Raw genomic sequence first — 57,234 nt, forward strand, 5'->3', positions numbered from 1 at the left:
TCCCGAACACCCACCGTCACCCTCGCCCCATGAACGGGACCCACACCCCCAAAACCGACAGCGCGGGATTGACGAACGACATAGAGGCACCCCCCTGCAGGGCGGCCTCTACATCAGCGCGAACGCCTGGGAACCCTACGTCGAGGACCAGGCCCGTCACCTCGATGTCCTCGACCACCTCACGCTGCTGACCACTGACAACCTGCGTCAGGGCAACGAGCACGAACCCGCCGCACTCGCCCGGGCCCTATGGCCACAGGACGAGATCGCCGACCGTTACCAGCGGCTCGCCTGCGTTGCCCGGCTGCGCCTGCGCCGCCTTCAGGAGGACGCCGGCCTCCCCGCCCCCCAGCGGCTGAGCATCGCGATCGAACTGGCCGCTGAGTTCACCCGCGCCATGGAGCCCGACCCCCTCCTGCCGCCCGAGCTGCTCCCCCAGCCCTGGCCCGGCACACAGGCCCGTGAACTCATCGCGCAGTGCTGGTCGCTCCTGGACCAGTACACAGAGGAGAGCGAACGAGTCAGCCTCTTCCGTCTCTACCGCGACGTGGTCCGTCCAGCAACCACCGACAAGTGAGGCCCGCGCCGCGGACACGCCTGTCGTGAACCCACGCCCTCGGCGTCTGCACGAAGGCACTGCCAAAGACCGGTGCCCAGGCCGCGACCGGACGAACATCGCCACCACCGCGACCCGGCAAAGCAGCCTCCGCCGGCCGACGCGCACCCCGTACGTGAGCACCACCACCAGGTCGAAGCCGTACGACGGGACCGCGCGCGCCTACCGCTGCCAGGGCTGTGCCTCGCAGGTCAGGTCGTGCGCGGGGAGCCGCCCTGTACGCAGGTAGGCGTTGACGCGCTCATTGACGCAGGCGTTGCCGTATTCGCCGTACAGGCCGTGCTGGCGGGCACCGTCCACGGTGAGCAGCCGGGAGCTCGGCCACTGCTCGCGCATGGCCTGGGCGCCTGCGTAGACGGTGCGGGGATCGCCGGTGGCGTTGACGAGCAGGGCCGGGACGTCGTTGTCGAGCACGGTCGGTGCTTCGGCGGGCCGGGCCCAGAACTCGCAGGGGGTGATGTTGCCGGCCAGCGGCCCTGCGAGGGGGAACCGCTCGCGGGACTCCTCGACCGCGCGCCAGTAGCTGCCGACGCCGCGCCGTTCCGCCACGTCACCACAGACGATCGCGGTCATCTGGCTGGCAGGGGCCGAGCCTGCCCCGGTCAGCAGGAACTCCAGCTGACCGGCGAGCGCTTCGGACGGCTCGACCGGCTCCCGGTCCGCGGCGCGTGCCAGGAGGCGGACGGTCGCGGCAAGGTCGGCGCGCCGCCCGTCGAGGTCGCTGCCGAGGCCGCCGATGAAGACGGCGGGAAGGACGTGCTCGTCCAACAGGTACGCCTTCCCGATCCGCAGCGGCTCCTCCGCGGCGGCGTCGCGGATGTGCTCCACCGTCGCCAGGACCTCGGCGCGCGTGGCGCCCAGCCCGTAGGTGCCGTGCCGTGCGGCGGCCCAGGACGCCCATGCACGCAGGGCCGCCTCGTTGGCCGCCTCGGCGCCGCGCAGCAGGGTGTGGTTGTAGAGCTTCGGGGAGTTGACACCGTCGAGCACCATGCGGTCGGTGCGACCGGGGAAGAGCTGTGTGTAGACCTCGCCGAGGTAGCTGCCGTAGGAGTAGCCGAGGTAGGAGAGGGTGTCCTCGCCGAGGGCGGCGCGGATGACGTCCATGTCGCGGGCGGTGTTGCGGGTGGTGACGTACGGCAGCACGTCGCCGTGGGCGCGCTCGCACCGCCCGGCCATGTCGCGCGCGACGGCAACCTCCTGGCGGTAGGCCGCCCGGTCGGCGCCCGCGGAGCGCAGGGGGCCGAGCCCAGATCCCAGCCGCAGTCCAGCGGGGTACTCCGGCCGACGAAGCGCGGGTCCATGCCGATCAGGTCGTAGCGGTCGGCAACCTCTCCCATCACCTTCGACTTGGTCAGTGGCATGTGGAGGCTGGGGCCGGCCGGTCCCCCGTCGTTGAGCAGCAGCGGGCCGGCTCGGTGGGCGGTGTCGGTGGCCTTCAGGCGCGATAGGGCGACGGTGATGGTGTGACCGCCGGGGTCGGCGTAGTCGAGCGGCACGGTGATGTCGGCGCAGTCGGCGCCGACAGCGTCCAGCGCCTGGCCGAGCTCGTCGTCGGCACCGAGGGCGCAGGCGTGCCAGTCGACGTGCTGGCCGTGGAAGCGCGCGAACGGGTCCGGGTCGGCGGCGGCGGTCGTCGCAGTGGCGGCGAGCACCACCAATCACGCAGCAAAGGCCGTGATGCGTCGGGAAGTTGACATGCCCGCACCCTAGAAGCGGCGGATACCTCAGCACACTCCGGGAAATCCCGGAGACCGGGTGGGGGTTATCCCCCAAAAAACACACCCGGGCACCCACAGGACCCCGGCCATCGCGCCACAGCGCAACGCCCGTCGCGAGTACGAGAACCGTGGCAACACCCTCACGGCACCAACCGGACCGTGATCCGGTTCAGCGGCTACCGCTGGTCTCCGTTCGGATACCCCCGGGGGACGGGCTCCCACGCCCAAGTCGCCTGCCGTCTCCGGGTGTTAGGAGGATGCCGGGCGGGGGAGGTTTGCGGTGGCAAAAGGAGGGAGGCCGTGGGGAAGCGAAACGCTCTCGCGTGCCTTGGCGCGGATCTGTGGCTGCCACCCTGCTGATCTGCCTGACGCAGGTCCCTGATCCGCGGCATCCGCGCGGAGTCCGGCACGCGTTGGAGTGCGTCCTCGTGCTGGTCGCCGCCGCGGTACTGACCGGCGCGCGCCGGCCGCGGTCGGCGAGTGGGCCGCCGATGGGCCTGGGCCGGTTCTGGCCGCCCTCGACGGTCTACGCGATCCGATGACCGGGCAGTACTCCGTGCCAAACAAAGCAACCGTTCGCCGGGTCCATTCCCATATCGACGCCGACGCACTCGACCTGACGGTCAGGCACTGGCTCAACAACCGCCGTGCGCCACAACCACAGGCCGCGGACCGCGGGGCATCGCGGTGGACGACAAGGCCCTGCGTGGAGCGGCCCCGGGCGCAGGGACGCAGGATTCACCTGCTCGCCGCGCTCGGCCACCGGGCCGGCCTCGTCCTATGCCGCCTATTACTGCAACCGCATCTGGAGAGTGTGGCCTCGGCGTTTGTAGTGGGAGCGGCGGGCTCGGGCCTGGCTGCGTCGTCGGAAGCGTGACCAGTGCAGATGGTGCTCGTTGCTGTGGCAGTGGCGCGTGGCGACGACGTGGCCCATCAACCGGCGGATCTCCGGGACGCTGAGGGATATGAGGTCTTGCTCGTCGTCAAGAGTGCCCCTTTTGCGGCTTCTGTGGCGCGGACGGCGGTCAGGTAGGCGAGGGCGGCCATGGCCAGGGTGATGTGGCGGTACCAGGCCCGGTAGAGCCGCACCTGGTAGTGGTCCAGACCGCACTCTCCCTTCGCGGTCTGGAAGCACTCCTCCACCGCCCACCTCGCGGCAGCCACTTTGACCAGGTCTTTCAGTCGGGAGGCGACCGGGCCGTAGCAGACGTAGTAGGCGGTCTCGTTCGGGTCGCTGACGCTGCGTCGGGCCAGGACCCAGTGCCCGAAGCCGTTCTCCCAGTACGGGCGGATCGCGACACGCGCCCAGTCGTAGATCCGCTCACCGTGCGCGCCGGCCCCGCCGGAGATCCGTTTCCACCGCTGGCGGGGCAGCGCGGCGACCAACTGGTCCACCCGCGCGTCCGCCCCGTGCGCGGTGATCACAGTGTCGTTGACCTTCGTGGCCAGCACGTGCGCGACCCGACGTTCCTCCAGCCACACTCGCAGGTGCTTGACCTGCCCGTATGCCTCGTCAGCGGTGACCCACGCGAACGGGACACCCGCGTCAATGGCGCGCTGCAGCATCCACTTGAAGTGCTCGTTCTTGGTCGCAAAGGGGACCTCGTCGCCGATCCCAGCCGCGCGGCAGCGGTCACGGTCATCCGTCCAGGAGGCGGGGATGTAGAGCTCGCGGTCGATCAACGCCCGCCCCCTGGCGGAGGCGTAGGCCAGGAATGTTCCGATCTGGCTGTTCTCCGTGCGGCCAGCTGTGCCGGTGTACTGCCGCTGGACGCCGGCGGACTTGGTGCCCTTCTTCAGGAAGCCGGTGTCGTCGCCGATCAGCACCGCGTCCTTGGCGCCGATGGTCTCCACGACGAAGTCCCGCACATCGTCGCGGACCGCGTTCTCATCCCAGTCGGAGTGGTTGAGCAGGCGCTGGACGCCGTCGGGGCGCAACTGACCGACCTGCTCCGACAGCGTCCACCCGTTCTTCTTCTCAAGCGGCGCGAGCAACCCGTTCAGGTAGTCCGACGCCCGCTCGCGGGGCTCCGACCTGCCGAAACGGTGGGCGAACCGGGCATGGAACCCTGCTATCCCCTCGGACCACGACTCGACCTGCTCAACCGTCAACGATTCATCGCACAGTCGGAACAACGAGCCAATCCAGCACCTGTCACGGCAGATGCGGTTGCAGTACTATGCCGCATCAAGCAAGTTCACCCTGAACCGTCTGCGACCATGGCTCCATGGACGAGAAAGTCATTCCCATTCTTCGCGTCGAGGACGCTGCGGCCGCGGCCGCCTGGTATGAGCGGCTGGGATTCGCCAAGCAGTGGGAACACCGCTTCGAACCAGGCCTTCCCTCATTCGTTGAGGTGGCCCGGGGCGGAATGCGGCTGTTCTTGTCGGAGCACAAGGGCGATGCCCGCCCCGACACGTTGGTCTACCTCCGGACTCGTGATGTCGAGACCATCGCCTCCGAGTTCGGTGTGCAGGTGAAGGATGCTCCATGGGCGCGTGAGATCGAGCTGCGCGACCCTGACGGCAACCGGCTCCGGATCGGCACGCCGACGGAGTAACACGTGCCGGTGGCACGCGGCAGGGAAGCTGCTGGAGGCCCCCGCGCCGAGCTGGTCCTTCTCGACTACTTCCCGGCCCTCAAGGTCATCGTCGGCGAAGGCAACCGCATCCGAACCGTCCTCATCACCGACCTGCTGCCCGAAAGCCATGTCTGGGCCGACCACCAGCCCGACGCCGAGTGAACCGCGCCACTCAGCACGAGCCGGCACCGGCGGCCGACCACGGGGCGAACGTTGCCTGATGCGGCACCGGGGCAGGAGGCGGGCGCGTCGTCCAGCCATAGCCGACCAGCCACACCTGACTCATGCCTTTGGCTCGCCGCGTCTTTCACCGAGGGGACTGCTTGCTGCCGTCATCACGTGCCCTCTCTGCCTGTCCGGGAGCGATGGCGGTCCTTGGCATCGAACACCGCCAAGGAACGTGCCCCAGGCAGAAGCGCGCGTCCCAGAGGGCGTAGGAGTGTGTCCTCCAAGCCTCCCAGCGCTTCGGCGAGCTCTTCCGAAACGTCCCGGGTGATCTCCCGCGCCACAACATCTGCCGGAGTGCGCGGGCCCAGCTTGCTGACCACGGCGGCCGCGCGAGCGGGGGTGAGGAGTGCCGAGGCCTGGGCCAGGAGCCAGGCGGGAACTCCGGCCGCTCCCTGCGGCGGTGGCAGATAGGGACGCGCACCGTCGAACCGCTCGTCCTCGGCGAAAGACTTTTGCTTCACCTTGACCACAGGACGTATGCCTGCGCCTGCGGAATCCGCCTCCTGCCATTCGCCGGCCGGCTTGAGGACGTAGCCTTCGGCGAGGTTGTCCGCCAGTTCGGGCAGCCCCAAAAGGGCTGGGACTCTTGTGGAGAAGGCGCATGGCAGCTCCTGGAGCTTGTTCAGCGCACCGCGCCCGAGAGTGGGAGGGCAGAAGAGCCCTGCGGCGGCCGCGGCTCCACGCAGAGCGCGGTCAGAGATCCAACAGCGCCCCTCAGTCATCTCGACCGATGCATCGAACGGCAGCCAGTGCAGGCCCGGCGAATACCACACGCCCGTCTGCACCGGCTCGGCCCCGGCAATGGCAGGAACATCCAGGTGCGGGTAGCAACCGCCGGCCAGCTCACCGTAGATCGTCACCACCGCAGCGTCACCCCATACGCTGCGCAGTGCCGAGGCACATCGTGCCGCCGCCACCGACAGCACCGGCCAGACCCTGCTCACGCCGAAGAAACTATCCAGCGCATCGTCGCCCAACAACTCACGCCGCTTCGCCGGATGGACCCCCGTACCATCGCACACCACCGCAAAGTGCGCTCCGTGCACCTTTTCCACCGCGACCCACTCCCGGGCCCCGGACACACCAATCCGTCCCCTGGCGGAGATCTTGGGATACGGCCGTAGTGCGGAACCCGCAGACGCAGCATCGGACATGAGGAGGATCATCGCGGTCTGTCGAGCCCTGGGCAACCCAGATTCACCGTGACAACTCCGGAGGATCAACACGTGCGACGCAGTCACAGCCGTCCCTGCAAAGCACGGGCGCCCGAAGATTCAGTGACCTTCCATTGACCGTCGCTTTCTGAAGATCGCTCTGCGGGGCCGACCGGACCCCGGGCAGCCTTCAAGAACCCCTTGAAAAGCCTGGTCGTTCAAGGTGGGCGGCACGGCACGCGGTAAGGAAGACATGTGGGCTGCCGGTCGTTTGCAGCGGCGCCCGGCTCCCGGTGTCCCGACAAGGCGGCGGAGTTCGCCGTCGGGACTCAGGCAGGCGACGGAGCCCGGTACGCCGCTTCGGAGCCACGCATTCTGGAGAACGCCGTGCTGGCCTGCTCGTTGGCAGGGGTGAAGCGGGCGCGGGCCGCACGGGGTCGCGGCCCTCGCGCGGCGCCTCGCCGCGGTCATGCCCACGGCCGTGGACTCCGCCAACGACGGCCAGGCCGTACGCGCCGGCCTCACCGCGGCGGGTCTCACCCACCTCTTCGCCATCCTTGTCGCCCGCGGACACGTCACCCGCATCAAGCCCGCCCCGATGTCCACCGGCTGGCCGTCTCGCTCCTGGCCGTACCGCCTGACCGTTGCCTCGCGTTCGAGAACACCGACGAAGGCACCGTCGCGGCTCGCGCCGTCGGAGTGCCCGTGATCGATATCCGCCACGACGACCTCTCAGCCGAGGATGGTCTGCAGTTTGTCGTGAAGGTAGTCCCCAGCGCGTACGGGGCCGTAGGACGTGCGGCCGAGGGGTGCCGGCAGCGATGTGACGTTGGTGTGGGGTGCGCAGGCGTGGAAGTACACCAGTGAGGTGAGTTCCTCCTGCGGGGCGTCGGACGGCGGCGGCAGAACGCGGTGGCGGCCCGAGCGCCAGCGGTCCCCGCTCCAGCGGGCCATGAGGTCACCGATGTTGAGGGTGAACGCGCCGGGGTCGTAGGTGGCGTCCTGCCAGCCGCCCTCATCGTCGTGGATCTGAAGGCCGCCCTTGCCGGGCTGCCGGTCCAGGAGAGTGATGAGGCCGAAGTCGGTGTGCGGTCCGACGCGGAACTGGCCGGGCGCGGCGGCGCCGGTCTCGTGGGCCGACGGGTACCAGTTGACGGTGAAGTCCCAGTGAGGGCTGGTGGTGTGGCGGGTGAAGAAGTCGACCGGTTGACGCAATGCGGTCGCCATGACTTCGAGGAGTGTGTCGGCCAGGGCGCGCATCCGCTCGGTGTATTCGGTGACGAGCGGGCGCAGGGTGGGAACTTCGTCGGGCCAGTTGCAGGGCATCTGCTGCGCGTTGCTGGGCTGCGCCGAGGAGTCGGCGGCGCATGACCAGACTTCCAGCAGGTCCGGTGGGGTGTGGGTGCCTTCGGACCGGGCGGTGGTCACCCGCTCCCGGCCGATCCAGCCGCGTCGGTTCTGGTCGTAGTGCTCTTTGACGGCCTGTGGCAGGTGGAAGAAGTCGCGTGCCGCGGCGCGCACATGGCGGGGCAGATCCGGTTCGATGCCGTGTCCGGTCACCAATAGGAAACCGGTGGCCTGCAGGGACTGGTCGACCTGGGCGGCGAGCCGTTCCCGGCCTGCGCCGTGACTCGATGTCCAGCGGTTGAGGTCGATGACGGGAACCGGGGTGGCGGCCATGGCGGGGGTCTCCTTCGGTACGGGTGAGCGGGGCTGGGGTGTGAGTGAGGCCGAACGTGGCCGGCGGGAGATGGCGGTCTCTGTCCGAGCCCGGGCACGTTCGCTCTTTGCTCTGGGCTCGGCAGATCACCTGGCGGGGAATCGGATGCCGCCGGGCTCATTCGATTGCGGCCGTGGCCGACCGGGCGTCAACCGTGCCTTCATCTGTGGTTGTTGGGCTTTTTGGCCGAGACTGTCGGGACAACCCCAGTACGAGGGCAGCGCCGGCCAGAGCCACGGCACCGGCCGTAAGCGCGAGGGCGTTGTTCCCGGTGGCGAACGCGGCGTGGAGGGTGTGGTCGAGACCGGCGCGCTGTGCGGCCGGGGCGTGGGCCAGGAGGCTGTCGGCGCCGCCGCCGGAGAGGGTCTGCGCGGTGCCGCCGGGATCGGTGACCTTGCCTCGGAGGGGCGTGGTCATGGTGGAGACGGCCAGGGTGCCGAAGACAGCGTGGTCGTGAACATCGCCGCAGCGCCCAGACCCTGCACAATACGGGCGGCAATCAGCACAGCCATGCTCGGCGACAGCGCGCAGGCGGCCGACGCCAGGGCGAAGACGACCAGCCCGCCCGCGTACATCCGGCGTCGGCCGTAAAGATCGGCCAGCATTCCGGCGCCCAGCAAGACGGCCGCCACTGCGAGCGCGTAGCCGTCGGCGACCCACTGCAATTGCGACAGCGACGAGCCCAGCGACTCCGACATGGCAGGCAGCGTCACCAGCACGATCGTGACGTCGACGAGCAGCATGAACGTGCCCATACAGATGGCGGCCAACAGCCCCCAGATACGCATGATTCCCCACTCCCACACCGGGCGGACAACGGACCCGGCCACCATCCACGTCCGTCCCGCTCCGCCCCAAGCCATACTCTTGAAAGCGGGATCATCCGGCGAAGGAATGAGGTGTACCGGTGGATCACGACACCATGGACGACCTCGACCAGCACCTGCTCCAAGCCCTCCAGCTCGACGGCCGCGCCCCCTTCAGCCGCATCGCGCGAGACCGCGATGTCTCCGAACGCACCATTGCCCGCCGTTACCAGCGGCTGCGTACCCTCGGCCTGCGCATCATCGGCCGGCCCGTCTCCTCCCGTCTGGGCCTGACCCGCTGGCTACTGCGCCTGCACTGCACCCCCGACGCCGCCGGAACCATCGCCGAAGCCCTTGCCCGCCGTCCCGATACCAGCTGGGTCACCCTCGCCTCCGGCGGCACCGAGCTCTACTGCGCGCTCAACGCCCGTACGGCTGAAGAACGCAACGCACTGCTGCTGGAGAAACTCCCCCGCACCCCGCAGGTGCTCTCCGTCAGCGCTCACTGCATGATGCGTATCTTCGTCGGCGCGACCAGCACCTGGCACGCCACCCGATTCGAGCCGCAGTCCACTGCGACCGCGGTGGATTCCGGCTCATCCACCGCCGCCCCGCTCGTCCTGGACGCCACCGACCGCACTCTGTTCGCCGAGCTGGCCCGAGACGGCCGTGCGACTCTGCCCGAACTCGCCGCGGCCACCGACCGCTCCCCCTCCAGCGTCCAGCGCCACCTCGACCGCCTCCGCGGCGAGGGTGCTCTGAACCTCTCCGTCGATTTCGACCCGCAGCTCCTCGGCTACCACATGGCCACCCGGCTCTGGCTGAACGTCACCCCCGCGCACCTGCGCATCGTTGGAGAAAGCCTCGCCACCCACCCGGAAATCGCCTTTGCCGCAGCCATCACCGGCACGTCCAACCTGGTCGCCAACGGCATCTTCCGCAACCCGGCCGACCTGTACGACTACATCGACCAGCGCATCAGCCGGCTCCCTGGCATCCAGAGCATCGAAACCGCCCCCACTCTCCGCGAAGTCAAACGCCTCGCTCCCGCCATGCCATGAGGGTGGACCTCCTGCGCAGGCGTGGAGTGTGAACGTCTGTGTCAGGCTGCGGTCCGGTTGAGCGGAGGGCGGACCTGGTCGCGTGTCCGCCACCGGCCGACTGGTTGCGCTCCAGCAGCGAGTACTCGCGTGCGCTCAACCGGTGTTCGGCCTGAGGCGCACGTTCGACGCTGTTCTCGATACGTCCGCGCAGCAGCGAGAGCGCCGGCCAACCGTGCGCCAGTGCGGTCATCGCCGGGTCGGCGGCGGTCATGGACAGCTCCCTCGGTCGGGTCGTGCGAGCGGAGGCGCGGCAGGTTGTCTGCCGCCATATCGCGGACTTCTCTATACCCGCGCTTGCCATTAGCCATCGTGTGCAATTATTGTTCAGACACGTAAGGCGCTTGCGCAACTTCATCTTGTATGTCAAAGGACCCTCGTCATGCCGCTCGCACTGCTGGCCCTGGCCATGGGGGCCTTCGGAATCGGCACCACAGAATTTGTGATCATGGGGCTGCTGCCCCAGGTCGGCGCGGACCTCGGCGTGTCCGTACCGACAGCCGGTTTCCTGGTCACCGGCTACGCCCTCGGCGTCGTGATCGGCGCGCCGATCATGACCGTCCTCGGCACCAGGATCTCTCGCAGGAACATGCTCATGCTGCTCATGGGCCTGTTCATCCTCGGCAACCTGATCTCCGCCGTCGCCCCGGTCTTCGCCGTCATGCTGATCGGCCGAGTGGTGGCCTCGCTGGCCCACGGCGCCTTCTTCGGCATCGGCTCCGTCGTCGCCGCTGAACTGGTGGCGCCGGAGAAGAAGGCCGGTGCCATCTCCATGATGTTCACCGGCCTGACCGTGGCCAACGTCGTCGGGGTACCCCTGGGCACGTTCGTGGGCCAGAGCGCCGGCTGGCGCGTGACCTTCCTGATCGTCGCCGGCCTCGGCGTACTCGGCCTGGCCGGCGTCGCCAAGCTCGTGCCCGACGTGCCCAAGCCGGATGGAGTGCAGCTGCGGCACGAGGTCGCCGCCTTCAAGAACGTCCAGGTCATTCTGGCCATGGCCATGACGGTCCTCGGCTTCGGAGGCGTGTTCGCCGCGATCACCTACATCGCGCCGATGATGACCGAGGTCAGCGGCTTCGCGGAATCCTCCGTCACCTGGCTGATGGTGGTTTTCGGGCTGGGCATGGTGGCAGGCAACCTGATCGGCGGCCGTTTCGCGGACCGCAAGCTCATGCCCATGCTCTACACCTCCCTGGGCGGCCTGGCGGTGGTCCTGCTGCTGTTCACCTTCCTCGCCTCCGGCAAGGCGTCGTCCGTCGTGGCCGTCTTCCTCATCGGCGCTCTCGGCTTCGCCACCGTCCCACCGCTGCAGAAGCGCGTACTGGACCACGCCCATGGCGCCCCGACGCTGGCCTCGGCGGCCAACATCGGCGCCTTCAACCTGGGCAACGCCCTGTCCGCCTGGCTCGGCGGCCTGGTGATCTCCGCCGGCCTCGGCTACGCCGCACCCAACGCCGTCGGGGCCGTCCTGGCCGCCGCCGCTCTGGTGCTGGCCGTCATCTCGCACCGGCTCGAACTGCGGCCCCATCGCACCACCGCGGCTTCCGCGCCGGCGAACCCCGACCCCGCCGCGGCGGGAGCCGTCCACTCCTGATCCCCCCGTACCCGCGCCGCACCGGCCGTGCGTCCCATCTGTACAAGGAAATCTGCCATGAGCACCACCACCGTGACCCCGCTGACCGCTACCGAAGCGGAGGCCCTAGTCCGCGCCGCTCGCCACGCCGCCGACGCGGCGGGCATCCCCGTCAGCATCACCGTCCTCGACGCCGGCGGACACCTGCTGGCCTTCCGCCGCGACGAGCGTGCCGTACTCATCTCCGGTGAAACCAGCACGGCCAAGGCCTACACCGCCCTGCAACTGAACGCGGCGACAGCCGACCTGGTCGACCTGGTCAAGCCGGACGGCCCCTTCCACTCCCTGCCCACCGCGCTGGACAAGCCCCTGCTGTTCATCGCCGGCGGCGTACCGATCCACCGCGACGGACAGCTCATCGGCGCCCTCGGCCTCGGCGGCGGCGCGCCCGAGCAGGACCACGCGTTCGCCCGGACCGCCCTCCAGGCTCTCTGACCGGCCTCGACCGACGGGGCGGCGGTGGCCGACACCGGCCGGCCGCTCCCCGCTCCTGTTCTCCTGCCGAGGCAGCACCAAAGAATGTCAAGACAGCATCAACGAAAGGCCCCCTGATGACTTCCGTGCCGAACGTGACGCTCAACAACGGTGTGGCCATGCCGCAGTTGGGCTTCGGCGTCTTCCAGGTCCCCGACGAGGAGACCACCGCCGCGGTCACCAGCGCTCTGGAGGCCGGCTACCGCAGCATCGACACCGCCGCGATCTACGGCAACGAACACGGTGTCGGCAGGGCCCTCGCCGCCTCCGGCCTCCCCCGCGAGGAGCTGTTCATCACGACCAAGCTGTGGAACGAGGACCAGGGACACGACCGGACCCCGGCCGCGTTCGACGCCTCCCTGGACAAGCTCGGCCTCGACCACGTCGACCTCTTCCTCATCCACTGGCCCACCCCGGCCCGCGACCTGTACGTAGAGACCTACAAGGCGCTGGAGAAGATCCTCGCCGACGGGCGGGCCCGCGCCATCGGCGTCTCGAACTTCCAGATCCCCCACCTGCGGCGGCTTCTGGAGCACACCGGCGTCACCCCGGCGGTCAACCAGGTGGAGCTGCACCCCGGCCTCCAGCAGACCGCGCTGCGCGCCTTCCACGCCGAACACGGTATCGCCACCGAGGCCTGGAGCCCCCTGGCCCAGGGCGCGGTCCTCGGGGACCAGGCGGTCGTGGGAGTCGCCGAGGCGTATGGCGTAACCCCGGCGCAGGTCGTGCTGCGCTGGCACCTGCAGACCGGCAACATCGTGATCCCCAAGTCCGTCACCCCCGACCGCATCCGGCAGAACCTCGACGTCTTCGGCTTCGAGCTCACCGACGCCGACATGGCCGCCCTCGCGGGCCTCGACCGGGACCTGCGCACCGGTCCGGACCCCGACACCCTCAACTGACCCCGAACGTCCCGGAGTGCCCGTCCCCTCCACGGCGGACGGGCACTCCGGGACGCCGACACCACCGCAGCAGCTCCACAGCCTCGACGAAGGGAACGCATCATGCAGATCGATCTCTCCGGCCGCACTGCTCTGGTCACCGGATCCACCCAGGGCATCGGCCACGCCATCGCCACCGGTCTCGCCCGCGCGGGAGCCCACGTCGTCGTCAACGGCCGCGGTGAGGGGCGCGTCGCGGAGGCCGTCCGCACCGTACGCGAAGGATCCGGCAGCGACGACGTCACCGGTGCGGTGGGCGACCTGGCGACGGAGCAGGGCGCCGCCGCCGTACTGGAGGCCGTACCGGCGGTCGACATCCTCGTCAACAACCTCGGCATCTTCGGCTCCGCCCCTCCGCTGGAGATCGACGACGCCGAGTGGCGCCGCTATTTCGAGGTCAACGTCCTCTCCGCCGTCCGGCTCATCCGGGCCTGCCTGCCCGGCATGAAAGAACGGGGCTGGGGGCGCATCCTCAACCTCGCCAGCGACTCGGCCGTAGCCACTCCCGCCGAAATGATCCACTACGGCATGACGAAGACCTCACTGCTCGCCGTCAGCCGCGGGTTCGCCAAGGACGCCGCCGGCACCGGTGTCACCGTCAACTCCGTCATCGCCGGACCGACCCACACCGGCGGCGTGGAAACCTTCGTCCGCGAACTCGTCGGCACCGAACTGCCCTGGGACGAGGCACAGCACCAGTTCATGATCAAGCACCGGCCCCAGTCCCTGATCCAGCGCCTCATCGAACCCGAAGAGATCGCCAGCATGGTCGTCTACCTCGCCTCGCCCTACGCCTCCGCCACCACTGGCGGCGCTCTGCGCGTCGACGGCGGCTACATCGACTCCATCCTGCCCTGAGAGCCCGGCTCCACCCGCGCCGCCCGGCGCCGCCCGCTTCCAGGCCTGTGGCCGGACCGCCCTTCGCCGAGGACGGTCCGGCCTCAGGCCGTTTCCTCCCCTCTCGCAGGCCGAAGGAGCACTCCCTCCGTCCCGATCGTTGTCATGGCATCAGCCGCTTCGGCCCCCCGGCAGCTGGTCATCGGCCCCGAGGCGGTACCACCTCGGCATGCGGGCGGATTTCAGGAACAACCCTCGGGCCGACGCGATATGCTGATGCAGATTGTGCAAGCGATTTGCAAAATGAGGAGGGTCATGGCTACGCGGGCGACTGACGCCGGGACGAACCAGAGCGTCGAACGAGCGGTCTCGGTGCTGCGCGCACTCGACTCCGGCCGCGCTGAACTACGCGTCTCCGATGTCGCCGAACTCACCGGACTGGGCTCCTCCACCACCTCCCGCCTCCTGTCCACCCTCGAACGTCTCGACATGGTCGAACGCGACCCCGTCAGCAACCTCTACCGCCTCAGCCTCGGCATCCTCCCGCTCGCCGCCACCGCCATCAACCGCCACCCCGTCCACCGCGCCGCGCGCATGGTCCTCCAAGACCTCGCCACCCGGACGGGACTCGGGGCCAACGTCGCCATCCGCCGCGACACCGAGCTGATGTTCCTGTGCAATTTCGAGGGAAGCCGCGCCCCCAAGTCCTACACACAGGCCGGACACAGCGCCCCGCTGCACGCCACCAGCATCGGCAAGTGCCTCCTCACCGGTCTCACCCCCAAAGAGCGCCGCACGCTGCTTCCCGAACCGCTCGCAGCACACACCGACTACACGACCACCAGTCACGACCTCCTCGACGCCGAGATCGACACCGTCCGCCGCACCGGCTACGCCGTCGAGGCCGAAGAACGCGCCCTGGGCCGCGCTTCTCTCGCCGCGCCCGTCCGGGACGCCTCGGGTGACGTCGTCGCCGCCATCTCCCTGTGGGGCCCCACCTCCCTCCTCGGCAGCCACACCGAAGCCGAAGGGCAGCGCCTCGCCCTCACCCGCGAGGTCATCGAAGCCGCCGACGTCATCAGCCAAGCACTCGGCGCCCGCTGAATCACGCAGCGAAGGGGTCCGGTGAAGGTCGTTCGACCTTCACCGGACCCCTTCGCCGTATGGCTATGCGCCGTACGCCTTGAACGCGATCACGTGCGCGTACCGCGCCCCGTGCGTCGCGTCCACCACGAGCCGCAGCGCGTCGGTACGCACGGGCCCGCCGTCCGCACCGGTCAGCTCGTGCACCCGGTGGCGGCGGCGGTTGCCCGTCACCGTCAGCAGCGTGCGCCAGGTGCCGTCGGGCTCGCGGCTCTGGATGCGGTAGTCGCGGACCAGTTCCGGCATGACCTCGAACGGGGTGCGGTGGCGGTGCAGATTGTTGAGGTACTCGTCGACGTCGTCGTCGAACACCACGCGCGTTTCGGTGAGCAGCTGCTCCTTGCCCCAGTCGAGGCGCAGCCACTCCGCGGCCCGGTCCGGGTCGGGCAGCAGCCCGGACGACCACATCTGCGGGCCTCCGTAGGCGCGCTGGAATCCGCCGACGGCCCGCTCGGGCAGGAACGCGGCGGTGTCCGGGCTCGCACGGAAGCCGAAGGTCCGGCGGCGCAGACCGCGGGCCTGCCACTCCAGGACCAACTGGCCTTCCTCCTCCGGGATGTCGTGGTCGACCGCGGCGTCTCCCTCGACCCTGCTGCGCAGCGCGAGGACGCCGTCGGTGCGCTCCGGGACGAGGACCAGCGCCGCCCCCGGACAGGCACGCACGATCAGGACGACGTTCTCCGGAGCGTCCGGGCGGTGGCCGAGTCGGGCCGTGACCCAGTGGGGGCCGTCGGCCGGCACGGTCACCGTGGTGGTGAGCAGGTGGTCGACGGGGACCGCGTTCTCGGGGCGGCCGGTGCTCCACAGTTCCACGGTGAGTTCGCCCGGCAGCCCACCCGGGGCACCGTGGACGAGCAGGTCGACCGTGTCGAGTACGGGGTCCACCGGCAGCAGCAGCGCGAGGTCGCGGGTGAGCGGGTACGGCTCGCCGGGCACGGCCGCCGTGGGCTCGGCAGCCAGGCGGCTCAGGTGCGAGGAGGCGCTGACGCGGGCCGTGCGCGCCAGGTTGTCGGGATCGTCGTCGGCGAGGCCGATGACCGAGGCGTCCTGCCGCAGCAGGGCACGGCGCACCAGCTCAGGACGCTTGGTGGCGAGTTCGCGCGGGCTCAGGCCCTCGGCGGTGCACAGCGCGGCGGCCGTGCCCGCGGCCTCGCCGAGCGTGGCACAGGTGGCCATCACGCGGGTGGCGCCGAAGGCGATGTGGGTGGCGGAGATGTTGCGCCCGGCGAACAGGAGGTTCGTGACGTTCGCCGAGTACAGGGAGCGCAGCGGGATGTGGAAGATGCCGTCCGCGTAGCGCTGGCGGGCGCCGGGCTCGTCGGCGTACATGCCCTGCACCGGGTGGAGGTCGACGGACCAGCCGCCGAAGGCGACGCAGTCGTCGAACTGTCGCTGTTCGAGGATGTCCTGCTGGGTCAGCACGTGGTCGCCGAGGAAGCGGCGGTACTCGCGCTTGCCGGGGAGGCTGCCGACCCACTCCAGCGTCAGGTTCTCGGCGTCCGGGAACTCGCCGGAGTTCTTGATGTGGTCCCAGATGCCCATGATCACGGCCTGGAGCTCGTCGCGGATGCGCTCGTTGTCGTGGACGGTGTCGAGCTCGCCGCCCCACTCGATCCACCAGTAGTCGCAGCCGTTGTCGCCGGTGCGCAGCACGCGGTTGCGCAGAATGGGCGTGGTCGACAGATCCTTGGCATGGGCGGGCGGCACGAACTTCACCGGGCGGCCGGTGTCCTTGGTGTGGAACAGGATCGTCGAGCCGAGCAGCGCCTCGTCCCCTTCCTCGGGTGCCCAGGGCTCGCCGAACTCCGAGTGCGCCTCGCGGCCGATGCGGTGACGGGCGCCAACGAGGTGGCCGAGCAGGCCGTCGCCGGTGCAGTCGAGGAACTGCTGCGCGTGGAAGGTGATGCGCCGCTCCGAGCCCATCATCCAGCCGGTGCAGGAGTGCACCTCGCGCGCATCGTCCGGGCCGCTCGCGTCGACCTCCCGTACGTCTGTGTTGAGGTACAGGTCGATGCCCGGTTCGGCCCGGACGGCGTCGAGGACCACCTGATCCCAGTAGTACGGGTTCCCCTCGGGGTTGCGGTACTGGTTCTCGGTGTACAGCTCGCCCATGATGCCGGTCTCGCGGGCCCAGCGGTGCACGCCGTGGGCAGTGGCGCCGCAGACCCACACGCGGATCTCGCTGCTGGCGTTGCCGCCCAGGACGGGCCGGTTGTTGACCAGGGCGACGCGCCGGCCGAGCCGGGCCGCGGCGATGGCCGCACAGGTCCCCGCCAGGCCACCGCCGATGACGGCGATGTCGTAATGGACCTCTTCTTCCCGCACGGTGCGGCCTCCTTGGTGTGAAGCTCGGATACTCTCCGCCGCAGCGGAGCCGCCATGAACGTACATCACATCCATATTATGCAACCACTGTTCAGCCAGTGGGATGTGCTGTAGATTTCCGGCGCAGCCGATGACACCGCCGTCGCGGGCCGACGGCCGAGTTCGCCGCAGGTGCGGCGGCCTCGCCGGTCCTGCACGGAACCGGCGATTCACCGACCAAAAGGGTTGACGCCGTCGCACGATATGGAGAACGATCCCGCATGCTGCAACTTGCGTTCAACGGAGCATGCATGGCATTCACACTCGGCCTCGGTCGAAGCAGGGGACGGGGCGGCTCGCGGCTCACGCCCGGCCGCGTCACATCCGCCTGCCGGCTCGCGGCCTCCCGTGCCACGCCCTGCACCACCGCTCCCGCACCGTTCGAGAGGACACACCCATGAGTACGGCCGCACCTCCCCAGAAGGCCGCTCCACGCCATGAGCGGACCGGCGGACGGCTCTCCAACGGCGCGTTCGCACTCCTACTGACCGCACCGGGGCTCGCCCTGTTCGCGACGATCATCATCTACCCGCTGCTGTCGGCACTGTTCACCGGATTCTTCAAGCAGGACCTGCGGCTGCCGGGCCGGGAGTTCGTCGGCCTGGACAACTTCACCCACTGGCTGGACGGCGACTTCCTCACGATCCTCAAGCAGACGCTGATCTTCACCGTCGGTGCGACGCTCGTCCCCTTCGTGGTCGGCTTCGCGCTCGCACTCGCGCTGAACTCGGGCCTGAAGGGCAGCGGCTTCCTGCGCGGACTGTTCCTGTTCCCGTGGGTGATCCCGGGCGTGGTGGTCTCCTTCCTGTGGATGTGGATCTTCAACGCGAACTACGGCGTGCTGAACGGCATCCTCATGAAGGCCGGGATCATCGAGGAGTCCGTCTCCTGGCTCGGCCAGCCCGGCACCGCCATGCTCGCCGTCATCGTCACCAAGACCTGGGCGAGCTTCCCCTGGATGATGGTGATGCTCCTGGCCGGTCTGCAGACCGTGCCCAAGGAACTGCACGAGGCGGCCTCGATGGACGGGGCGGGCTCGATCCGGCGCTTCTTCGCCGTGACCTGGCCGCAGGTCCGCGGTGTCGCCTCGATCGTGCTGCTCCTGGAGTTCATCTGGAACTTCCAGCACTTCGACACCATCTACGTGCTCACCGGCGGCGGCCCGGCCGGTGCCACCGAGACCTTCGCGACCGCCGTGTACCAGACCGCCTTCAAGGGCTTCGACATCGGCCGGGCAACCGCGCTGGGCGGCCTGTGGATGCTGCTCCTGCTCATCCTCGTCGCCGTCTACCTCAGGATCACCGAGCGGAAGGGCGACGCCCGATGACCACCACGACCTCCACCCCGCTGTCCGGCACCGGCCGGCCGAGGCCGTCCGCCACATCCGCCGGGCGCACCTCACGGCGCCGGATCCGCAAGGACCTGCTGCGCTCGCGGATCGCCGCCTGGACCGCGGTCCTGATCATCGGCGCCTTCGGCATGCTTCCGGTCTACTGGCTGCTGGCCACCGCTCTGAGCAGCCCCGAGCAGACCTTCCAGTTCCCGCCGAAGCTGATACCCACCGACATCACCTTCAGCAACTTCACGGCCCTCGCCGAGAACGACCAGCTGATCAAGTACCTGGTCAACTCCCTCGTCGTGGCCTCGATCACCGCTGTGCTGAGCGTGGTAGTCGCCACGTACATGGGCTACTCGTTCTCCAAGTTCCGCTACCGCGGGCGGCGTTCGCTGATGCACCTGGTGCTGGCCTCCCAGATGTTCCCCCAGGCGCTCCTGCTGGTGACGCTGTACGCCGTGTTCTCCAGCTTCGGCCTGCTGAACACGTACACCGCCCTGGTGCTGTCCTTCACCACGTTCACGATGCCGCTGTGCGTCTGGATGCTGAAGGGCATCTTCGACACCATCCCGGACGCCCTGCTGGAGGCGGCGTCCATCGACGGCGCGTCCCGGTGGCGCACGCTGCACTCCATCGTGGCGCCGCTGGCCGCGCCCGGAATGATCGCCGCCGGCCTGTTCGCCTTCGTCCGCGGCTGGAACGACTTCATCTTCGCGGTGACGCTGGCGGACAAGGAGAAGCAGACCCTGCCGCCCGGCCTCGTCTCCACCTACATCGGCGAATTCCAGACCGCCTGGCCCGAGCTGATGGCCGCCTCGCTGGTGGTGTCCGTACCGGTGGTCGTCGCCTTCATGTTCCTGCAGCGCTACCTCGTCGGCGGCATGACCGCCGGCTCGGTCAAGAGCTGAGCCCGCGGGATCCGCCCGCGTCCTCCGCCACGTACTTCCCCTTCCGCCCACTCCCCCATGGAGACACCATGACCACCTCTGGCATCAGCCGCCGCGGCGCGCTGCGCATGTTCGGCATCAGCGCGCTCGGTGCGGCCGGCGCCGGCGTTCTGAGCGCCTGTGCGCCGTCCGGCGCCAGCACCTCCTCCAACGGAGGCGACACGAAGTCCAAGAACTTCGACTTCACCTCCTGGTCACTCAACGAGGAGGCCGCCAAGCCCTCGATCGAGAAGATCATCGCGGCGTGGGAGAAGGCCGAGAACTCCAAGATCCGCGCGGTCTCGTACCCGTACAACGAATATCTGAGCCAGCTCACCCTCAAGCTCGGCGGCGGGGAGACGACCGGCGCGGTGCACCTCGACATCGCCTGGCTCGCCGCGGTGGCGCAGATGGGTAAGCTCGCCGACCTCGGTCCCGTGGCCCTCAAGGGCGGCTACACGAACGTGGCGCTGGACAGCGGCATGTACGACGGCAAGCAGTACGGCCTGCCGTGGAACACCGGCTCGATCGGCGTGATCGCCAACTCCAAGCTCCTGGAGAAGGCCGGCATCAAGAAGCACCCCACCACCATCGACGAGTTCGAGGACGCGCTGCGGGAGCTGAAGGGGCTCGGCGGCGGCATCGTGCCCTACGCCGCTGCCACCAAGGTCGCGCAGCTCAAGGACATCTTCCCGTGGATGCAGACCTTCGGCTGCACGCTCATGGAGGGCGACAAGGTGACCATCGGCGACGACGCCTCCGTCGACGCGGTCACCTGGTACAAGAAGCTGCACGACGCGAAGCTGATCGCCGCGGACGTGGACCGCTTCGACGCGCGCGCCCTGTTCGGGCAGGGCAAGGCCGCCTTCTACGACGACGCCATCATCGGCAAGGGCGTGACCGCGGCCCAGTCCAAGGACAAGACGCTGGCCGACGCGATGCAGCCGATGAAGCGTCCGGTGCTGCGCTCCGGTGACACTCCGCAGGCGCTGCTGTGGGGCGGTGTGATCGCGATCGTCAAGGGCAAGGGACAGGAGGCGGCGACGCAGTTCGCGCTGCACACCACCTCCGACCGCGCCACCACCACCGAGTACTTCGCCTCCCGCTCCCTGCCGCCGTCCACCACGGCGGGCCTGGCCGACCCGAAGGTCGCACAGGACACCTTCACCACCGAGTGGACCCGGAAGATCACCGATACGGCGACCGGCAGCCCCTTCTGGCAGTTCGCGCAGAACGCCCAGATCGAGGAAGCCGTGGCCAAGCAGGTCCAGGCCGTCCTGGTCGGCAAGTCGAAGCCGAAGGACGCGATGAGGAAAGCCGCCGAGGAGGTCACCGACCTCATCAAGCGCTGAGAGCCTGTCGGGTGGCCTTCGATCGGGTAGCGGACACGGTCTGGTGCGTGCGATTCCAAGGCTCCGGGACGTCCTCGGATGGGGTCTCCCCTGCTCGAACGAAGCCGAGAGCTTGGGATGGGGTCTCCCCTGCTCGAACGAAGCCGAGAGCTTGGGATGGGGTCTCCCCTGCTCGAACGAAGCTGAGAGCTTGGGGAAGGAGCTACTTGGGCACTTCGGCAACGCGGGAAGCGTATGTGCCAGGGCGTGGCCGCCCGATCAGAGGTCACCCGACAGGCTCCGAGGGCAGCCAGGGGGGCAGTCCGGGGTCTGGTGAAGGTCGAGCGACCTTCACCAGACCCTTCACCATGTCGCACACGCATCCCTTAAGGTGGACCTCAAAACCGTATTGTGCAATCTCTATTCACGATCTGGGAACCGCTGTAAGCTCCCGGCGCAGCGGAGGGGGTTGGACCGACCCGCGCGGCCGCTCCCGTTCGCCTCACCATCACACCCGTGAAGGAGTTCACCTTGCGACGTCCCACGGCACGCACGTACGCCGTCTCGGCCGCGGCCCTGGCCGCCCTGACCACGCTCGTCCCGGCCGCCCGGGCCGACGGCACGGCGGCCGCGGCGACGGCGACGGCGACGGCGACGGCGACGGCGACGGCGACGGCGACGGCGACGGCGACGGCGACGGCGACGGCGATCGAGAAGGTCCCGTACGCGATGGACTCGTCGAACCAGGCCGCCTGGTGGACACCGGTCGCCACGTACAAGGGCCGCGGTCAGTACACGTACTTCGCCTTCAACGAGCCCGGCTCGACGGCTGCCACGCACCGTCCGGCCATCGCGCGGCGCGACCCGGACGGGGTCTGGAGCCGTCTGCCGCTGCTCGACAAGAGCGGGCAGCAGGCCGAGTTCCCCGACGACAACGGTCACAACCAGCCGTCCCTCGCGCGCGACGGCAGCGGCCGCCTCCACGTGTTCGCCTCCATGCATGCCAACGCCTGGCGCTACTTCCGCACCGAGGCCCCCGGCGGGGACGTCACGGACCACGCGGCCGAACTGCCCGACCAGAGTGAGGGCATCACCTACCCGATCGTGACCACCGCGCCCAACGGCGATCTGTACCTGGCCGCCCGCGTCGGCGCCGGAGCCGACCGGCGTCCCGGCAAGCTGTACCGCTGGGACAATGCCGCGGCGCGCTGGAGCGTGGTCGCCACCTTCGCCGGCGCGCTGAACCGCTCCGTGTACCCGGACGACCTGATGGTGGACGCCGCCGGGCGTGTGCACCTCCTGTACGAGTGGGCCAAGGCCCCGGCGACCGGGTTCCGGCACCGGCTCTCCTACCTGCGCTACGACCCGTCGACCGGCGCCTTCGCGGACAGCGCGGGTGCGGCGCTCACCGTCCCGGTGACGCCCGACACCTCCGACGTGATCCAGGAGCTGACCGCGGGCGAGGAATGGAGTATCGACAACGCCTACACGGGTCCGGCGGTACAGAGCGCGAAACTCACCCTCGACGGCTCCACCCCGAAGATCGCCTACCGCTACCGCTCGGCCGACAGCGGCGGCAACTTCCGCGTGTACTACGCGTATCCGAGCGGCAGCGACTGGGTCAGCAAGACCGTGTACGCCGGTGGCCAGACCGCCGCGGCACTCGGCATCACCTGGGACGAGACGGATACCAAACGGGTCTACTACGTCACCGGCTCCGGCACGGACCGTGTCTTCGCCGCGACGCAGTCGGCGGACGGGACCTGGACCTCGCAGTCCGCCGCGCCGGGCGTAAGCGCCGACCGGCTCGCGGTGCGACGGGACTCGGACGGAAAAGACGTGCTGTACCTGCCGGACACCGCCCACAACTCGCTCTACTACGGACGCCGCTGAAGCCCTGCGTCATCGGCACTCCACCCAGTGGGCAACCGGCCACGCGGGCTCCGGGCCGTCCTCGGTGAGAAGTCGGCGTGCCCGCCATGACCTTCGCCTCGCTGGACGGCACGACCTGACCCTGGGCGGTGTTCGGGGGGATCGTGCTGCTCGCCTCGCCCTACACGGTGACCTCGTGGGCGGGCGCACGTGCCGCGATGACACGTTCCTTCCTCGTTCCGCGCGACCGGGAGCTCGGCGAAGTACTGCGCGAGGTGCGCGCCTCGCAGTCGCGGCTGCTCGACTCCTCCGACGCCGAGCGGGTACGCATCGAGCGTGATCTGCACGACGGGGCACAGCAGCGGCTCGTCTCGCTGGGGATGACCCTGGGACTGCTGCGCCTCGAAACCTCGCAAGGCTCCCCGCAGGCCGAGCTGCTCAGCCAGGCGGAGAGCCAGCTCTCCACCACTCACCAGGAGTTGCGGTCGCTGATTCGGGGCCTGAACCCGCCCGTACTGGCCGATCACGGACTGATCGCGGCGATCGAGGACTACGCGGCCCGGTTCCCGGTCACGGTGGACCTCCGGCTGCTCGCACGGCTGCCCAGGAAACTCGAGACGACCGTCTACTACCTGATCAACGAGGCCAACTCGCCCGCAGCATCATCTGCTCGAGGCGACCCCGAACCTCATTCTGAAACCATCAACAGGCGGCCTGAGTCCACTTCGGTGTCCAGATCCCGCTGTCGGGGCGGCCGGGGTAGGCAGAAGTGAGGTGGTTGCGCAGCGCAGTGAGGGCGGGGTGCGGGTTGTCGGCACGCCAGATCAGTGAGTGGGGGTAGACCGGGGTCGGGTCGCGCAGGGGGATGCGCCGCAGGTCGTGACCGGCAGGCCAGACCAGCGGGGTCTGCTCACCGACGAAGGTCGCCAGCGTCGAGGAGTCCGCGATCGTGTCGAGGAGGTGCTCGACACCGAAGTTGGGGCCGATCGAGTCGATGGTGAGCCCGAACGCAGCGGCGAGTTCATCGTAGTAGGCGGCCCATTCGGTGCCGGGGATGTTGCCGGGCATCCAGATCCGGCGCCCGGCGAGCTGGGCGGGAGCGACCGCGGGGGCGGCGGCGAACTCGTGGGCCGGCCCGGTGAACAGGTGCAGCGGTTCGTCGGAGACCGGGGCGGCCTCGACGCCGTCGGGGAGCTGCCGACCCGGCATGGTGACGGCACGGAAGGTCGCGTCGATCGCCCCGGACCGGATGGCGGCAATGGCCGTATCGGAGTCGAACAGGGTCACGACATCGAGATCGGTCTCGGGGTACGCGCGGTGGAAGTCGCGCAGCAGACCTGCCACCGAGAGCCTGCGGCCGATCACGTCGACGCGCAGCGCCCGGCGCCCCGGCCGCACGGAAGCGGCTGCCCGTTCCTCTGCTTGGAGGAGAGCCCGGGCGTAAGGCAGGAACGCCTGTCCGTCGATGGTGAGCCGGGCACCGCGGGCCGTGCGGTTGAACAGCTGCACACCGAGATCCTTCTCCAGCACGGCGATGCGCTTGGAGACGGCCTGCGGGGTGATCGACAAGTTGGTGGCGGCTTCTTGGAATTGTCCCGCGTCCACGGCGGCGACGAAGGTGCGCACAGCGATGAGATCCACGCCGACCATCATAGACAGACAACTAATCGTTGAGTCTGATCGGCGAAATGATTGTTTGATTCCAGTAAGCCATGCTCGCTTTGATGTCTCTGGTCAACGTGCAGTTTCGCAAGCAGTGCGGCAGGCGGAGTGCTGCCCAGCAGCCGGGGGGGTCGGGCCTGCACTTCAAGAGCTCGGACCGATCGCGTTCACGGGCGGGGCGGCCCCTTGGCCGCCTCGCCGGCGTGACAGCACCGCGACGGACTGAGCCGTCCGCCCATCTGCCGATGCCGGTGCGCTCGGCCACCGACAAGGCCACCATCGCGTCTCGGGCGGGATGGGGCCTCCCACTCACCCTGGAGGCGACCACACGTGCCGGATTCCTTTGTTCACCTGCACAATCACACCGAATACTCCATGCTCGACGGCGCGCAGAAGATGAAACCGATGTTTGACGAGGTGGCCCGGCAGGGGATGCCCGCGATCGCTATGAGCGATCACGGCAACATGTTCGGCGCCTATGAGTTCGCGCAGGTCGCGAAGGGCTTCGAGGAGATCAGGCCGATCATCGGCATCGAGGCGTACGTGGCACCTTCCTCCCGGTTCGCCCGGAAGCAGGAGTTCTGGGGGCCGGGAGGCCGTCGCGCCAGGAGCACGGACGGTGAGGGGTCGAAGGATGTCTCCGGTGGCGGCCGCTTCACCCACATGACCATGTGGGCGCGGAACAGCCAGGGCCTGCGGAACCTGTTCCGGCTCAGCACGCAGGCCAGCTGTGAGGGTCAGTTCCCTGCCGGAAAGCCGCGCATGGACCGGGATCTGATCGCTGAGCGACCGGACGGCATCATCGCCACCACTGGCTGCCCCTCCGGCGAGATCCAGACCCGCATGCGGCTGAACCAGTATGACGAGGCGAAGGCTGCTGCCGCGGTCTACCAGGAGATCTTCGGGCGCGAGAACTACTTCCTGGAGCTGATGGACCACGGCCTGGACATCGAGCGCGAGGTGCGTGAGGGCCTGCTGCGTCTGGCCAGGGAACTGAACATTCCCCTCCTGGCCACCAATGACGCGCACTACGTCACCGAGGACCAGGCCGACGCTCACGACAGCCTGCTGTGCATCGGTGTCGGCAAGAACAAAAACGACCCGGGCCGCTTCCGGTTCAATGGCTCCGGCTACTACCTCAAGAGCGCCGCCGAGATGCGCAGCCTGTTCTCGGAGCTGCCGGAAGCCTGCGACAACACCCTGCTGATCGCCGAGCGCATCGAGTCCTACGACGAGGTCTTCGACTACGTCGACGAGATGCCGCGGTTCCCGGACGTGCCCGAAGGTGAAACGCAGGAGTCGTGGCTTCGCCGGGAAGTCCTCAAGGGGCTTGCGATGCGCTACGGGGACCCGGTCCCCCAGCACATCGTGGACCGCTTCGAGACCGAGATGTCGGTCATCGGCCCCATGGGGTTCAGCTCCTACTTCCTCGTCGTGGCGGACATCTGCCGCCACGCCCGGGAGAACAGAATCCCGCTCGGTCCCGGCCGGGGTTCGGCCACGGGCTCCATCGTCGCCTACGCCACCCGCATCACCGAGTTGTGCCCCCTGGAGCACGGTCTGCTGTTCGAACGGTTCCTGAACCCCGAGCGCATCAACCCGCCCGATGTGGACCTCGACTTCGACGACCGTCAGCGCGACCGGATGGTCCGCTATGTCACCGAGAAGTACGGCGGGGAGTACACCGCCATGGTGAACACGTTCGGCAGGATCAAGGCCAAGAACGCGATCAAGGACTCCTCGCGCATCCTCGGCTACCCCTATGCCCACGGCGAACGGATCACCAAGGCACTCCCGCCGGACCAGAACGGCAAGTCCGCCCCGCTGGCTGCCGTCTTCGATCCCTCCCACGAGCGGTACGGCGAGGCCACCGAGATCCGGCAGATGTATGAGAACGAGCAGGAGGTGAGGCGGGTCATCGACACGGCCCGCGGGGTGGAGGGCCTCACTCGCGGCACCGGCGTGCACGCCGCGGCGGTGATCCTGTCCAAAACGAAGCTCACCGACCGCATCCCCCTGCACATGCGTGCCTCGGACGGCGTGAAGATCACTGGATTCGACTATCCGTCCTGCGAAGCCATGGGCCTGATCAAGATGGACTTCCTGGGGCTACGGAACCTGGGGGTCATCGACCAGGCGATCGAGAACATCCGCGACAACCGGGGCATCGGCCTGGCCACCGTAGATCCCCTGGACGGCGACCCGTCCACCGTCGTGATCCCTCTGGACGACGCCAGGACGTACCGGCTGCTGGCCGAGGGCAACACGTTCGGTGTCTTCCAGCTCGACGGCGGCGGCATGCGCGTACTGCTGAAACAGATGGAACCCACCCGGTTCGAGGACATCGCCGCGGTCAACGCGCTCTACCGGCCCGGTCCCATGGCGGCGAACGCGCACACCAACTACGCGCACCGCAAAACCGGCCGCCAGGAGATCACCCCGATCCACCCCGAGTTGCGCGATGCTCTGGAGCCGATCCTCGGCAACACCTTCCATCTGCTCGTCTACCAGGAGCAGATCATGGCCATCGCCCGGGAACTGGCCGGGTACACCCTCGGCGGCGCTGACCTGCTGCGCCGTGCGATGGGCAAGAAGAAACCGGAGGTGCTGGCCGCGGAGTGGGACAAGTTCCACGACGGCATGCGGGGCAACGGCTACGGCGAGGAAGCCATCAAGGCCCTGTGGGATGTCATGCTCCCGTTCTCCGGCTACGCGTTCAACAAGTCCCACACCGCCGGATACGGCCTCGTCTCGTACTGGACCGCCTACCTCAAGGCCAACTATCCGGCCGAGTACATGGCCGCCCTGCTCACCTCGGTCGGCGACGACAAGGACAAGGCCGCGGTCTACCTCGCCGATGCCCGAAAGAACGGCGTCCGGGTCCTCCAGCCCGATGTGAACGAGTCCGTCGCGGAGTTCACCGCTGTCGGTGACGACGTACGGTTCGGGCTGCGGTCCGTACGCAACGTCGGCGACAACGTCATCGAGGCCGTCGTCGACGCCCGCCGCCGAAAAGGGAAATTCACTTCCTTCTCCGACTTCCTCGACAAGGCCGACCTGCCCGCACTGAACAAGCGAGCTGTGGAATCCCTGATCAAGGCCGGCACCTTCGACTCCCTGGAGCATTCGCGTAAGGGCCTCACCGCTATCCACGAGGCCGCCATCGACGCGATCATCCCCGTGAAGAAAGCGGCATGCTTCGGGCAGGACGATCTCTTCGCCGACCTGGGCGCCGAAGGAAACGGCGAACCGGCCTTCGGCCTCGACTTCCCCATCGATGCCTCGGAGTGGCCCCGCAGACAGCTCCTGGCAACCGAGCGCGACATGCTCGGCCTCTACGTCTCCGCCCACCCGCTGGACGGCGCCGAGCACATCCTCTCCGGCGCGCGGGACTGCTCCATCGCCGAACTGCTCGCCTCCGGCCGCACCGCCGGGGACGTACAGCTCTCCGGACTGATCACCGGCATCCAGCTCAAGATGACCAAACAGGGCAACGCCTGGGCCGTCGTGAACCTCACGGACCGTGATGCCGGTATCGAGGTCCTCTTCTTCCCCGCCGCCTACCAGCTCGTACAGCATGCACTGGCCGAGGACAACGTCATCTCCGTCAAGGGCAGGATCGAAGACCGGGACGGAACCGTGAACATCTTCGGCAGAGAACTCGCGGTACTGGACGTGTCCTCCGCCGAGCACGGCGGGAAACCCCCCGTGCAACTCGCCCTCCCCGCCCACCGGATCACCGAACAGTCCGTCTCGGAACTCAAGCGCATCCTCGCGGACCATCCGGGAGACAGCCCGGTCCGCCTCAGCGTTCGCAGTGCCCGCAAGACGACTGTGTACGCCCTGCAAGCCACGGTGGACGCCACCACCGTCGCCTCCGATGTGAAAGGCACCTTCGGAGCCGACGCGTGGGAGGGCCTCGCGTGATGCCGGCTCGCTGCGATTCGCACGGCTATGTGGTGGAGGACGTTCGTGACGCACCTGATCGACCAGGAAGAGAGTTCGTCTTCCTCGCATGACGTCGGTGACCTGACGTGTTCTCAGGCAATCTGGCGAACCGTAGGACTCCGGTCCGGCTCCTGCGTGAGATCCCTTGCCGACTGGACGCACCGGCCGACCGTGCTCAACACGTTCGAGGGCGTCGGTGGTGCGGTTGGCGTAAGCAGTATCGTTTCGGTGCTGAAGTCGCTGGACCGGCCGGGTGAGCTCGTGGCTCGGGGACTGGCGCAGGCCTGCTCGGGCTGCGTAAATCCGGGTGTGATCAAGAACCTCGTGCGGCGCGGCTTTCCCGCGCTCGCCCTCGCAGCTCTGCCCGTCCTGGCCGCCGTTCCTGCCGCCGACGCCGCGCAGAGCGGCCGTACCGTCCAGAGCACGCAGCCCCGAGAAGCCCTGCGCAGCGACTCCCATTTCTACCCGCCCGCCACCCTCGGCAAGAACCAGGCATGGACCTCCGGCAACGGCCGTACCATCCTGCGCGTTCAGAGCGACGGCAACGTCGTCGTCTACAAGGACAGCCGTCCCGTCTGGCAGGCCCCGAACGTCTACCCCAACGCCGACCGACTCGTCATGCAGCAGGACGGCAACTTGGTCGTCTACAACCGGGCCGGCAAGGCCCTCTGGGCCGCCGGAACCTGGCACAAGGGTCGATACCTCGCCGTCCAGGACGACGGAAACGTCGTCGTCTACAACAACGCGAACCGGCCCGTCTGGGCCACCAACACCGGCGACTGAGCGCCATCCCGTCCACGACAAGGGCCCGGACGGATCGTCCGGGCCCTTCCCTCTGCCTGCCGTGACGCGCCTCGGCGAAGGCGGGGAAGGATGCCGCGCAGATCTTCGGTCTCGATGACGTGGTCGGCGACGGCGTGTCCGTACTTCATGGCTGACCGAACCGCTGTGGGACCGATTTTCAAGCCCTCCTGCGCCTGCAGAACCTCTTTCCACTTCCTCGTCGGCTGCCGCGAATGTCGCCACCGTCGCGGTGTCACGGTGAGGAAGGTCGTGCGGGTGCGCGGGTGGCCCGGAGGAAGCGGGCGCCCCACTCCTGGACGTGCGCGGCGAACTCCGGCGGCCCCAGGACCTCGAACTCGGAGCCCACGTTGCCCAGTGCCTGAGTCGGCCAGTCGAGAGAGGTCGAGGTCATGGTGAGCCGACAGCTGTCCTGATCGAGCGGTTCGATCGTGCCCCAGCGGCCGATCACCCGCCGCACCCGCGAGGAGGGCGCGTGCACAAGGACCTCGACCGTGTACGGAGCCGGGGGCCCACTCGCTGCCTGGACGAAGGCCACGGCGTCCTCGGCCGGTAGCAGTCGCGGCCGGAAGCGCGTGCCAGTCGCCGTCGGCTCGGTCAGCCGGTCGAGGCGGAAGCTGCGCCAGTCGTGCCGGCCCAGGTCGTAGGCCACCAGGTACCAGCGTCCGCCGAGTACGACCACGCGGTGCGACTCGACCTCACGCTCAGTGAGTGCGGAGCCCCTGGCCGTGTAGTCGAACCGCAGCCGCTCCTCGTCCCGGCAAGCCTGGGCGACCGCGGTGAGCACCCCCGTCGGGACGACCGGCCCGGACACGACAGCGGAGAGGGTCATCGCCCGCAGGGCGTCCACTCTGGCCCGCAGCCGGGGCGGCAGGACCCGCACCACCTTCGTGAGTGCGCGCAAAGACGCCTCCTCCATACCCGCGATCCCGCTCTGCGCCGCGTCGCCGACGCCCACCGCGAGCGCCACCGCCTCCTCGTCGTCCAGCAGCAGCGGCGGCAGGACGGCGCCGGGCGCGAGCTGGTAGCCGCCGTCGGTGCCCCGGGCCGCGCCGACCGGGTAGCCGAGTTCGCGCAGCCGCTCGATATCGCGGCGCAGCGTCCGCTCGGAGACCCCGAGCCGGTCGGCCAGTTCCAGGCCGGACCAGTGCCGGTGGGTCTGCAGCAGCGAGAGCAGTCTGAGGGTCCGTGAGCTGGTGTTCGCCATGCCGACATCCTGCCTCGACTTCCGGTCAGAAAGTGACCGGAAGCCTCCCTAGAGTCGATCTCGACGGCCACACCCGAGGTAAGGACGGAAAATGATCGCCCGTGAGATCCAGCTGATTGCCCAGATCACCGGCGCCCCCACACTCGACCATTTCACCGTCGCCAAGACCGAGGTGGACGGCGAGGTTCTGGTACGCACCGACCAGATCGGGCTCGCCGCGACCTACCTGGAGCTGATGCGGGCCGACTGCACCATCCCGGTCCCGGCCTGGCAGCCGGGGCAGCGAGTGGGGGTGGCCGCCATCGGCACCGTGGTCCGATCCGACAGCCCCGAACTCGAGATCGGCGACCTGGTCCAGTCGATGACCGGCTGGAGCGAGTACTCGGCCGGCCCGGCCGACTCGTACCTCAAGCTCAATCGTGAGCTCTTCGCCGACCCCGGCTACTACCTCGGCCAAGGACCGACCGCCTACTACGGGATGGCCGAGGTAGCGTCGGTCGGCGAAGGCGACGTGGTCTTCGTCTCCGGCGCGGCGGGCGGGGTTGGCTCGCTGGCCGGGCAGATCGCCAAGTGCCTCGGCGCGGCGCGGGTGATCGGCAGCGCCGGCAGCCTGGCGAAGGCCGACTACTTGGTGAACGAGCTCGGCTACGACGCCGCCTTCGACTACCACGACGGCTCTGCCGCCGACTGGCTGCGGGAGCTCGCGCCCGAGGGCATCTCCGTCTTCTTCGACGTCGTGGGCGGCGAGCAGTACCAGGGCGCGCTTCAGAGGGCCCGGCCCGGAGCGCGCTTCGCCCTCTGCGGCTCACTGTCCAGCCAGCTCGGTGACGCGGCGCAGCGCTTTCCGCAGCCCGATCGCGCGGCGGCCGAGGCCAGGGGCGTCGAACTGCTGCCGTTCTCCTGCTACCAGACGCCCGATCAGATCGCGGCCTGGCGCAAGGCCTTCAGAGGCTGGCTGGGCGAGGGTCGCTTCGTCTACCCGCAGACAGTGGTCGAGGGTGGGATCGAGGACGTGCCGCAGGCGTTCCTCTCCCTGTTGCAGGGTTCCTACAAGGGCAATGTCTCGGTGCGGCTGTCGTGACCACACTCTCCCTCCGGGCCCTGAACCGAGCACTGATGGGCCGCCAGTTTCTGCTGGGGCGCACCGATCGCACCCCGTTGGAGGTGATCGGTCGACTGGTTGCACTGCAGGCACAGGAGCCCAACTGGGCCTACGTCGGGCTGTGGAGCAGGATCCACTCCTTCACGCAGCCCGAGCTCACCGCGCTGCTGGAGGACCGGCAAGTGGTCCGCTCCGGTCTGCTCCGCAGTACCCAGCACCTCGCCGCGGCCGACGACTTCCGTCGGCTGCGGCCGCTGCTGCAGCCCGCACGGCCGGCTCGCCCCACTTCACCCGGAACAGCACGGGCCTGGACGCGGCGTCCTTGGTGGTCGAGGCCCTCGCGGCCGTCCGGGCGACGGTCGAGCACGACTTCGGCCACCTCAAGACCTGGCGCGTGCTCGGCAAAGTCCGCACCGACCCGAAGTGGGCGACTCCCCTGGTCAGGGCTCTGCGTCCTCACGAACCGCGAAGTCTCCCGAGGACCGACGATCTCCACCGAAGTCACCCGCCCACGACCAGCACCAGCGTCCCGAACCCCGCGCACACCAGACCCGTGACCAGCAACTTCACGACGCAGAGTGCCCAATGTCGATCCGGCCGTGATCGAGCCCGTCGTACATCGCTCCATGTCCGCGACGGTGCTCCGGCAGCAGCGTCAGGTTCATCGCGGACTTCACCGCCCTTTCCGTGCGCGCCACGGCGTCCCAGAGTTCAAACGGTTCATCGCGCCGGGCGGTCGCACACTCGTAGAACTCGCCCCGGAAGTGGGATACTTCGGCGAACAACTCTCTCTCCGGACGGCATCAGGCAGCAAACTCTCCCCCACGGCCATCGTCGTGGTCATCTGCGCCCCGGTCTGAGCACACGATCAGACGAAGGCAGCCTCGGCGTCCGGCACATGACCAAGCGGGCGAAGCAGTTCGAGACGCCGCTCGAAGCCTGAGGAATCGGCTCAGTCAGGCAGCGTCGCAGTGAGATCCAGCTCGACCAGCTGTCCTGTGAAACCCAGCTGTGCAACGCCCAGGAGCGTACTGGCGGAGGTGAATGCCGGTCCGAGGGCGGAAGCGGTGAACCGAAGCCAGGCGGCGCCCAGGACATCTCTGTCGTCGCTCCGCACGTAGATCACCGAACGCACCACATGCTGCGGCTGGGCGCCCGCCGCTGTGAGAGCGGCGAGCGCGTTCACAACGACCTGATCAACTTGAGCCTCGATGGAGCCCGGGCCGACGAGGGAGCCGCTCCGATCGAGCGGGCACTGCCCCGCCAGGTAAGCCGTTCGGCCGGTTTCCACCAAGGTGATGTGGTGGTAGCCGGGCGTCTCATGCAACTGCTCGGGGTTGATGCGGGTGATCTTCGTTGTCATACCCACAAGTCTGACCAGTGTGCTGCAATCACGCATCGGGGTTTCCCTCCGTCGCGCGACCAGTCGACGCGACGCGTTCCTGTTTGCACGTCAGAAAGCGGAGTGCCGTCGCCGAAGATGTCGATGCGCGGGTGCGTCCCCCTCGGATGAGATCGCCCGAAACCGGCCGTTCACCCGAATCGGCACCTCCTCCGATCGGCTGAGTCATCACCCCCCGAAAACGTGCGTGCGTACGGGAGCTCGGCCGTGCCAGGATGGCGCTGGGAAGCGAGGTCTCGTGGACGAGTTGAGGCAATTCCGCCTGGCGCTGGTCGCATGGGCGGCCGGTGGAGCGGAGGCGGGCGCGGCCGCCGCGGTGGCGCGGGAGCTGGCCGACGGCGGCGTGCGGATGATCGTGCTCGTCGAGGGGAGCAGCGATCAGGTCGCGCTCGAAGCGCTGGCCACGCGCTACGGCCGCGACCTCGGTGCAGAGGGCGTCGCGGTAGTGCCGCTCGGAGGTGCGACGAGCATCGGGCGTTTCCTTGACGTGTGCGGTCCTCCGGCGCTCGACCTCCCACTGGCCGGTCTCTGCGACATCGGCGAGGAGCGGCATTTCCGGCGCCATCTTGAACGGGTCGGGCTCGGGTCCGGCATCACGCGCGCCGAACTGGAGACGCTCGGGTTCCACGTGTGCATCGCCGACCTGGAGGACGAGCTGATCCGTGCGGTCGGGGCCGAGGGCGTGCAGCAGGTGATCGAGGCGCAGGGCGAGATGCGCCCCTTTCATACCTTCCAGGGCCAGCCGGCGCAGCGGGAGCGGCCCGTGGAACACCAGTTGCGGCGTTTCATGGGTACGCACAGTGGTCGCAAGGCGCTCTATGCGCAGGCGCTGGTCGCGCACCTGCACCTCGATCGCGTTCCCCGGCCACTGGAGCGCCTCCTCGCGCACGTCTGACACGGCCGCGATGCCAAGGCCGTCACCGTGCCTGCGTCCGGCCCCTGTCAGAGGATCGGAGGGCGGGTGGCAAACAGCACCCGCAGCGCCTCACGTTCGCTACGGAGGCGAGGCTGGATCAGGTGCTCGGTGGACAGGGCCTCCTTGGCGGCCCGGACGGCGTCGAGCATGTCGGTCGTGCAGCCGCCCCGGTTGGCCGCTCGCTCGGGTCGGCAGACCTCGACGACCACGATGAACGACTCCGCACCCTGGCCCGTCGGGCTTGTGTCTGTACGGCGCCAGCCACACGTAAGAACACCCGTTCAGTCGATGACGGCGGCGGCTTCGACCGCACGCGACCGAACCCGGTGAGGGCCGCCTACTTGCTCTGCAGTTTCCCCAGCGGGTCGGGTTTATCCTCCAGTGCGGCGGCCGCCGCCTTCCAGCTGGTGTCCTCTGGGTAGAGAGCGCTGCGCAGGAAGGCCGTGGTGAGCCGCTGGACCAGGGCGACGCGGGCGGGACTCTCATCCGTCGTCTCGGCGACCTCGTATCCAGGGATTCCTCCGAGCGAGTGCTCGGCCTCGAACAGCGTGAGCAGGCTCTTGTTTCCCGGGCTGCAGGTGTAGGGGTCGGTGAACCAATCCGGCCCGCGCGTGGACAAGTGGGACTGGTCGTGGTCCCCGGCGACGATGAGAGCCGGTGTGGTCATGGTGTCGAAGGACGGCCTCATGAACGGGAAGTTCTCGCTGGCGAACGGAGTCAGGTCGTCGCCCAGGCCGGTCAGGGCGAGCAGCACACCCGCCTTGACGCGGGGGTCGGACATGTCCTCGCCGGGTACGGCGTCGGAGTCGAGGACGCGGGCGCCCAGCAGTGTGCTCGCCGTCTGGGCTCCCCAGGAGTGGCCTGCCACGGCGATGCGATCGCGGTCGAGGCGCCCGGCGAGGTCTGGCACGGAGGCTTCCAGAATGTCGAGTCCGTCCAGCACCCGCTTGAGGTCCTCGATACGGAAGCGCCAGATCCGCGGCGTACGGGGATCCTCGGCGGGGAGGCCGAGCGTCCTGGAGTCGAGGTGGGTGGGCTGCAGGACCACGAAGCCGTGGGCGGCCCAGAAGTCCGCCAGTGGGGCGTAGCCGTTCATCGACCAGCCGAAGCCGTGGGAGAAGACGATGACGGGCAGATCGCTGCCGGTCGCGGGGGCGGACACGCGGACCTGGAGGTCCTCGCCGCGGTCCGGGGCGGGCAGGACGACCGGTTTCGCGGATACCACCAGAGTGGTCGCACCTGCAGTCTTCTGTGCGTCCGTGGTGTTCGATTCGGACATGGCAGTGCCTTCCGTTCGGGTCTTCGCAGTCTTGGTGCAGTGGGGTCGGCAGTCGGTGGCGCCACGGACCGGGCCGGGCGGGGAGCGGTGAGCGTTTCTCATACGCAGCCGCATCAACGCCAGGTGTCGACGGTCGCGCGCTCCTCCGTCCGAGGCTGGAGTGGAGACGCGGCAGCGGTCTGGTCGGCCGCCCCCCGGTCTGCCATCATAAATGAAACGGAACCTTGTTCCGATTACGATACGGAACGCCGTTCCGCTTTGCAACACCAGGGAAGGAAGTCACGGTGAACGACAACGACCAGGGCGCGGGAAGTTCGGCCAGGTCCAAGCGCAAGGACGCCCGGCGCAACCAGCAGACCCTGCTGGACGCGGCTGCGGCGGTCTTCGTCACCTCGGGTGTGGAAGCGCCAGTACGCGACATCGCGGCCAAGGCCGGGGTTGGGACGGGCACGATCTACCGCCACTTCCCCACCCGGGCGAACCTCGTCATCGCCGTCTACCGCCACCAGGTCGACGCCTGCGCCGAGGCCGGCCCAGCCCTACTGTCCACCAGCCCGACACCCCATGCTGCCCTGGGGCGGTGGGTCGACCTCTTCGTCGACTTCCTGGTCACCAAGCACGGCCTGGCCGCCGCAATGCAGGGGGAAGGCACTGGCTTCGAGACGCTGCACACCTACTTCCTCGACCGCCTCCTGCCGGTATGCACCCAACTCCTCGACGCTGCCGCCGCCTCCGGCGAGATCCGCTCCAACCTCGACGCCTACCAACTCATGCGCGGCATCGGAAACCTCTGCATCGGCGCCGACAGCGACCCCCGCTACGATGCGCGCCGGCTGGTCGCGCTCCTCGTCGCAGGACTCCGTGAACCGCACTGACCGTGGCGCTCACCAATGACAGAGCCCTCGCATAAACGGTCCTTTGCCCGAACAAGACCCAAAAGGGCCACACGGAGAGCGCGAGGCAGAAGCGGGGTTCGCGGAACTCGTTCGCACCCCAAGGCGGGTTCTGGGTACTTCTGAGAATCTTTTGCGACAGCGCCCGGGGGTATGACGGTCTCTCAAGAGGCTTCCCCGAGCGACACCGATGGTGTCGAGCGGCACCCGTGGCCCCGCTGCGGGGCCGACCCCGGTTCGCCGTGCCGCTCGCGCTCCGGCGCGGTCGCCGGCACCCACCACACCGGCCGCTGCACCAAGGTGCCCCGGCTCGCCGAGCCCCTGCGCGTACCACCCCCGCCGACCGCGGGCCCGGCCGGCGGTGGTGGCCCGGCACCCCGGTCCCTCTCATGCTCGCCGGTCCCCTGCCCGGGATGTACGCCCCCGAAGCCGTCGAGGCGGCCCGCGCGACTTCGCCGTCCTCCACTCCGCCGACGACATCCCCCGCCCCGTCCGGCCCGCATCCTCACGCCAGACGCCAAGGCGTAAGGAGCTGTCCCGGCATCACGATCACCCGTGGCGGGTTTCTGACGTATCCGGGGCATGCCCCCTATACGCCGGTGGTGCCGTCGATGCGTTCCCGGAGCAGGTCGGCGTGGCCGTTGTGGCGGGCATACTCCTCGATCATGTGAACGTAGATCCAGCGGAGACTGACGTCCTGCTCCATGAAGCGGCCAGTATCGGACAGAGCACGACCGTCGCAGTGCTCGCGGGCACGGGCGATCTCCGCGTGCCAGGTGGTGAGAGCGTCGCGCAAGGTGGCGCCCTCGGCCACTTCGAAGCCGCCGTCGGGGCCACGCGGGTCGGCCTGCGGGTCGTAGATGGGCGGGGTCTGCTCTCCGGCGAACACTCGGCGGAACCAGTTTCGCTCCACCTCCGCCATGTGCTGGACGAGGCCGGTCAAAGTGAAGCCGGACGGTGGCACGGACGCGACGGCGGCCTGCTCGTCGTCCAGACCCTCGCACTTCATGGCGAGTGTGGTGCGGTGAAAGTCGAGCCAGCTTTCGAGCGTGGTGCGCTCGTCAGTGTTCAAGGGCGGCAGAAATCGTTCGATGATACTCACCGGTCAATTGTCACCAGCAGTCGAAGCCGTCGGCAAGCACGGCCTCACAACAGGGCAACAGTTACCGGATCCCGGGTGCGGATCGCCCCTCAGCCCTTCCCGGTGCCGTCGAGTTGGAAGTGCCAGAGGACCACCGTCGGGGAATCGTCCAAGGCCGCAGCCGACGCCTCCGGGCACCGGCGCAACAGGTCCCAGGACATGTGGGTCGGGAGTGGGTCCGGGGCTGCGTCGGGGTCGAGGGAGCGGCGCGGGCGGACCAGATCGCCTCAGCGCCCACGGACCAGCCCGCGCTCTCCTCGTGGTCGGCATCCGCGCGGACGGCATCCGTACCTGCACGCACCGTCGCCGGGCACCGAGCTCGGCCGCCTGGGCTGATGGATCCCGCCTCCCGGGGAAGCGGGACCACACACCCGCTGGCCCACCGCAACCTGGAGTAGCTCATACCTAGGACGGCGGCTTGAGGACCGTGTCGACGAGGTAGACAGTGGCGTTGGCGGTCTTGATGTCCCCGCAGACGATCTTGGCGGTGTCGTTGACCTTGAATGACGTGCCCGACCCGGAGGTCTTGAGCTTGGAACCTTCCAGCGTCTTGAAGCTGCCGTGGGGAAGCTCACTGGGGGTGATGGTCTTGTCCACGACGTGGTAGGTCAGGACCTTCTTCAGCTGCCCCTTGTCCTTGAGAAGACTGGCAAGCTGCTTCTTGGAAATCTTTTCGAACGCCGCGTTCGTGGGGGCGAAGACCGTGATGTGCTTCGCATCATTGAGCTTGGTGGTGAGCCCGGCGTCCTTCCAGGCAAGTGCCAGCTTGGTCAGTTTCGGGTTGTTGGCCGCTGCGGTGGCGACGCGTTCCTTGGACATGCCGGTGACGCTGCCCTTGCCGCTGTGCGGCAACGCGGAGCACCCCGGACCGAACGGGCTCGGCGTATCCGCGAATGCTTGCGGGGCGAACGCGCCGAGCGAGAGCGGGAGGGCCACCACAGCGGTGATCGCTGCGGCGCTTGTTCGGATGCGACGTGAACTCATACCGATTCCTCTTCCCTCTAGGAGAGGTCCGTGAGGCGTCGATGGCGCTCCCCGTCGGACAAGGAGTGTGGCCGATCTGGCCGGGGTGTCGTCTGCACCGCTCCGGCGTGCCTCGTGGGCCACCGAAACCAGCCTAGACATCACCCGGCGGAAAGCGCACCCCGAAGACGATCGGCTGGTTAAGCCACTCGCCCACCCCATGCGAAGTCGACGTCTACCTCGCCCCAACCCGGGGGTCACGCAGATCGAGGAGATCGTCACTGCCGACACTCGCCTCCGGCGCGGCTACGCACGCGGCGTCCTCGCCACCGCTCTGCAGCACGCTTCGCACTACGGCCCGGTCTTCCTCCTCGCCGACCCTGACGGCTGGAGGGGGACGCGGGCCCATACGGCTTTTCCGGTGTGGCCGGACGGTTTCCATCCCCAGTCCTCGCTCAGGGCTCTGACGATGGGGAGACCGCGGTAGCGTTCGGACAGGGGTGCGGGCAGGGCGAGGTGCGGTCGCCGTGGGCTCGGGTCATAGACGATGCACAGCAGTGTGTGAGGACGTCGGGTGAGTGCGAGCCAGACGGCCGGCGTGTTCCCGTCGGGCAGTGGTGTGCGGCGGCGGCCGTGACGTACGGCGTTGGCGACGAGTTCGGAAGCGATCTGGACGGCGTCCTCGCGGACGGGGTCCAGGTGCCAGCGGTGCAACACCTCTGCGGTGAACCGCCGGGCTTCCTTCAGGCAGGAGGTGGAGTTCTGGATGCGGTGTGCTGCGAAGGGAGGCGCGCCGAGGCCGAGATGCGGGGCGAGGCCGGCGGTTCCGGGCAACTGGTGGCTGCGTGGAGCCTGTTTGCCGCTGTGCTTGCTGTGCGTCTCAGGCATATTCGTCTCCCCGTCGTGGGCGCGTGCGATGCGCTCACCGAATTTTGTCCCGCTACTCAGGGCGTTAATGCTCGTTCCTGCAAGTACAGCTGAAATTTCAGCACGCATCCTTTCGTACGGCTGTTCTGTTTTCGCGGTGGCACGGGGACGGGGTGCGTGATCGTCAGAAATCGGAGTGGTCGCGATGATGCAGGTCAATGGTTTCAGTGCCGACGAGATTGCGGGTGCGGTGTGGCGGAAGAGTGCTCGGAGCAACGCGGCGGGGAACTGCGTCGAGATCGCCCGTCTGGAGGATGGAGGAATGGCAGTACGGAACTCGCGGTTCCCGAAGGGTCCCGCGCTGGTTTACACACCTGCCGAGGCAGAGGCCTTCCTGCTGGGCGTGAAGGAAGGTGATTTCGACTTTGTTTTGTAGACGTACAGTCAGACTCTGACTATTGGCTGTCCCTGGCTGAATGCGCTGACATACTGTCGCCTCAGGCACCGGCCCAGGGGAGGTTTCGGCATGGCTGGCCAGCACACGGGGATTCCGTCGATACGAGGGTTCCAGCCACGTCCGTATCTCGGGGCGGCAGCGCATCGCAGGGCTCTGGGTGAGCACCTGCGGCGCTGCCGCAACAGTCGCGGGATCACCGGCAAGGCCGCGGCACGGCACATCGGTACGTCGGGGTCGACGGTGAGCCGGTTGGAGAGCGGGGATCGGACGGAGAACACCGGGCATCACACTGCCGCCCTGCTGCGGGTATGCGGTGTGGCCGACGAAGGAGAGGTCTCCCACGCGCTGTCGGTCGCGGCCGAGGGTGAGCGCCCGGATGCCTGGGAAGCGTACGGCTCCTACGTCGCGCGGTGGGTACAGCCGCTGCTCGCATTGGAGCCGGCGGCCCAGCGGATCATGTCCTACGAGCCGCAGCTGGTCCCGGGCTGGCTGCAGACGGAAGAGTACGCCCAGCTTGTGATCCGGGCCGGGTTCCCCGACGCGGATCAGCACGAGATCGAGGCGAGGGCGCGGGCCCGGGCGAGCCGGTTGTCCCTGTTCGAGCGGTCTCAGGAGCCGCCGGTCCTGGTCGCGGTCATGGACGAGGACGTGCTGCGCCGCCCCGTGGGCAGCCCCGGAGTGATGTACCGGCAGATCGAGCACTTGATCGGCATTCTCCAGGGGAATCTGCGGCATCGGATCAAGTTGCATATCGCACCGCTGGCCATCGGGACGATGGGAGCAGTGGGGCATCCGATCGTCCATCTGAGGTTCGCCGACGCGCTCCTTACCGACTTCGTGTACTTGGAACAGAGTGAGAATGCGCGGTGTGTCGAGGGCGAGGGCGAGGCGGAGCGCTACCGATCCCGCATCAATGGTCTGTCCGCGATGGCCAATCCTGCCGAGCAGACCCTGACCCTGCTGGAGGACCGGCGAGATGAACTCGCCCGCAACCGGCCCTGACCGACGGCCGGTCAGGACACCAGGCCGACTCCGCCGAACTCTTCCCACTCGAAACTGAGCTGTGGCGGGGCGGTTGCCGCCCGGTCGGGCCGCCACTGAGACACTTCGACGAGGCCGGGGTCCAGGACGGTGAGGTCGTTGTTCTCGAAATAGGTTCTGACGTCGGCTCGTGTGCGGACTCGGCCCCAGTGTCCGTGAGTCTCCCTGACCATGAAGTCGGAGACGCCGTCACGGACCTCAGGGCTCTCGCTGACGAGCTGACAGATGACCACCACACTACCGCTGGGAAGCCGGGCTTTGACGTTCCTGATCAGGTCCAGGGGGCGATCCTCGTCCGGGATGCAATGCAGCACGGACACGAACAGTGCCGCAACGGGTTCACTGAAATTGATCAGACGGCCCACCTGCGGACTGTCGAGGATCATGTCGGTGTTCCGCATGTCCGCCTGGAGGACCGCGGTGCGGTCATTGGTTTCCAGCAGTGCGCCGCCCACGCTCCGCACGATCGGATCGGTGTCCACGTACACGACGCGCGAACGGTTGTCGACGCGTTGGGCGATCTGATGCACGTTGTCCTGGGTGGGCAGCCCGGACCCGTGATCGATGAACTGCCTGATCCCATAGTCCTTGGCCAGCACACCCACCACTCGCTGGAGAAAAGCACGGTTGTTGAGGGCAAGTGCCTTCATACTCGGCACCTGCCGCAGGAGGTGGGCGCAGGCGGTACGGTCGGCCGCGAAGTTGTCCTTGCCGTCCAGCAGATGGTCGTACATCCGCGCGACGCTCGGTGTCCGGACATCGACTCCGTATGGAAGTTCGCCCTCGGCCCGCATGCGTCCCCCGACAGTCACAGCGCGGCCCCGGCCGGCCCGCTCGGAGGTGGAAAGCCTAGTGGGATTTCAGCTCGGGCACGAGACCGCGAGCGGCTGACAAGGAGGCGCGCGGAGTGCCTCCGGGGCTCGGGGGAAGCGGAGTCAGCGCGCGTAAGGCGGCTGTCCCGCTTCGCGCCGTCCTGGTGGGCTGCAGGGGCACCGGCCGAATCCCGGCTCGTTCGCTCCTCGGAGGGCCGCGAGGAACTCGCTGTGCGCAAGTCCCATGAGTTCCGCAGCCATTGCGCTGTCCATCTCCAGCTGGACGCACAGCACGAGTGCGTCGGCGACGCAGCGGTGGCGGCAACAGCAGGGCGGCGGCAGCGGCGTGTCCTTGCCCGCGTGGTCCACGTGCTCGCAGAGCAGCTGCCAGGCCACGGCAGCCGGATGTGAACAGCCCAGAACGCTGGACCAGTTGACCGCGAGTGCGGTCAGGGTGTCCTCGACTGCCTCTTCGGCCAACCGGCGGGATCCCAGGCGAGCGGTCGCGTAGGCGAGGTAACTCTCCTTGTAGAGGGCGCGGAACGCGTGGAACGCCATCACCGCGGCCTGGTTGCCGACTGCACAACGGGCAGTGCGCGGGCAGCCGTCGGCCCGGAGAGGTAGGGAACGGTGTCTCGTCGTCATCTCGGCGATCCCGCCATCAGCTTACTGTCGGATCGGCGGCCAAGGGCTGTCCCTCAATCCCTGGTGGATCAGCGCGCGGCGTCATATGCGGTGCATCGCAAGGCGGAGGGACGTCCGCATACTGGATGTATTCGGACGTCCCGACAACCCGGCGAGGATCGGGCCTTCCCTGCTCGAGCGCAGCCGAGAACTTGGGGAAGCAGCCGCCGTCGTGCGCCCGCCAGGGACTACGGGACAGCCCTTAGATCGGTGACGGATGGGTCGTCCGTCATCAGGAAGCTGTAGTGGACGGCTTCCCACAAGGGTTTCAGGTGGGCGGCCTGGCCACCCAGCGCGGTGACGAGGGTGCCCAAGGTCTCCCATTCCGGTACCAGTTCTCCTCGAAGTACCTGGGTGACGACGCGGGCAGGCACCTTGCCGTTGCTGCGTCGCTGGATCTGCTGGGGAGTCGGTCTGGCCGCGGCCAGGTGGAGCCCCCGTAGGGCGGCCTTCAAGGAGGCGATGTGCTCGGTCGCTGTCTGCCGCGGTCTTTGCGTGATGCCGTGGGCCACTTCGCACAGCAGGCGAAGGTCCCGCGGTTCCTGCCCCATGACGCTGCACAGGTGGCACACCAGGTCCCATGAAGGAAGCCGCTCACCCGACAGGATCCGGGAGATGAAGGAGGGGGAAAGCATGGTGTGGTCTGCCAGTGCACGGATACTGATGCCTCTCTCCCGCTGGAGCTGAGAGAGTGCTGCGGCGAGCCGCCGTCCCGCGGTCCCGGGTGTCGCACCGGGCTCGCGCGTCGGCCCGTAGCCCTCCCCCTGCAGGGAAGCAACCACTCGTGGGCCGGGTATCGGCACCGCTCTCTGGGCGGCCGCCCGGTGGTCCAGCAGGCGTCGGACGCGGTCGGAGTTCCACTTGCTGCGCGCTGTCTCCGCCGTCACGTTCATGGCCTTCGCGACGTCATCCCATTTCGCACCCCGGGTGCGTTTCTCCCGAACCACCGCGGCCAGGAAACACGCGATCTCGTTCTCCACCGCGCGGGCGCGCCGGACCAGTTCTGCAAGGTCCTCCCCCGCGTACGCGGCCTCCGTGAGGGAGCCCGCGAGCCGGTGCACCTCGGCCGCGATCTCCTGGCCCAGCGATCGCCGGTCCTCGCCGATGCGCGGCCTCTCGCGCTCCCGACGTCGCTGCGCCTGCCTTCGGCACCCGTTGTCGCAGTACGAGCGCCGCCGCCCGGGCCCGCTGACCTCGGGCAACTGCTTCTCGCAGAAACCGCACGTGCGCCTGTCCGGCTCGGCACGCATCTCTTCCTCCCTCCACCGTCACCGCCCAGGCCGCCTCCGCGGTGGAGCACCGGGGAGACGGCCATCCGATATCCGGGCTCAATTACTGCGCTTCCGGCAGGGGTACATTCCGGCACTCAGCACGGGTCTCATCACGCCCCGAGGCCCTTGTGACGGGCTGCCCCCGAGTCGGGTTCGGTCCGCCCGGGCCCACTGCCGGGAGAACCGGGAGTCCCGGCAGGCCCACACGGCCACCCCCCGAGGCTCCCAGACCACCCCGGCCCACCCAGGCACGGTCCCCTGTGCCCATACGGAGGCCGAGCAGCACGGACTCGCCCCCATGCCGAACGTGACAATGCCGGCACGGAGCCGTGCGAAATCCCCGCCCCGTTGTTACCGTCACCAACGCCCCGAGACGCCACGGCGCTCCGGATCGCATATCGGAAAGACATGAGCTTCCCCTTCGGGATCTCGTACTGGACGGAATGCTGAAGGGGGGCTTGGTTCGTAGGTCCTCAAGCCCGGCCCAGGCCTCCTCTCGATCGCGACACTAACGCGACTTTGCGCACCTCCGCCACGCCGTCACACCGTAATCCGATATATACGCCCGGAACCAGGATGCGAAAATAAAATCAGATCGGCGCCGTGAACACCTCATCGGCTCTGCGGGTCATTTTGTGCCGTCAGTTGATTTATTTTGATCGACTGTCTTTCTTGTTGATCAGTGCTTTCTCACTGCCGGGACAGACAGCGCTGAAACCGTCACTGGAATTTCGGAGTGCCCTCTACGCCTTCCTTGCGACGGAGATGCCGGCACGCGCACGCCGCAAGGACCACCACCTGCTTCGACCACGCTCGGAAGGTGGCACGTCCCGGAGCCTCGCGGGGCCCGGCACCAGGGGCGGCCAAGCCCGCAGGGCGGTGCGCAAGGTCTCCGTGTTGACTTCGTGCGTGCCCAAGGTCTGTGCCATAACGATCAGGCAGGACGGCGGCGCAGCAGGTCGTCGACCGGCCGCGGGGTCAGCCAAGGCCGGTTGCCCATGCCGTCGGCGCGGCGAAGTCGTCGATGGCGAGGCCGCATGGCGGGTCGACCCGGCGCAGTAGGGCGGGACCGTCGAGCCCATCTGGGCCCGCGACTCCATGCGTCACTCCACGGCAGGCCGTTTCCGCACCGTCCGCCGATAGTTGCGCAGACCTTCCCAGCCGAGCCTGAGTACCAGCAGCGGCATGAGGATCACGAGCGCGATCCCGATGAGAACCATCATGCCGTACCCAACCGGCGCGGCCACTCACGCGCGCTCACCGGCTCCCGCCCGCCCGATGAGTCACGGCCCCTCCTGCCAGTACCAGGCCACGGGCCAGACGGCCTTTTCGTGCTCCCACTGAAGAGTTCTCCCCGTCGTACAAGCCTCTATCCGCAGAATCCTCGCCTCCTCCTGCGTCCGGCCTTCCCTCACACGCTGCCCCTCGCACGGGGATCGGAGAACGTCGGACGCGACATGATCGGCCAAGGGACCATCCATCACGCGCAAGGCCGTCGGCTGGTGGCCGGCACAGGAGTGGGTCGAGGCCGACCCCCCGGCCCGGTCCGAGGCGCTGCGCGGCGGCCGCGGAAGCCACGGCATGGCGATGGAGCACTCAGGCGGAGCAACCGGGCCTGGCGGAGGGAAAGTTGCAGGTCTGCCCGAAGATGTCGTTCACGATCTTCTGCGCCAGCTCGGGGCGACCGTCCGGCACTTCGACCCGCGCCCGGAGCAAGAAGGAATGGTGCTTCCCGCTCACCGCCTTGAAACCCCACCGACGGATCAACGACATCCGGTACCGCCGGTGTTTCCCGTCGATGTGCTCGACCGCGTAGGAAACGGTGCCCTGCAACCGCTCCTTCCACACGGTCCGGTCCCTTTCGCCGAACCCGTCGGCATACGTTCGCATTTCCTTCGGGTCGCAGGCGTCCTTCGCGCCGCAGTAGTGGGACCAGACATCGATACGGATGTCGGGTACGAGCCCCGCGCGGACGAACTCCTTCTCCCCCTCACAAATGCGCTGGTCCTCGCGCCCGCCCTCCGTCGATTCGCCCATGGCCGGGCCGCATTCCATGAATCGGGGGATACGGAATGCCAGCTGATGGCCGGGGATCTCCTCGATATACGCGCTGTCTTCGCGCCGCCAGACCGCGCCGTACAGGGGCCGGTACGGACGGTCGACGTAGGCGTTGAACCGGGTGCCCTGGGCCGGGACCCTGTCGCGTGGCACGTCGGCCACGGTCCGGGTGTCTGCCGATTTCACCGCATCGTCGAATCCCGCGCGCTGCAGTGCCCGGCGGGCGAGGATCCGGGCCACGCCGATGGCACGGTCGCGGTCGGCGAACTCCTCCGTGTAGCCGACCTCGATGACAGCATTGCCCACGCGCACGGATGCGGTGGCCGTGGCGGACTTGCGCGGGTGGACCCCATCCCATCCCCCTTCGTACTCGCTGTTCCCCACTCCGGGGATGGGATCCCCCGAAACTATGCGTGCCTCGTCACCCAGTCCCTCCAGGCTCTGCTCCTTGCTCCGCAACGCCGTCAGGACTCGTCGCCGGCGCGCCAGTTCGTCCCGCGCGTGTTCCGCCCCGCTGCGTCGGTCGAACGCCTGGAGAGAACTCACGGCCGTGTACACCGTGGTCCTGACCTCGATCCGCACGCTCCGGGCGAAGGGCGACTGTTCCTCGACGGTGCAGTAGCCCCGTTGATCCGGCAGTCGGGTGGGGTTGCCGGCAGCCGAGAGCAGGGGAACACGACTGGAAGCCCTTTTCGCCGCGCGGACGGTGAGCCGGTCCACGTCCTCTCCGTCGAGCAGCGCGCATGCCGCGGGAAGCGCCCGTACGGGCCCCGTCGCCGCCCTCGCGGAAAGCCCCGCCGGGAGCATCGCCAGGATGCCGATGGCCGCCGCCGCGCCCACCAGTTGGCCAACGCCGGTGCGCAGCCGGAGAGGCCACTGTCGTACGGTCGCCGCCTCGTACACCGCGGCCTGCGCCAGCCGGTCGCGCAACTCGATGTGGCGGAACCGGTACATGCCCCCGGACTGGCGCAGCACCCCGCGTCGGTGTGCGTCCTCCAGGAACGCCATGAGCCGTAGCGGCAGCCGCCCCGTGGCCGCCAGGTACAGTCGTGCGACGCTGTACCGTCCCCAGGCGGATACCGCCACCGCGTACAGCAGCCAGGTCGTCAGCGTGCCCGCGACGGTGACCGCCCAGGTCCCGATGCCCACCACGTCCTGGCCTCCCGACACGGACCAGCCGCCGAGGAAGACCGGGGGCAGCCAAAGGATGGCCAACGGCACTATCAGTTCGCTGATTTCGCGGATCGGGGTCAGCCAGCCGAGCCCGAGGACCGCGGCCCGGTCCGAGCGCAGCAGCCCGGCCGGTGAACGCGCGAGGGACGGATCGGCCGAAGGCCACACCGCGCGCACCGTCCGCCGGCCGGCGACCGCACCGAGCAGCCCGCACACAACTGCAAAGTACGGGCGCGCGAACCCGAGCACCCCTCCCGTCGCTCCACCGGCTGCGACAAGCAGGGCCGCGATCCGGTACCGCCGACGCGCCCATAGCCCCCGCACCTGCGGCCCCGTCGGCACTGCCAGCCGACTCGGTGCCTGGTGCCAGTCGGTCCTGGCCGTCAACCATGCCTTCAGCATGGCGACGCCGTACAGCACCGCGAGGGCTCCCCACACCGGCACCCCGTCCCACTCCGGCCACCAGAGCGAGGACCTGCCCAGCCCCAGCCACGCCACCAGCGCCACGCTGAGGGCACAGGCGGGGGCGATTCCGCACACCCTGATCCAGGTGGGGACTTCGTCGTCCAGGTGCCACCACGCCAGGTCCTGTTGACGGTGCGCCTTCATGCGCGCCGCCAGGAAGCCCGCCCACTCACGCGCCTGGTCGGGGGCCCAGCCACCGCTCGCAGTCAGGTCGTCGTGCGACCGGCTGTAGACGGCGTCGAGGAAGGCGTCGTACAGATGCCTCTCGATGTCCGCCCGGCTGCTGAACCGCCCGCGCTCCAGCAACACTGTCGGATCGACGCCCTCACGGCCGTAGGCGACCTTGGCCAGTGTCACCATGAGCGGGACACGGAGCGTCCTGCGCAGGCGCACGGTTTCGGGGGCCCGGTCGTCCGTGTCGCCGAGACGGTCGAGCACCGCGGACCATTGCGTTCCCGTCCGGTCTCCCGGATTCAGGAACGCGGCCACGGCGTCGATGGTCAGGGGGCACAGGACGATCTCGTCCCGGATGAAAGCGCCGTGGTCGGGCACGTGCGCGCGGAACTCGGGCTCACGGCTGGTGAGCACGAAGCGGTGCCCGCCCCGCAGGCTCTGGGTGAGCTCGCGCATCGCCGTCTGCCGGACGCCGGAGGGGAGTTCGTCGAAGCCGTCCAGAACGGGCAGTATCCGCCCGGTACGGAGCAGGGTGAAGGCGACCTCGTCGGCCGGTGCTCCGGGAACCGGTGTGCACGCACCGGGATGCTCGTCCGCCAACTGCTCGGCCATCCAGCCGAAGAGGCCCTTGCGCGGGTCCCAGGACGCGAGCGGGACCAGGATTGGCACCGGTCCGTCCCCGGTGCGAGCGCGGTCTTCGAGAAGTTCGTGCGCGAGGCGCAGCGCCAGAACGGATTTGCCCGCACCGGCACCCCCCAGAACAACCAGGCGCTGCCCGGTCGCCCTGACGAAATACCGTGAGGGCGAGCCCAGTCGGAGGTCGGATGGCCAGTCCGGGACACGCCAGGCGACCTCGATGGGTTCCGGGTCCCGGATCTGCTTCCAGCGCTCGTCCTGCCCGTACACGAAGGACAGTTTCCCGGCCAGTTCCTCGGCCGCCTGCCTCAGGGACTGCTCCGACAGCCACGCCGCTCTGCGCCTGCCGAGGATCCGCCGGCGCACCCGCACCCATGTCTCGAAGGCGAGTGTCGCGGCGATCAGCAGCCAGCCCGCCCGCGCGGCACCGAGCGTGTGTCCCACCGGCTGCGGCAATGCCGGACGGGCCACCAGGAGCACCACGGCGAAGGCGATGACGGCGTACGGGGCGCCCAGCCGGACCGAGAGCACGACCCGCCCGATGTGGCCCGCCATGACGACGTTCCTGTGTGTCCCGCCCGACAGCCGGTTGGTGACCGGCCCTGTCCTCTCCCGGAGCATCGCGGCCCTCAGTCCGGGGCCGTCGGCGATGTGGGTGCATTCGGCTGCATGGGCGTCTCCCTCCCCGAATAAGAACATGGCCATGCCACATCCGCGGAGTCAAGAAGGCTGGACAATGCGGTTAGCATCCGGCGGTTCGCATCGATTCCCGTCACAACGCCCGCCCCGTCGGGGCGGATTCGGGTAGTCCGGCCGGGGCCACGAGCGCCGGACTCCGGCACGGGGCCCACTCGTCACCCGGCCCGTCCCTCCTCCGTATCGAAGCCGCCCGCCGCGCCCCCGACCACTCCCGGCGCCCCCGCCCGCAGCCCGTCCATCACCAGGTCCAGCAGGCGCGTCGCCCGGGGCTGCCAGTCGCCGTGCGGGTCGATATGCCAGAGCCCCGCGATCGCGAGCACGAAGTCGTCGGGGGTCAGGCCCGGACGGATGGTGCCGGCTTCCTCGTTCGCGTTCATCAGCAGCGTGACCGCCCCGGTCACCGGGCCATACCCCAACTGGGCGAGGCTGCTGTAGCTGCTGGTGGTCTTGCCCAGCGCGTCGGCCAGGCCTGCTTTGGCCATCGCGTACTGGGCCAGCCGGTCCATCCACTCCCTCAGGGCATCGTCGGGCGCCCGGGTGCGGAGCAGTTCGGCCGCGGCATCGGCGACCTGCTGAATCTCGTAGCGGTAGACCTCCAGCACGAGGGCCTCTCGGTGGGGGAAGTTGCGGTAGAAGGTCCCCTGCCCGACCCCGGCCTGCTTCGCGATCGCGCTCAGCGGGACGTCCGCATTCCGCGTCAGCTCGACGAGCGCGATCTCCAGGATGCGTTCGCGATTCCTCTGCGCGTCCGGACGCAGGGCCCCGCTCCTCTCCTCCCGCACCTGCCGTCCTCCCCCGCGGTCGCGATCCGGCACTGCCCTAGGTGTATTGCCCTGGGCGGTTGAGCGCGCGACGACAACTGCTTCCCCAAGCTCTCGGCTGCGCTCGAGCAGGGGAGGCCCCGTCCCCGCCGCGTTGTCGGAACATCCGAATACGTCCAGTATGCGGGCGTCCCTCCGCCTTGCGATGCACCGCATCTGCCGCCGCACGCCGATCCACCAGGGATTACGAGGCAGCCCTTTGCTGAACGAAGGGCCGTCCGCTAGGTTCGATGACTACCGGACAGTTGTCCGCTTGCGTTCACCATAGCGGCCCATCCGGCCCGTGCGGTCGGTCGACGCTTCCGGTCACCGGCTTCATCGATCTGCATCACCCTCTCCCTCCCGGACTGTTCCGGAGGGATCGTCTCGTTCGACGCGCATCCGCAAGACGAAAGAAGGCTGAGCATGGCTTTATCGACGTCCGGCACCCACACGACGTCCAGCACCATCACCCTGCACATCAACGGCGAGAAGCACACGCTGCCCCTCGACCATCGCACCACCCTGCTCGATGCCCTGCGCGAGCGGCTCGGTCTGACCGGCACCAAGAAGGGCTGCGACCAGGGCCAGTGCGGCGCCTGTACCGTGCTGCTCGACGGGCGCCGGGTCGTTTCCTGCCTCCAGTTGGCGGCCGCGGCCGAGGGGTGCGCGATCACCACGATCGAAGGTGTGGCCGAGGGTGACCGGCTGCATCCGGTGCAGCAGGCGTTCCTCGACCTGGACGGCTACCAGTGCGGATACTGCACTCCGGGGCAGATCTGTTCGGCGCTCGCGGTGATCGAGGAGCACGCGGCGGGCTGGCCGAGTGCCGTGACCGACGACGTCCGGCCCGAAGCGGGGACACCCGCGCTCACCGCCGAGGAGATCCGCGAGCGGATGAGCGGCAACCTGTGCCGTTGCGGCGCCTACGTGTCGATCGTGCAGGCGGTCGCGCGGGCGGCGCAGGAGACCCGGGTCGAGGATGTCGAGGAGGCGTCGGCGTGAAGGAGTTCGCCTATGAACGCGCCTTCGACGTGGCGGGAGCGGTCGCCCTGCTCGGCGCCGCGCCCGACGCCCGGCTGCTCGGCGGCGGCACCAACCTCGTCGACCTGATGAAGGCGGGCGTGGAACGGCCGACACTGCTCATCGACGTACGCCGGCTCCCCCTCGACGCCGTCGAGGTGACGGACGACGACGGGCTCCGTATCGGAGCGACCGTCACCAACAGCGATCTCGCCGCGCACCCGGAAGTACGGCGCCGCTACCCGGCGTTGGCGCAGGCTGTCCTGTCCGGCGCCTCGGGGCAGTTGCGCAACATGGCGACGGTGGGAGGGAATCTGCTCCAACGGACCCGTTGCGGATACTTCACCGACGTCAGCAAGCCGTGCAACAAGCGTGTTCCCGGCAGCGGTTGCCCCGCCCGCACCGGCGAGCACCACAACCACGCCATTCTCGGCGCCTCCGAGCACTGTGTCGCCACCCACCCTTCGGACATGGCGGTCGCGCTGGCCGCGTTCGACGCCGTCGTCTCCTACGAAACGGCGGACGGGCCGGGCGAGTTGCCGATCGACGAACTCTGCCTTCCGGTGGGCGACACCCCGCACGTCGAGACCGCCCTGCCACCCGGGGCGCTGGTCACCGGCATCACGTTGCCGCCGGCCCCGCTCGCCGCCCGCTCGCGCTACCGGAAGGTGCGCGAGCGCGCCTCCTACGCCTTCGCGATCGGCTCGGTCGCCGCCGCGCTCGACGTCCGGGACGGGTCCGTACGCGATGTGCGTCTGGCGTTCGGGGCGGTCGCGTCCCGGCCGTGGCGGGCCCGTGCGGCCGAGCGGGCCCTGGTCGGCGGACCGGCGCGGGCGGAGGCGTTCACCGCCGCGACGGATACCGAACTGGCCGCCGCCCGGACGCTTCCCGGGAACGCGTACAAGGTGACATTGATGCGCAACCTGGCAGTGGCCGTGCTGTCCGAACTCGCCGAGGAGGCCGCCCGATGACCACGCCGACCCGAACCCCCGCGTCGACCGGTGCCATCGGCTCCGCGCACCCTCGTGTGGAGGGCCGTGACAAGGTCACCGGAGCGGCCCGCTATGCCGGAGAGATCCCCTTCGCCGACCTCGCACACGGCTGGCTGGTGCTGTCGACGGTGGCTCGCGGCCGGATCCGTTCCGTCGAGGACGTCCCCGTCCTGGCCATGCCCGGCGTGCTGACCGTGGTGCACCACGGGAACGCGCCGCGTGTCGACACCGACTACGTGGGCAAGATGGGACGGCCGAACCCGGTCCTCGGCCTCTTCCAGCACGACCGCGTGCCCTTCTCGGGCTGGCCGGTGGCATTGGTCGTGGCCGAGACGTCCGAGCAGGCGAGGGAGGCCGCCGAGGCCCTGGTGGTCCGGTACGACGAGGAGCCGCACGATGTCGCGTTCTCCGCCGGACGCACCGATGCGTACTCGCCTGAGAACAGCCCGTTGGTCCAGGCCGAGACGACGAAGGGCGATGTGACGGCCCGGCTCGAGGCGTCCGCCGTCGTCGTGGACGAGGAGTACACCACTCCCGAGGAACACCACAACCCGATGGAGCCACATGCGGCGACGGCTCGCTGGGACGACGGCCGGCTCGATGTCGTCGACGCCAACCAGGGCAGCACATGGGTGGCGGGCGAACTCGCGTCGCTCTTCTCCCTCGATCCGGCGTCCGTACGCGTGCGGTCCGAACACGTCGGCGGCGCCTTCGGATCGAAGGGGGTCGGCCCGCACCAGGTGGCCGCCGTGATGGCCACGACCGCTCTGGGCCGCCCGGTCCGCGTCGTACTGACTCGTCGTCAGATGTTCTCCCTCGTCGGTTTCCGTAGCCCCACGGCACAGCGGATCAGGCTCGGCGCCGACGCCGACGGCCGGCTGCGGGCGTTCGACCACCAGGCGCTGAGTCTGACGTCGACGGTGCATGAATTCGTCGAGTCGAGCGCCATGCTGGGACGGGTGATGTACGACGCCGACGCGCATCACACCGTCCACCGGCTCGTCCGGCTCGATGTGCCGACCCCCTCCTGGATGCGTGCGCCGGGCGAGGCACCGGGATCATTCGCGCTGGAATCCGCCCTGGACGAACTGGCCGAGAAGTGCGGCGTGGACCCGATCGCGCTGCGCGCACGCAACGAGCCCGACGCGGGTCCGGTGTCCGGCCTGCCCTTCAGCAGTCGCAATCTGCTCGCCTGCTTCGAGGAGGGTGCCCGCAGATTCGGCTGGGCGGACCGGGACCCGCGTCCCGGGGTGCGACGAGAGGGGCGCTGGCTGCTCGGGAGCGGAACGGCGGCGGCCACCTATCCCTCGGGGGTCGGTCCGTCCACAGCGGCCGTGACCGCGGAGGCGGACGGCACCTTCACGGTGCGGATCAACGCGGCGGACATCGGCACCGGGGCACGGACCGCGATGGCTCTGGTCGCCGCGGACACGCTGAAGGTGACACCGGACCGCGTCCGTGTCCGCATCGCGGACAGCGACCTCGGCCCGGCGATGATCGCCGGCGGTTCCATGGGGACGCGTTCCTGGGCCTGGGCGGTGACGCTCGCGGCGGGCGAACTGGTGAAGCGGCTGGCCCTCGGAGGCGGCATTCCGCCCGAGGGAATCACCACCCGCTCGAACACCGCCGAAGCCGTTGGCGCGCTGGAGAAGAAGGAACGCCATTCCTTCGGGGCGCAGTTCGCCGAGGTCGCGGTGGACATCACCACCGGTGAGGTGCGGGTGCGGCGCCTCCTCGGCATCTTCGCCGCCGGCACCATCGTCAACCCGCTCACCGCACGCAGCCAGTTCATCGGCGGCATGACCTGGGGGCTGTCCATGGCCCTCCACGAGGAGGCGGTCAGGGACGGGGCCACCGGCGGGCACGTGGGCGCCGACCTCGCCGGCTACCACTTCGCGGCCCATGCCGACGTGCCGCACATCGAGGCGGACTGGGTGGATGACCCCGTTCCGGGCGACCCGGTCGGGATGAAGGGCATCGGTGAGATCGGCGTCGTGGGCGTCGCCGCCGCGATCGCCAACGCGGTGTGGCACGCGACCGGTGAACGCCACCGGGGCCTGCCGATCCGTCCGGACCGCGTCCTGGGCGCTGCGGGCTCGGCCCGGCGTCGGTCCGAGCGGAGCGACCCGCGTGCTTGACATCGCCGCGGAGTTGAAGCCTTGGATCGAGGAGGGCCGGCACTTCGCCGTCGCCACCGTTGTGGCCGTCGAGGGCAGCGCGCCGCGGGGGCCCGGCGCGGCACTGGCCGTCGACGCCCACGGCACCGTGATCGGATCCGTTTCCGGCGGGTGCGTGGAAGGAGCGGTGTACGACCTGTGCGTCCAGGCGCTCCAGGACGGCCGGACGGTACGCGAACGGTTCGGGTACGGCGACGACGACGCCTTCGCGGCAGGACTCACCTGCGGCGGCGTCATCGACGTCCTCGTCACGCCGGTACGTGGGCAGGCGCCGGCCCTGCGAGTCGGGGTGTCGGCCGCCGAACGCGGGGAGGCGGTGGCACTGGCCCGGGTGGCCCGAGGACCGGGCGGCCTGCTCGGCAGGGCGCTGCTCGTCCGTCCCGACGGATCCTGCGAGGGCGGTCTCGGCGGACATCCGGACCTGGACCGGACAGCGGCGGCGGAAGCACGTGCGATGCTGGACACGGGCCGCACCGGCACGGTCGAGATCGCGGAGGACGGATCGCGATGCCGGGACGGTGTGACGCTGTTCGTGGAGTCGAGGGTACCGCCGCCCCGGATGATCGTCTTCGGTGCCGTGGACTTCGCGACGGCGCTCGTGCGGGCGGGCAGGTTCCTCGGCTACCACGTAACCGTGTGCGACGCCCGGCCGGTCTTCGCCACCCGCGCCCGCTTCCCCGAGGCCGACGAGCTCGTGGTCGACTGGCCGCACCGTTACCTCCGGCGCACCGAAACCGATGAACGGACCGTCCTGTGCGTACTCGCCCATGACACCAGGTTCGACGTCCCGGTGCTGACGACGGCCCTGCGGCTGCCGGTCGCGTTCGTCGGTGCGATGGGATCGCGTCGCACTCACGAGGACCGCAACCGTCGCCTGCGCGAAGCCGGGCTCACCGAACGGGAGTTGGCCCGCCTGCGCTCCCCGATCGGCCTCGATCTCGGTGCCCGTACCCCCGAGGAGACCGCCCTGTCCATCGCGGCGGAGATCGTCGCCTTGCGACGGGGTGGGACGGGGGTGCCGCTGACGGACTCCGGGACGCCCATCCACCCTGACGCGGCCGGGGGCAAGGAGCCCGGAGCCCACTCCCGGGCGGCCGCGTGACCTGCCCCGCCAGGTGCCGGACCCGGCTGTGCCCGGCAGTGCCATAGGACGTATTTCACCTCAGGGCCTGCTTCACCGCGAGACCGTGCGGGTTGTCGTGCGGCGGCTGCGGACGTACCGGGCGTCCGGGGCCGCCGCCCGGTGTACGGACAGCGGGTGCCCGGGGCCGCTTCGAAGCCGGACTCAGTAGGCGATCCGTCCCGTTGCGGTCGTCGTTGGTCTTGACGTTGATGCCGGCGCAGTTGGCAGTGGTACGGGAGTAGCGGGTGTACGGCCGGTGCGCCGGGTTCTGGCCGGGGTAGGCCTGGGCCGGCGCGCTGCTCGGCCCTGCGCCCCAGGGGCTGCGGCATCCGGTGGGACCGCGGCTTCCGCCGTACGTCCCGATGCCATGTCCCATGGACCGACTAGGACCACTGACGTATGTGCACGGTACTACCGAGAGACGATGACGCGGTGTCAGGTGTGGTGAAAGGCTGGCCCGGATGACGAGAAGGCCCGGGCCAGAGTCCGACCCAGGACACGCTTCGCGTTCCCTGACCCGCATTCTGCGGCCCCACCGGCCCGATCCGCCCCGCTGACGGGCCGAGCCGGACACGCCGTTGTCCGGGCGCGCGGCCCCGCCGCCGGATCCTCGGGGTCGCCGATGCGGCCGCGGACGGGTCGGACCGGGCCGCCGCGCTCTTCTCGCCACCACCTTGTGTACCGCCACCTCACGCACCCACTCAAGGAGACCGTGTGACCACCATCAGCGCAGCCGTGCGCCGCGCCTCGGCCGTGGGCCTCGCCCTCACCGCCTGCTTCACCGCGTTGCCCGGCGCGACGGCGACAGCCGCGGGCCGCGACGGCGGAGCGGTGACGGCCGGGGCCGGCCTCGACCGCTACTACCACCAGCGCCTCGACTGGCGCAGTTGCCTCCTGGGCCCGGACGACGCCACGGGCCATGACCTGGAGAAGGCCGGCGCACGCTGCGCCGACGTGACCGTCCCGCTCGACTACGCCGATCCCCGGGGACGTACTCTCAAGATCGCGATTTCCCGGCTCGCTGCCACCGACGCCCGTCACCGGGTCGGCTCGCTGTTGTTCAACCCCGGAGGGCCGGGCGGGCCCGGCCTCGGCTACTCCCCGCTCATTCGCCAGGTGATGAAGGAGACCGGCGCGCGCTACGACCTCATCGGCTTCGACCCGCGTTTCGTCGGCCGCAGCGCCCCGCTCGACTGCGACTGGCCCGTTGGTTCCTCCGTGTTCTCGGCCGGTGGGAGCCGGGCGGGCTTCGAGCGACAGGTCGCCCTGCAGAAGGGCCTGGCCGACAAGTGCCGGGCCACCAACGCGTCCGTGCTGCCGTACATCACCACCCGCAACACTGCCCGCGACATGAACGTCATCCGGGGCGCGCTCGGCGAGCGCAAGATCTCCTACCTCGGCTGGTCCTACGGCACCTACCTGGGCACGGCCTACACCCAGATGTTCCCCGGCCGCTACGACCGGGTGGTCCTCGACGGGGCGCTGGACCCGCGCCGGTACAACCCGCAGCTGATGCGCGGCGTGGAGCGCGAGAACGAGCAGGCCCTCGCGGACTGGGCCACCTGGGCAGCGCGGCGCCACGACGTCTACGGTCTCGGCCGCACGCGCGGACAAGTGCTCGCCACGATCAACCGCGTCGTCGCGACCTCCGCGCGCCACCCGCTGACCGTCGGCACCGGCGCGGACACGTTCCGGCTCGACGACACCCAGGTGCCCTTCGTGGTCTTCGCCGGGACCGCCGACGACACCGATGAGGCACGAGCGGCGGCCGGGGAGCAGATATCCGTGCTCGCCAGGGCCGCAGCGGGACAGCCCACCCGGCTGTCGCCGCAGTTCGCCGCGATGCTGCGGGGCGCGCTCACCAACGAGGGGTCACGCAACGGCAGTGTGCAGTCCGCGATCCTCTGCGGCGACGTCTCCGTGCCGCGCGACCCCGAGAGCTACTGGCGGGACATCGAACGGAGCCGGGCCGCGCACCCGCTGTTCGGCCCTCTCACCAACAACATAGGGCCGTGCGCCTTCTGGGACCGGCCCCGCGAGAAGCCCACCCAGGTGCGTCGCGACACCCCGGCACTGATCGTGGCCGCCACCGGCGACCCACGCACCCCCTACACGGGCAGCGTGGCACTGCACAACCTGCTGCCGAGCTCCAAGCTGCTCACCCTCAAGGGCGCCAACCGGCACGCGATCTACGGCCAGTACGGCAATGTCTGCGTGGACAACGAGGTCAACCGGTACCTGGCAACCGGAAAGCTGCCCGCACGGGACCGGACCTGCGTCAAGCAGAGCCGCTGACCGTCCGATGCCGCGTCGTCCCGATCCACCGGCCGCGCGCCGGCGGGCCGGGACGACGCGGCGGCCCCTCAGCGACGGGCCGGGCTCGTGGATGTCGTGGTGCGGCCAGGAGGTGCCCGGGTCCACGGCCGCTCCGCCACCGCGCACTGAGCACGCGCGAGGCAACTACGGTGGGAGTCCCGCGTCCTACTTGATCCACCGGGTGCCGAGTACCCGGCCGTCGGCCGTCCCGACAGGCATTCGCGCAGTCGCGATCACCGTTCGTTGCGGCACTCCGGGCCGGCCTGCGTCCGGCCCGGACACGGCCACTGCCCTGCATGTGCAACTGGCCGGTCGGTGTTGGAGCAACTCCCCCACGCCCCGCCATGGATCCGCTGGCCGGCCTGACCGCT

General features: G+C 69.1%; 50 protein-coding genes and 3 pseudogenes. 30 read left to right on the forward strand and 23 right to left on the reverse strand.

From position 1 onward, the window contains the following. Positions 1–577: PaaX family transcriptional regulator C-terminal domain-containing protein (locus ACF08M_RS24535; protein WP_392187423.1), on the forward strand; the 577-nt coding region annotated here is incomplete at its 5' end. Positions 578–778: 201 nt separating this feature from the next. Here ACF08M_RS24535 and ACF08M_RS24540 read toward each other — a convergent pair. Continuing rightward, positions 779–1,792, reverse strand: a complete 1,014-nt coding sequence (locus tag ACF08M_RS24540) for an alpha/beta hydrolase (protein ID WP_392187424.1) — start codon at positions 1,790–1,792, stop codon at positions 779–781. Positions 1,793–2,079: 287 nt separating this feature from the next. Between ACF08M_RS24540 and ACF08M_RS24545 the strand changes: the two genes are divergently transcribed. Both ACF08M_RS24545 and ACF08M_RS24550 read left to right on the forward strand, forming a co-directional pair. Further along, positions 2,080–2,310, forward strand: a complete 231-nt coding sequence (locus tag ACF08M_RS24545) for a hypothetical protein (RefSeq protein WP_392187425.1) — start codon at positions 2,080–2,082, stop codon at positions 2,308–2,310. A 365-nt stretch (positions 2,311–2,675) separates the two neighbouring features. Beyond that, positions 2,676–2,876, forward strand: coding sequence for a transposase family protein (locus tag ACF08M_RS24550; RefSeq protein WP_392187426.1), 201 nt, complete (start codon positions 2,676–2,678; stop codon positions 2,874–2,876). Positions 2,877–3,267: 391 nt separating this feature from the next. On the opposite strand, the gene ACF08M_RS24555 is transcribed toward ACF08M_RS24550, so the two are convergent. Next, entirely contained in the window at positions 3,268–4,446 is a 1,179-nt protein-coding gene (locus ACF08M_RS24555) for an IS701 family transposase (RefSeq protein ID WP_392187427.1), read from the reverse strand. 116 nt (positions 4,447–4,562) lie between these two features. Here ACF08M_RS24555 and ACF08M_RS24560 point away from each other — a divergent pair, with 116 nt between their 5' ends. Both ACF08M_RS24560 and ACF08M_RS24565 read left to right on the forward strand, forming a co-directional pair. Beyond that, positions 4,563–4,895, forward strand: a complete 333-nt coding sequence (locus tag ACF08M_RS24560) for a glyoxalase superfamily protein (RefSeq protein WP_392187428.1) — start codon at positions 4,563–4,565, stop codon at positions 4,893–4,895. Between the two features lie 42 nt (positions 4,896–4,937). Further along, positions 4,938–5,078, forward strand: a pseudogene (locus tag ACF08M_RS24565) (cytidine deaminase); the annotation flags it as partial. A gap of 173 nt (positions 5,079–5,251) precedes the next feature. Here the strand turns inward: ACF08M_RS24565 and ACF08M_RS24570 are convergent. Further along, on the reverse strand, positions 5,252–6,298 hold the full coding sequence (locus ACF08M_RS24570) for an RNA ligase family protein (RefSeq protein WP_392187429.1): 1,047 nt from the start codon (positions 6,296–6,298) through the stop codon (positions 5,252–5,254). 481 nt (positions 6,299–6,779) lie between these two features. On the opposite strand from ACF08M_RS24570, the gene ACF08M_RS24575 reads away from it, so the two are divergent. After that, entirely contained in the window at positions 6,780–7,007 is a 228-nt protein-coding gene (locus ACF08M_RS24575) for a hypothetical protein (RefSeq protein ID WP_392187430.1), read from the forward strand. A gap of 23 nt (positions 7,008–7,030) precedes the next feature. Here the strand turns inward: ACF08M_RS24575 and ACF08M_RS24580 are convergent, their stop codons facing one another. The 3 genes and pseudogenes from ACF08M_RS24580 to ACF08M_RS24590 all read right to left on the reverse strand — a co-directional run. After that, a complete protein-coding gene (locus ACF08M_RS24580; protein WP_392187431.1) occupies positions 7,031–7,978 on the reverse strand; it encodes an isopenicillin N synthase family dioxygenase in 948 nt (315 codons plus the stop codon). Positions 7,979–8,135: 157 nt separating this feature from the next. Further along, entirely contained in the window at positions 8,136–8,435 is a 300-nt protein-coding gene (locus tag ACF08M_RS24585) for a hypothetical protein (protein WP_392187432.1), read from the reverse strand. A gap of 26 nt (positions 8,436–8,461) precedes the next feature. Beyond that, a pseudogene (locus ACF08M_RS24590) lies at positions 8,462–8,806 on the reverse strand (MFS transporter); the annotation flags it as partial. 119 nt (positions 8,807–8,925) lie between these two features. On the opposite strand from ACF08M_RS24590, the gene ACF08M_RS24595 reads away from it, so the two are divergent. Then, entirely contained in the window at positions 8,926–9,885 is a 960-nt protein-coding gene (locus tag ACF08M_RS24595) for an Lrp/AsnC family transcriptional regulator (RefSeq protein ID WP_392187433.1), read from the forward strand. A gap of 82 nt (positions 9,886–9,967) precedes the next feature. On the opposite strand, the pseudogene ACF08M_RS24600 reads toward ACF08M_RS24595, so the two are convergent. Next, positions 9,968–10,138: pseudogene (locus ACF08M_RS24600) on the reverse strand (MarR family transcriptional regulator); the annotation flags it as partial. A gap of 168 nt (positions 10,139–10,306) precedes the next feature. On the opposite strand from ACF08M_RS24600, the gene ACF08M_RS24605 reads away from it, so the two are divergent. The 5 genes from ACF08M_RS24605 to ACF08M_RS24625 all read left to right on the forward strand — a co-directional run bounded on the left by ACF08M_RS24605 (position 10,307) and on the right by ACF08M_RS24625 (position 14,913). Beyond that, positions 10,307–11,518: an MFS transporter gene (locus tag ACF08M_RS24605; RefSeq protein ID WP_392187434.1), complete on the forward strand. Its 1,212-nt coding sequence runs from the start codon at positions 10,307–10,309 to the stop codon at positions 11,516–11,518. A gap of 57 nt (positions 11,519–11,575) precedes the next feature. Beyond that, a complete protein-coding gene (locus ACF08M_RS24610) occupies positions 11,576–11,992 on the forward strand; it encodes a heme-binding protein (protein ID WP_392187435.1) in 417 nt (138 codons plus the stop codon). A 116-nt stretch (positions 11,993–12,108) separates the two neighbouring features. Continuing rightward, a complete protein-coding gene (locus ACF08M_RS24615) occupies positions 12,109–12,933 on the forward strand; it encodes an aldo/keto reductase (RefSeq protein ID WP_392187436.1) in 825 nt (274 codons plus the stop codon). 102 nt (positions 12,934–13,035) lie between these two features. After that, entirely contained in the window at positions 13,036–13,830 is a 795-nt protein-coding gene (locus tag ACF08M_RS24620) for an SDR family NAD(P)-dependent oxidoreductase (protein WP_392187437.1), read from the forward strand. Positions 13,831–14,124: 294 nt separating this feature from the next. Further along, entirely contained in the window at positions 14,125–14,913 is a 789-nt protein-coding gene (locus tag ACF08M_RS24625; protein WP_392187438.1) for an IclR family transcriptional regulator, read from the forward strand. A 63-nt stretch (positions 14,914–14,976) separates the two neighbouring features. On the opposite strand, the gene ACF08M_RS24630 is transcribed toward ACF08M_RS24625, so the two are convergent. Next, the gene (locus tag ACF08M_RS24630; protein WP_392187439.1) at positions 14,977–17,277 is read right to left on the reverse strand and encodes an FAD-dependent oxidoreductase; all 2,301 of its coding nucleotides are present in this window, start codon (positions 17,275–17,277) and stop codon (positions 14,977–14,979) included. 436 nt (positions 17,278–17,713) lie between these two features. Between ACF08M_RS24630 and ACF08M_RS24635 the strand changes: the two genes are divergently transcribed. From ACF08M_RS24635 to ACF08M_RS24655, 5 genes are all read left to right on the forward strand, one after another. Next, entirely contained in the window at positions 17,714–18,643 is a 930-nt protein-coding gene (locus tag ACF08M_RS24635) for a carbohydrate ABC transporter permease (RefSeq protein ID WP_392187440.1), read from the forward strand. Further along, positions 18,640–19,560, forward strand: a complete 921-nt coding sequence (locus ACF08M_RS24640) for a carbohydrate ABC transporter permease (protein WP_392187441.1) — start codon at positions 18,640–18,642, stop codon at positions 19,558–19,560. The genes ACF08M_RS24635 and ACF08M_RS24640 overlap by 4 nt, the downstream gene beginning before the upstream one ends. A 68-nt stretch (positions 19,561–19,628) precedes the next feature. Beyond that, entirely contained in the window at positions 19,629–20,930 is a 1,302-nt protein-coding gene (locus ACF08M_RS24645; protein ID WP_392187442.1) for an extracellular solute-binding protein, read from the forward strand. Between the two features lie 510 nt (positions 20,931–21,440). Next, positions 21,441–22,802: a BNR-4 repeat-containing protein gene (locus ACF08M_RS24650; protein WP_392187443.1), complete on the forward strand. Its 1,362-nt coding sequence runs from the start codon at positions 21,441–21,443 to the stop codon at positions 22,800–22,802. Positions 22,803–22,930: 128 nt separating this feature from the next. Next, entirely contained in the window at positions 22,931–23,554 is a 624-nt protein-coding gene (locus ACF08M_RS24655) for a sensor histidine kinase (protein ID WP_392187444.1), read from the forward strand. Here the strand turns inward: ACF08M_RS24655 and ACF08M_RS24660 are convergent. Further along, positions 23,484–24,422 (reverse strand): LysR family transcriptional regulator, encoded by a 939-nt coding sequence (locus tag ACF08M_RS24660; RefSeq protein WP_392187445.1) that lies wholly within the window; start codon positions 24,420–24,422, stop codon positions 23,484–23,486. The two genes, ACF08M_RS24655 and ACF08M_RS24660, sit on opposite strands and share 71 nt — an antisense overlap. Before the next feature lie 351 nt (positions 24,423–24,773). On the opposite strand from ACF08M_RS24660, the gene dnaE reads away from it, so the two are divergent. Both dnaE and ACF08M_RS24670 read left to right on the forward strand, forming a co-directional pair. Beyond that, positions 24,774–28,370, forward strand: a complete 3,597-nt coding sequence (dnaE, locus tag ACF08M_RS24665; protein WP_392187446.1) for a DNA polymerase III subunit alpha — start codon at positions 24,774–24,776, stop codon at positions 28,368–28,370. A 156-nt stretch (positions 28,371–28,526) separates the two neighbouring features. Beyond that, the gene (locus tag ACF08M_RS24670; RefSeq protein WP_392187447.1) at positions 28,527–29,174 is read left to right on the forward strand and encodes a hypothetical protein; all 648 of its coding nucleotides are present in this window, start codon (positions 28,527–28,529) and stop codon (positions 29,172–29,174) included. Positions 29,175–29,427: 253 nt separating this feature from the next. On the opposite strand, the gene ACF08M_RS24675 is transcribed toward ACF08M_RS24670, so the two are convergent. After that, the gene (locus tag ACF08M_RS24675; RefSeq protein WP_392187448.1) at positions 29,428–30,399 is read right to left on the reverse strand and encodes a helix-turn-helix transcriptional regulator; all 972 of its coding nucleotides are present in this window, start codon (positions 30,397–30,399) and stop codon (positions 29,428–29,430) included. A gap of 91 nt (positions 30,400–30,490) precedes the next feature. On the opposite strand from ACF08M_RS24675, the gene ACF08M_RS24680 reads away from it, so the two are divergent. Continuing rightward, positions 30,491–31,480 carry a zinc-binding dehydrogenase gene (locus tag ACF08M_RS24680; protein ID WP_392187449.1) on the forward strand — a complete coding sequence of 330 codons (990 nt, stop codon included), beginning with the start codon at positions 30,491–30,493 and terminating at the stop codon, positions 31,478–31,480. A gap of 35 nt (positions 31,481–31,515) precedes the next feature. Continuing rightward, positions 31,516–32,058, forward strand: a complete 543-nt coding sequence (locus tag ACF08M_RS24685) for a DNA glycosylase AlkZ-like family protein (protein ID WP_392187538.1) — start codon at positions 31,516–31,518, stop codon at positions 32,056–32,058. A 9-nt stretch (positions 32,059–32,067) separates the two neighbouring features. On the opposite strand, the gene ACF08M_RS24690 is transcribed toward ACF08M_RS24685, so the two are convergent. Beyond that, a complete protein-coding gene (locus tag ACF08M_RS24690; RefSeq protein WP_392187450.1) occupies positions 32,068–32,286 on the reverse strand; it encodes a transposase in 219 nt (72 codons plus the stop codon). A 167-nt stretch (positions 32,287–32,453) separates the two neighbouring features. After that, complete coding sequence (locus ACF08M_RS24695) at positions 32,454–32,864, reverse strand: RidA family protein (protein WP_392187451.1); 411 nt, start codon at positions 32,862–32,864, stop codon at positions 32,454–32,456. 277 nt (positions 32,865–33,141) lie between these two features. On the opposite strand from ACF08M_RS24695, the gene ACF08M_RS24700 reads away from it, so the two are divergent. After that, positions 33,142–33,798: a TOPRIM nucleotidyl transferase/hydrolase domain-containing protein gene (locus ACF08M_RS24700; protein WP_392187452.1), complete on the forward strand. Its 657-nt coding sequence runs from the start codon at positions 33,142–33,144 to the stop codon at positions 33,796–33,798. Between the two features lie 47 nt (positions 33,799–33,845). On the opposite strand, the gene ACF08M_RS24705 is transcribed toward ACF08M_RS24700, so the two are convergent. After that, positions 33,846–34,028 carry a hypothetical protein gene (locus tag ACF08M_RS24705; protein ID WP_392187453.1) on the reverse strand — a complete coding sequence of 61 codons (183 nt, stop codon included), beginning with the start codon at positions 34,026–34,028 and terminating at the stop codon, positions 33,846–33,848. Between the two features lie 128 nt (positions 34,029–34,156). Further along, complete coding sequence (locus ACF08M_RS24710; RefSeq protein ID WP_392187454.1) at positions 34,157–35,098, reverse strand: alpha/beta hydrolase family protein; 942 nt, start codon at positions 35,096–35,098, stop codon at positions 34,157–34,159. 284 nt (positions 35,099–35,382) lie between these two features. Here ACF08M_RS24710 and ACF08M_RS24715 point away from each other — a divergent pair, with 284 nt between their 5' ends. After that, positions 35,383–35,973 (forward strand): TetR/AcrR family transcriptional regulator, encoded by a 591-nt coding sequence (locus ACF08M_RS24715; protein ID WP_392187455.1) that lies wholly within the window; start codon positions 35,383–35,385, stop codon positions 35,971–35,973. Between the two features lie 607 nt (positions 35,974–36,580). Here ACF08M_RS24715 and ACF08M_RS24720 read toward each other — a convergent pair. The 3 genes from ACF08M_RS24720 to ACF08M_RS24730 form a co-directional block, all read right to left on the reverse strand. After that, positions 36,581–37,093 (reverse strand): DinB family protein, encoded by a 513-nt coding sequence (locus tag ACF08M_RS24720; protein ID WP_392187456.1) that lies wholly within the window; start codon positions 37,091–37,093, stop codon positions 36,581–36,583. A 444-nt stretch (positions 37,094–37,537) separates the two neighbouring features. Next, positions 37,538–38,116 carry a fasciclin domain-containing protein gene (locus ACF08M_RS24725; protein ID WP_392187457.1) on the reverse strand — a complete coding sequence of 193 codons (579 nt, stop codon included), beginning with the start codon at positions 38,114–38,116 and terminating at the stop codon, positions 37,538–37,540. Positions 38,117–38,446: 330 nt separating this feature from the next. Next, on the reverse strand, positions 38,447–38,983 hold the full coding sequence (locus ACF08M_RS24730; protein ID WP_392187458.1) for an ATP-binding protein: 537 nt from the start codon (positions 38,981–38,983) through the stop codon (positions 38,447–38,449). Positions 38,984–39,167: 184 nt separating this feature from the next. Here ACF08M_RS24730 and ACF08M_RS24735 point away from each other — a divergent pair, with 184 nt between their 5' ends. Both ACF08M_RS24735 and ACF08M_RS24740 read left to right on the forward strand, forming a co-directional pair. Then, a complete protein-coding gene (locus tag ACF08M_RS24735) occupies positions 39,168–39,398 on the forward strand; it encodes a DUF397 domain-containing protein (protein ID WP_392187539.1) in 231 nt (76 codons plus the stop codon). Positions 39,399–39,488: 90 nt separating this feature from the next. Then, the gene (locus tag ACF08M_RS24740; RefSeq protein WP_392187459.1) at positions 39,489–40,421 is read left to right on the forward strand and encodes a helix-turn-helix domain-containing protein; all 933 of its coding nucleotides are present in this window, start codon (positions 39,489–39,491) and stop codon (positions 40,419–40,421) included. A gap of 11 nt (positions 40,422–40,432) precedes the next feature. Here the strand turns inward: ACF08M_RS24740 and ACF08M_RS24745 are convergent, their stop codons facing one another. The 5 genes from ACF08M_RS24745 to ACF08M_RS24765 all read right to left on the reverse strand — a co-directional run bounded on the left by ACF08M_RS24745 (position 40,433) and on the right by ACF08M_RS24765 (position 49,214). Next, positions 40,433–41,254 carry an SAM-dependent methyltransferase gene (locus tag ACF08M_RS24745; protein ID WP_392187540.1) on the reverse strand — a complete coding sequence of 274 codons (822 nt, stop codon included), beginning with the start codon at positions 41,252–41,254 and terminating at the stop codon, positions 40,433–40,435. Positions 41,255–41,395: 141 nt separating this feature from the next. Continuing rightward, a complete protein-coding gene (locus ACF08M_RS24750; protein ID WP_392187460.1) occupies positions 41,396–41,917 on the reverse strand; it encodes a hypothetical protein in 522 nt (173 codons plus the stop codon). 227 nt (positions 41,918–42,144) lie between these two features. Next, the gene (locus ACF08M_RS24755) at positions 42,145–43,206 is read right to left on the reverse strand and encodes a helix-turn-helix domain-containing protein (protein ID WP_392187461.1); all 1,062 of its coding nucleotides are present in this window, start codon (positions 43,204–43,206) and stop codon (positions 42,145–42,147) included. Between the two features lie 1,617 nt (positions 43,207–44,823). After that, complete coding sequence (locus tag ACF08M_RS24760) at positions 44,824–48,438, reverse strand: NACHT domain-containing protein (RefSeq protein WP_392187462.1); 3,615 nt, start codon at positions 48,436–48,438, stop codon at positions 44,824–44,826. A 149-nt stretch (positions 48,439–48,587) separates the two neighbouring features. Continuing rightward, entirely contained in the window at positions 48,588–49,214 is a 627-nt protein-coding gene (locus ACF08M_RS24765; protein WP_392187463.1) for a TetR/AcrR family transcriptional regulator, read from the reverse strand. A gap of 444 nt (positions 49,215–49,658) precedes the next feature. Between ACF08M_RS24765 and ACF08M_RS24770 the strand changes: the two genes are divergently transcribed. Genes ACF08M_RS24770 through ACF08M_RS24785 form a run of 4 tightly spaced genes read left to right on the forward strand, consistent with a single transcriptional unit; the run spans position 49,659 to position 54,526 of the window. Beyond that, on the forward strand, positions 49,659–50,237 hold the full coding sequence (locus ACF08M_RS24770; RefSeq protein ID WP_392187464.1) for a (2Fe-2S)-binding protein: 579 nt from the start codon (positions 49,659–49,661) through the stop codon (positions 50,235–50,237). After that, the gene (locus ACF08M_RS24775; RefSeq protein WP_392187465.1) at positions 50,234–51,226 is read left to right on the forward strand and encodes an FAD binding domain-containing protein; all 993 of its coding nucleotides are present in this window, start codon (positions 50,234–50,236) and stop codon (positions 51,224–51,226) included. The genes ACF08M_RS24770 and ACF08M_RS24775 overlap by 4 nt, the downstream gene beginning before the upstream one ends. Further along, on the forward strand, positions 51,223–53,385 hold the full coding sequence (locus ACF08M_RS24780) for a xanthine dehydrogenase family protein molybdopterin-binding subunit (RefSeq protein WP_392187466.1): 2,163 nt from the start codon (positions 51,223–51,225) through the stop codon (positions 53,383–53,385). Before ACF08M_RS24775 ends, ACF08M_RS24780 begins: the two co-directional genes overlap by 4 nt. Next, positions 53,378–54,526, forward strand: a complete 1,149-nt coding sequence (locus ACF08M_RS24785; protein WP_392187467.1) for an XdhC family protein — start codon at positions 53,378–53,380, stop codon at positions 54,524–54,526. The genes ACF08M_RS24780 and ACF08M_RS24785 overlap by 8 nt, the downstream gene beginning before the upstream one ends. A gap of 55 nt (positions 54,527–54,581) precedes the next feature. Here the strand turns inward: ACF08M_RS24785 and ACF08M_RS24790 are convergent, their stop codons facing one another. Next, complete coding sequence (locus tag ACF08M_RS24790) at positions 54,582–54,923, reverse strand: hypothetical protein (RefSeq protein ID WP_392187468.1); 342 nt, start codon at positions 54,921–54,923, stop codon at positions 54,582–54,584. A gap of 338 nt (positions 54,924–55,261) precedes the next feature. Between ACF08M_RS24790 and ACF08M_RS24795 the strand changes: the two genes are divergently transcribed. Then, positions 55,262–56,842 (forward strand): alpha/beta hydrolase, encoded by a 1,581-nt coding sequence (locus ACF08M_RS24795; RefSeq protein ID WP_392187469.1) that lies wholly within the window; start codon positions 55,262–55,264, stop codon positions 56,840–56,842. Positions 56,843–57,234: the final 392 nt, after the last annotated feature.

Source organism: Streptomyces sp. NPDC015032, assembly GCF_043080425.1.
Classification (GTDB): domain Bacteria; phylum Actinomycetota; class Actinomycetes; order Streptomycetales; family Streptomycetaceae; genus Streptomyces.

What these genes read in the sequence shown, in the direction of transcription:
- ACF08M_RS24560 (WP_392187428.1), top strand. Translation starts at nt 4,563, where the DNA reads ATGGACGAGAAAGTCATTCCCATTCTTCGCGTCGAGGACGCTGCGGCC.
- ACF08M_RS24760 (WP_392187462.1), bottom strand. Translation starts at nt 48,438, where the DNA reads ATGGCCATGTTCTTATTCGGGGAGGGAGACGCCCATGCAGCCGAATGC.
- ACF08M_RS24635 (WP_392187440.1), top strand. Translation starts at nt 17,714, where the DNA reads ATGAGTACGGCCGCACCTCCCCAGAAGGCCGCTCCACGCCATGAGCGG.
- ACF08M_RS24725 (WP_392187457.1), bottom strand. Translation starts at nt 38,116, where the DNA reads ATGAGTTCACGTCGCATCCGAACAAGCGCCGCAGCGATCACCGCTGTG.
- ACF08M_RS24585 (WP_392187432.1), bottom strand. Translation starts at nt 8,435, where the DNA reads ATGACCACGCCCCTCCGAGGCAAGGTCACCGATCCCGGCGGCACCGCG.
- ACF08M_RS24740 (WP_392187459.1), top strand. Translation starts at nt 39,489, where the DNA reads ATGGCTGGCCAGCACACGGGGATTCCGTCGATACGAGGGTTCCAGCCA.
- ACF08M_RS24745 (WP_392187540.1), bottom strand. Translation starts at nt 41,254, where the DNA reads ATGCGGGCCGAGGGCGAACTTCCATACGGAGTCGATGTCCGGACACCG.
- ACF08M_RS24610 (WP_392187435.1), top strand. Translation starts at nt 11,576, where the DNA reads ATGAGCACCACCACCGTGACCCCGCTGACCGCTACCGAAGCGGAGGCC.
- ACF08M_RS24570 (WP_392187429.1), bottom strand. Translation starts at nt 6,298, where the DNA reads ATGTCCGATGCTGCGTCTGCGGGTTCCGCACTACGGCCGTATCCCAAG.
- ACF08M_RS24770 (WP_392187464.1), top strand. Translation starts at nt 49,659, where the DNA reads ATGGCTTTATCGACGTCCGGCACCCACACGACGTCCAGCACCATCACC.
- ACF08M_RS24710 (WP_392187454.1), bottom strand. Translation starts at nt 35,098, where the DNA reads ATGTCCGAATCGAACACCACGGACGCACAGAAGACTGCAGGTGCGACC.
- ACF08M_RS24615 (WP_392187436.1), top strand. Translation starts at nt 12,109, where the DNA reads ATGACTTCCGTGCCGAACGTGACGCTCAACAACGGTGTGGCCATGCCG.
- ACF08M_RS24625 (WP_392187438.1), top strand. Translation starts at nt 14,125, where the DNA reads ATGGCTACGCGGGCGACTGACGCCGGGACGAACCAGAGCGTCGAACGA.
- ACF08M_RS24645 (WP_392187442.1), top strand. Translation starts at nt 19,629, where the DNA reads ATGACCACCTCTGGCATCAGCCGCCGCGGCGCGCTGCGCATGTTCGGC.
- ACF08M_RS24750 (WP_392187460.1), bottom strand. Translation starts at nt 41,917, where the DNA reads ATGACGACGAGACACCGTTCCCTACCTCTCCGGGCCGACGGCTGCCCG.
- ACF08M_RS24540 (WP_392187424.1), bottom strand. Translation starts at nt 1,792, where the DNA reads ATGGCCGGGCGGTGCGAGCGCGCCCACGGCGACGTGCTGCCGTACGTC.
- ACF08M_RS24580 (WP_392187431.1), bottom strand. Translation starts at nt 7,978, where the DNA reads ATGGCCGCCACCCCGGTTCCCGTCATCGACCTCAACCGCTGGACATCG.
- ACF08M_RS24640 (WP_392187441.1), top strand. Translation starts at nt 18,640, where the DNA reads ATGACCACCACGACCTCCACCCCGCTGTCCGGCACCGGCCGGCCGAGG.
- ACF08M_RS24735 (WP_392187539.1), top strand. Translation starts at nt 39,168, where the DNA reads ATGATGCAGGTCAATGGTTTCAGTGCCGACGAGATTGCGGGTGCGGTG.
- ACF08M_RS24790 (WP_392187468.1), bottom strand. Translation starts at nt 54,923, where the DNA reads ATGGGACATGGCATCGGGACGTACGGCGGAAGCCGCGGTCCCACCGGA.
- ACF08M_RS24620 (WP_392187437.1), top strand. Translation starts at nt 13,036, where the DNA reads ATGCAGATCGATCTCTCCGGCCGCACTGCTCTGGTCACCGGATCCACC.
- ACF08M_RS24695 (WP_392187451.1), bottom strand. Translation starts at nt 32,864, where the DNA reads ATGACAACGAAGATCACCCGCATCAACCCCGAGCAGTTGCATGAGACG.
- ACF08M_RS24675 (WP_392187448.1), bottom strand. Translation starts at nt 30,399, where the DNA reads ATGGCGAACACCAGCTCACGGACCCTCAGACTGCTCTCGCTGCTGCAG.
- ACF08M_RS24605 (WP_392187434.1), top strand. Translation starts at nt 10,307, where the DNA reads ATGCCGCTCGCACTGCTGGCCCTGGCCATGGGGGCCTTCGGAATCGGC.
- ACF08M_RS24780 (WP_392187466.1), top strand. Translation starts at nt 51,223, where the DNA reads ATGACCACGCCGACCCGAACCCCCGCGTCGACCGGTGCCATCGGCTCC.
- ACF08M_RS24755 (WP_392187461.1), bottom strand. Translation starts at nt 43,206, where the DNA reads ATGCGTGCCGAGCCGGACAGGCGCACGTGCGGTTTCTGCGAGAAGCAG.
- ACF08M_RS24730 (WP_392187458.1), bottom strand. Translation starts at nt 38,983, where the DNA reads ATGCCTGAGACGCACAGCAAGCACAGCGGCAAACAGGCTCCACGCAGC.
- ACF08M_RS24685 (WP_392187538.1), top strand. Translation starts at nt 31,516, where the DNA reads ATGGGCCGCCAGTTTCTGCTGGGGCGCACCGATCGCACCCCGTTGGAG.
- ACF08M_RS24680 (WP_392187449.1), top strand. Translation starts at nt 30,491, where the DNA reads ATGATCGCCCGTGAGATCCAGCTGATTGCCCAGATCACCGGCGCCCCC.